Below are 52,933 nucleotides of genomic sequence, written 5' to 3' on the forward strand. Positions count from 1 at the left end.
GGCGTGAAGGCCACCAATCCCAAGGCCAATGTCGTCGCCAACATGGCCGGCTCCACGCCTGCCGCCTGGGCCGATCCCACACGCGGCAGCGAACTGGCCAAGAGCCAGTTTGACCGTGGCGCGGACGTGATCTTCGCCGCCGCTGGCCAGACGGGCATGGGCGTTCTGCAGGCAGCAAGCGACGCCGGCAAGCTGTCCATCGGCGTGGACAGCAACCAGAACCACCTGTTCCCCGGCAAGGTCCTGACCTCCATGGTCAAGCGCGTGGATATCGCCGCCTATGAGGCGTTCAAGACCGCGCAGGACGGCACCTGGAAGGCGGGCCACCGCCGTCTGGGCCTGAAGGAGGATGGCGTGGGCTGGGCCTTCGACGACAATAACAAGGCACTGATCACGCCCGCCATGAAGGCGGCTGTGGACAAGGCCACCGCCGACATCAAGTCCGGCGCCCGCATCGTCGCCAATTATGACGACGCCAAGGGCTGCAAGTACTGATCGTCCCCTGACTGACTTAGCGCCTGAGCAGGACCCATGTCGGCCGCCCCCCCTTCCGTTTCCTCCGCCTGGGCGGTCGAACTTGTCGGCATCGACAAGCGATTCGGCCCCGTCCATGCCAACCGCGACGTAACGCTGCGTTTCGCCCCTGCCAGTATCCATGGGCTGGTGGGGGAAAACGGGGCTGGCAAGTCGACCTTGATGAGCATCCTCTACGGCTTCTATGAGGCTGATGCGGGTGAGATCCTGGTGCGCGGCAAACAGGTGAATATCCGCACGCCGCAGGACGCGATCCGCCTGGGCATCGGCATGGTGCATCAGCATTTCATGCTGGTGGAGACCTTCACGGTCCTGGAAAACCTGCTGCTGGGGCACGAGGGCGGACCCGTGCTGGGCCCCGCCATGGCGCGGGCACGGGCAGAGGTACAGGCCCTGGAACAGCAGTTCGGGCTGGAAGTGCCGCTGGACGCGCTGGTATCCGACCTGCCCGTGGGCGTCCAGCAGCGCGTGGAGATCCTGAAGGCGCTCTATCGCGGGGCCGACGTGCTGATCCTGGACGAACCCACTGCGGTTCTGTCCCCGCCGGAGGTGGAGCAATTGTTCCGCATCCTGGAACGGCTGCGACAGCAGGGGCGCACCGTCCTGCTGATCACGCATAAGCTGAAGGAAATCATGGCCATCACCGACCGCGTGTCGGTGCTGCGCCGGGGTCAGGTGGTCGCGGAATTCATCACCAAGGAAACCGACCGTCAGGCCCTGGCCGACGCCATGGTGGGCCGCAAGACCTCGCTGTCCGTGGACAAGGCCCCGGCCACGCCCGGCCCCGTCCTGCTGTCGGCGCAGAATGTAAACGTCATCGACACACGCGGCGTCACGACGCTCAAGGATGCCTGCCTGAATGTGCGGGCGGGCGAGATTGTGGGCATCGCCGGTGTCGCCGGCAATGGCCAGTCGGAATTGCTGGAAGTTCTGTCCGGCATGTGCCGTTTCGATACCGGAACGGTCACGTTGAAGGGCGATGAAATCGGCCCGGCCACGAAATATGACGCCGCCGACGCGCGCCGCCGGGGTCTGGCCCATGTGCCCGAAGACCGGCTGAAACTGGCCGTGATCAAGGAGTTCCCGGCCCATGAAAGCGCCATCCTGGGCTATCACCAGGACAAGGGCCTGTCCAAGGGCTGGCGACTGGACTGGAAGCGGGTGGTCGCCAAGACCGTTTCGCTGATGGAACAGTTTGATGTACGTCCCGGCAACCCCCATCTGCGCACCTCGCTGTTCTCCGGCGGCAATCAGCAGAAGCTGGTGATGGCGCGTGAGATGGACCGGGAACCGGATATCCTGCTGGTGGGGCAGCCGACGCGTGGCGTGGATATCGGCGCCATCGCCTTCATCCACCGCCAGCTGGTCAGCTTGCGCGACCGGGGCAAGGCCATCCTGCTGGTCTCCGCCGAACTGGACGAGATCCTGGCCCTGTCTGATCGCATTCTGGTGATGTGCGACGGGGAGATCGTGGGCGAATTGTCGGCGGCAGAGGCGAATGAGAGCCGGATTGGCACGATGATGGCGGGCATCAAGGACACACCCGCCACAGAAGCGGTTGCTGCAGAGGTTTCGGCATGAGTGCGGGTGCGGGTTCCGACAATCTTCCCTGGTGGGCAACCGGCCTGCTGCTGCCCGTGGTGAATGTCACCCTGGCGCTGCTGGTCTCCGCCCTGGTCATCTTCGCCATTGGCGAGGACCCGGTGGGCGCGCTCGGTACCATGCTGCGCGGTGCTGTCGGCACGGGCGAGGGGATTGGCTATACGCTCTATTACGCGACCAGCCTGATCTTCACCGCACTCGCCGTCGCCATCGCCTTTCATGGCGGGCTGTTCAATATCGGCGGGGAGGGGCAGGCCTATATTGGCGGCTTGGGCGTCGGTCTGGTCTGTCTGGCCCTGCCCGGCTGGCCCTGGTGGGCGGCCCTGCCTTTGTCGGTGCTGGGGGGTGCGGCCTTTGGCGCGCTGTGGGCCGCGATCCCCGGCTGGCTGCAGGCCTATCGCGGCAGCCATATCGTCATCACGACCATCATGTTCAATTTCATCGCGTCCTCGCTGATGGTCTATCTGATGGTGAATGTCCTGATCAAACCAGGGCAGATGTCGCCGGAAAGCGAGGCGTTCAGCACCTCCATGTTCCTGCCCATGATGGCCGACATGATGGCCGGCATCGGGATCGAGATGGCGTCCTCGCCGCTGAATTTCTCGCTGTTCCTGGCGCTTCTGGCCTGCGTCGGCGTCTGGGCCTTCATCTGGCACACGCGCTGGGGCTTTGCGCTGCGCGCCACGGGTGCCAATGAGAATGCGGCCCTTTATGCTGGCATTGATCCAAGGCGGGTCATCGTCATCACCATGGCCCTGTCGGGCGCGCTGGCGGGCCTGCTAGGCGTGAACGAATTGCATGGGGTGCAGCATCGCCTGATGCTGAATTTCCCGGCGGGCCTGGGCTTTACCGGCATCGCGGTCGCCCTGATGGGCCGTAACCATCCGGCAGGCATCATCCCCGCCGCCCTGCTGTTCGGCGCGCTCTATCAGGGCGGGACGGAACTGGTCTTCGACTATCCCAATATCAGCCGTGAGTTGGTGGTGGTGATCCAGGGCGTGGTCATCCTGTTCGCAGGCGCCTTGGAACATATGTTCCGCCCGGCGCTGGTGCGCCTCTTCTCCCGCCGCCCCGTTGTGGCGGCGGCCAAGCCAGCGGGGGCCTAAATCCCATGGATATGTTCCTCACGCTTCTGTCGCTGCTGGACAGCACGGTGCGGCTGGCCACGCCGCTGCTGCTGGCAGCATTGGCCGGGTTCTATTCCGAACGGGCCGGCGTGGTCGATATCGGGCTGGAAGGCAAGATGCTGGTCGCGGCCTTCGCGTCCGCCGCCGCCGCCGCCATCTACGGCTCCGCCTGGGCGGGGCTGGGGGCCGGTATCCTGGCGTCGCTGGCCCTGGCCCTGCTGCACGGCTTTGCCTGCATCACGCATAAGGGCAATCAGGTCGTGTCCGGCGTGGCGCTGAACATCGTGGCCCTGGGCCTGACGGCGGTGCTGGGCAATGCCTGGTTCCAGATGGGGGGCCGCACCCCCAACCTGCCCGCCGATGCCCGCTTTGGCGAGGTTACCCTGCCGCTGGCAGAGGCGTTGCGCGGCGTCCCCCTGCTGGGCCCACTTTATTATGAGCTGATCAGCGGCCATAACATTCTGGTCTATCTGGCGCTGGCCATCGTGCCGCTCACTTGGTGGATCGCCTACCGCACCCGTTTCGGCCTGCGCCTGCGCGCCGTGGGCGAAAACCCCGCCGCCGTGGACACTGCCGGCATCTCGGTCACCAAGCTGCGCTATCAGGCTGTGCTGATCGCCGGCTTGCTTTGCGGCATCGCCGGCGCCTATCTCTCCACGGCGCAAGGGGCCGGGTTCCAGACCAACATGACGGCGGGCAAGGGCTTCCTGGCGCTGGCCGCCTTGATCCTGGGCAAGTGGAAGCCAGTGCCGACCCTGTTCGCCTGCCTCCTGTTCGCCTTCGCCGACGCGTTGCAGACGCGGTTGCAGGGCGTGGCCCTGCCCGGCATCGGCGAGGTGCCGGTACAGCTGATCGAGGCCCTGCCCTATCTCTTGACCGTCCTGCTGCTGGCCGGCTTCGTCGGCAAGGCCATCCCGCCCAGGGCCAGCGGACGGCCCTATGTGAAGGATCGGTGAGGGGTAGTCCCGTAGGTCGTGGGTGAGGCAAAGCCGAACCCCGACAAGCGGCCGCGCCATTGAATGTCGGGGTTCGGCATGCGCCTCACCCGCGACCTACGCCCTCAACTCGCCTCCGCCTGCGTCTCCGCGACCGGCGCCAGGGCCAACTTGCTCGCCACGATGGCAGCCTGGGTACGGCTGACCACGCCCAGGCGGCGCAAGATCACCGTCACATGCGCCTTCACGGTGGTTTCCACCACGCCCATCTCATACGCGATCTGCTTGTTCAGTTTGCCCTCGGCAATGCCGGCCAGCACGCGCAGCTGCTGCGGCGTCAGGCCCGCCACGCGGGCGGCCATGTCGGCATCGGCCACGGGGGCCTGGGCATGGGCCGGCGTGCCGGCACTGGGCAGCCAGATGGCCCCGTCCAGGACGGCGCGGATGGCGTCACCAATATGGGTGATGGGGGCAGATTTCGGCACGAAGCCGGCGGCGCCATATTCCATGGCACGGTGGATGGTGGCCGCATCCTCGGACGCCGACACCACGATGATGGGAATGGTCGGGTGTTCGTTGCGCAGGAGCGCCAGACCGATCAGCCCGTTCATGCCCGGCATATGCAGGTCCAGCAGGATGGTATCGATCACCGGCTCGCGCTTCAGCACGGCCTCCACATCGCCGAAACTGGCCGCCTCCACGGTCGTCAGATCGGGCATGGTGCCCGCCACCGACTGGCACAGGGCTGCACGCATCAATGGATGGTCGTCGGCCACCAGCACCCGGATCGACATCTGTTCCGCCCCCTCCCACTATATGTCCCGTGGCTGTTCCGCCACTGTTGTTGAAACAGATTGAATGCGCTTCCCCGTCGCGACGCAAGCCCGCTTTTGACAAAAAAGAATATGGCGGGTGGCTTTCACCACCCGCCCAAGTCTTTAGGGGGAAATCACAACCACAGTCCGGAGATCAATCATCGGCGTAGATGTCGATATCCTTGGTTTCCTTCACGAACAGCAGGCCGATGACCAGCGTGCCGGCCGCGATGATGATCGGGTACCAGAGACCGGAATAGATGTCGCCGGTGGCCGCCACGATGGCGAGGCTGGTGGTCGGCAGGAACCCGCCGAACCAGCCATTGCCGATATGGTAGGGCAGCGACATGGAGGTGTAGCGGATGCGGGTGGGGAACATTTCCACCAGCATGGCGGCGATGGGGCCGTACACCATGGTGACATAGATGACCAGGATGGTCAGCAGCACCACCAGCATCGGCTTGTTGATCGCCGCATTGTCGGCCTTGGCCGGGTAACCGGCGGCAACCAGCGCGTCGCCGACAGCCTTGGTAAAGGCAGCACCAGCGGCCTTCGGGTCAGCCGGGGCGGCGGACGGGCCATGGCCCAGGTTCACTTCCGTCTTGGTGACAACACCGCTGCCATCATAGCTCTCGATGCTGACGCCACCCACCCGGATCTGGGCGATGGTGCCGGCGGGGGCGGCCTCGTTGCTGTACGGAATGCCCTTGGCCACCAGGGCCGACTTGGCGATATCGCAGCTGCTGGTGAACTTCGCCGTCGCGGTCGGGTTGAACTGGAACGAGCATTCGTTGGGGTCGGCAACCACGACGACGGGGGAGGTGGCGACCGCCGTTTCCAGCGCCGGGTTGGCGAAATGGGTGATGCCCTTGAACAGCGGGAAGTAGGTGATGATGGCCAGCACCAGACCGGCCATGATGATGGGCTTGCGGCCGATCTTGTCCGACAGGCTGCCGAAGAAGATGAAGAAGGGCGTGCCGATGGCCAGCGCGATGGCGATCAGGATGTTGGCCGTAAACGCATCGACCTTCAGGATGGAGGTCAGGAAGAACAGGGCATAGAACTGACCCGTGTACCAGACCACGGCCTGACCGGCGACCAGGCCGAACAGGGCCAGGATGACGACCTTCAGGTTCTTCCAGTTGCCGAACGCTTCGGTCAGCGGCGCCTTGGAATGCTTGCCCTCTTCCTTCATCTTCACGAAGGCCGGGCTTTCATTCAGCATCAGGCGGATCCAGACGGAAATGCCCAGCAGGACGATGGAGATCAGGAACGGGATACGCCAGCCCCAGTTCTCGAAATCCTCCACCGACATCGACGTACGGCAGGCCAGAATGATCAGCAGCGACAAAAACAGGCCCAGCGTCGCCGTGGTCTGGATCCAGGCGGTGTAATTGCCGCGCCGTCCATGGGGCGCATGCTCGGCCACATATGTGGCCGCACCGCCATATTCACCGCCCAGCGCCAGACCCTGCAACAGGCGCAGGACGATCAGGATGACCGGGGCGGCAATGCCGATGCTGGCATAATTGGGCAGGATACCGACGATGAAGGTCGAGGCACCCATGATCAGGATGGTGACGAGGAAGGTATATTTGCGGCCGATCATGTCGCCCAGGCGACCAAACACCAGCGCGCCGAAGGGCCGTACGAAGAAACCGGCGGCAAAGGCCAGCAGCGCGAAGATCAGGCCGGCGGTGGGGTTCACGCCGGAGAAGAACTGCTTGGCGATGACGGCTGCGAGCGAGCCGTACAGGTAGAAATCATACCATTCGAACACGGTGCCAAGCGAAGAGGCGAAGATCACCTTCTTCTCTTCCTTGGTCATCGGGGCTGGTGCCGCCCCGCCCACTGCCACATTAGCCATGTGCCCTCCCTTTTGCGCATATCGGCGACAAACGGACCGGCCCCGGCGATATTATGCGCCACCCGTCGGGCAGCCTGTTATGGGCGTCCGGGTCGATCCTTGAGGCTTCCACGATGGGACAGGCCGAAGGTTAACGCAGCCCCGACCTTGGTCGCTGCGACCTTGGTCCAGAAGCTTGAAACCATTACGAAATTTGTGCAGCGCAACAAGATGGGGCGTTAAGATATGCGCGGCAGAAATCGTAGCGCGGATTAGCGAAGCGTAATCCGCGGAACCCGGCCTCCACCGCCGAACGGATTACACCCCGACCGACCGCCTTCGACCTTCGACATGCAGGTCGAAGGCGACACCCAGCATGATGGCCATCTGTTCCAGATAGGCGGCATCCGGGTCCGACCACAGGCGCTTGCGGCCCCCCTGCTCACAGCACAGCACCGCCACGGCCCGCCCGCCCGTGGACACGACATGGTCCAGAAGCGAGCGCACATCGCGTTGCAACAGATAACTCTTCAGGCACGCGGTCGCGGGATGGGTCATGGCATCATCGGCCACCACCCGCCTTTCGCGGCGCAGCGCCTCGAAATAGGGGGCGCTGTCGGCCTCACGCAGCTTGGTACCGCGCAGGACGCGGGCGTCGCGAGCATCATAAAGGGCAGCACATTCGATGGCCTGGCCATCGCCCTCATCAAAAAACCAGACGCTGCCGCTGCTGACGCCCAGATCCTCGACAATGTCCCGGCAGGCCGCCTCGAATACGGGGGGCAAATCCTCAGCCCGCCCGCGAAACGCCGCCAGGGCCGACCGCAAATGCCGCATGCACGCCTCCGCCGCCCATCCCGTACACAAGCATGCGGGGGCCGCAAGGTTGCGGCAATGCAATTATTGAACGCGATCAGCCCATCAGGGCGCTGATGCGCCGCGTCAGGGCGGCCAGATGCGCGCGCTGCCCGTCGGTCAGGCCCGATGGCCCCACTTTCAGCTGTTCCAGCGCCGTGACGGTGCGGTCCACATGGCGCAGGGCCACCGTCACCTTGTCGCTGGACAGGCCTGCCGTGGCCGGGTTGGCGGGGGCGTTGCCCGCCTTCTCGGCGCGAATCGCGCGCACCGTCAGCGACCCCTGACAGGCGCGGTCCCACAGCGCCATCTGGCGTTCCGGCTCATCAATGGTGGCCAGTTCGACCAGCATGGACCGCGAAATCTGCCGCTCATGCTGCGGATAGGTTTTCAGGATGTCGGGATGCAGGGTCAGCAGGCGCAGGGTGGAACTGATCTGCCCCTGGGTGCGACCGATGGCCCGGCCCAGCGCGTCCTGCGTGTAATGATGCTTGTCCATCAGGCGCTGCAACGCACCCGCCTCTTCCAGGGCGTTCAGCTCCTGGCGCTGCAAATTCTCGATCAGGCTGATCTCATCGACATCGCCCGTCGTGACCAGAACGGGCAGCCAGTCCCAGCCCAGCTTGCGCGCCGCGCGCCAGCGCCGCTCACCGGCCACGATGTCGTAAAGCCCCAGCTCCCCTTCCGCCACCCGCACCAGCAGCGGGTGCAGGATGCCGACGCGCGCCATGCTGCCGGCCAGTTCGTCCAGCGCGTCCAGATCGAAATATTTGCGCGGCTGATCGGGCCGGGGCCGCAACCGGTCGATGGCCAGTGACAGGATCAGCGGCGGGCCGGGTGCGGCTTCATCGGGATGGGTAGACATAGCGTCAGCCATTAGATCAATCGCCCCCGCGGGTCAATGCGGGCGCATGCCTCACGACACAAGGCAATCCAGCGACGTGAAAACCGGCAGGGCGGGCAGCGACATATAGGCCGACGGCGTTACCGTGCGGCGTTCATAAATGCAGACCGGCGTGCCATCGGCCAGCTTCATGGGCACCCAGCGGGTCAGGGCATGGCGCACCGTCATGCCCCCCTGCACATATTGCAGCCAGATCATGCGGACGGTGGCCACCGCCATCTCCCCGCCAAAGAACCGCCCCTGGGCGTTCAGCATGGCGTCGATCTCCGCCGTCAGCTCGGCCTGCTGCTGGGTACGGTTGGCAAAAAACACATCACGACCGAACGGCTGATCGGCAACCAGCGTATCGCTGACTTCCAAAATACGGCTGGGCTTGCCGGCCAGGGGGTCGCGGTCGGTGCGGAACACATGGCGCGGGGCCTTACCATGCCGGATTTGCGAACACAGGTCCGCCGTGCCCACGGGCTGTTCCAGAAGATCGCGGACCAGACGCTGGGCCGACAGATCGGGCATATCAGCGCCACTTTCCCAGCGGTGAAGGGTGCTGGGCGGGACCTTCAGCTGGGCCGCCATCTGGGCAAAGGTCCAGAACCGGGTGCCGCGCACCAGACGCAGCATCTCCGGCCAACAGACCTTATCGCTTGCAACCATTTGCCCTTGCATGGTCCCCGGCGCGCCTTGTCAATTCAGCAGTGATTATTACACCGATTCCAAACAGGGGACGAAGCGGGAAATAGGCGTGGTAAACAAAAAATGAAGCATGCGCGCCGAAAACAAGGGGATGCCAAGGCAAGGCATCCCCTTTTCCTGCTTATACCCTTTGCGTACCGTGCGGATAATCCTGGGCGATCAACCAGAAATTCAGCGCGACTCCGAACAGGCAGAACAGCATCCCGCCCAGGAACATGCCCGGATCCTTGGCGCCCGCCGCCAGGAACAGGCCCACAAAGCCGAGCACAATGCCCAACAGGCGCAACGAAACGTTACCGATCATGATACTCTCCTAATTAACTATCCGATTTCGGGTGGGGTGGGCTGGGCGGCAGGGGCCGCTCATCATCGAACAGGACGCGGGCGCCGGCCCCGTCCAGGTCTTCGAACTGTCCACTGCGCACGGACCACAGAAAGGCCAGAAGGCCGATCAGGCCCATGCCCAGCGCGATGGGGATCAGGAACAGCAGGCTGGTCATCCACGTATCTCCCTTGGCGCTGTTTCCGGTTGGCCGGAAACAGTACCGGCGGCGACCGCCGCCGCGCGGCCCGTGCCGCGTCGCCCAAGCTGCGGATGCAGCGCCGGCGATTGAGGAAAACGAGACAACCTCAGCGCATTGCCCAGCACCACCAGCGAGGAGGAGGACATGGCCAGTGCCGCGATCAGCGGTGTGGCATGGCCCAGCATGGCGATGGGCACCGCGCACAGGTTATAAAGAAGCGAGAAGCCCAGATTCTGCAGCACCAGCCGGTCGGCCTTGCGCGCCACCGTCAAAAGCTCTGCCAGCGGGGCCAGAAGGTCGCCCTGGAACACGGCATCGGCGGCGGTCTGCGCCACATCAACGGCACTGCCGGGGGAGGCGGAGACATCAGCCGCCGACAGGGCCGCCGCATCGTTCAGCCCATCGCCGACCATCAGGACATGGCGGCCCTCATCCTTCATCGCGGCCAATGCCGCTGCCTTGCCCGCCGGGTCCACGCCCGCCTGCCAGTCCTCAATGCCCAGGCGCGCCGCCATGGCGGCCACCACCGGTTCCCGGTCGCCGGAAATCAGGGCCAGCCGGTATCCCTTGCGGCGCAGGGTCGCGACCACGGTCACGGCATCGGCACGCGGCGCATCGGCAAAGGTGAAGCGTTGTGGCTGCCGGCCAGGGCGCGCCAGCCACAGTTCCGGCCCCTCGATGATGCTGCCCGGCACGCTGACCGGCCCGACAAAGCCACGCCGTCCCAGGCGCACCATGCCGTCCGGCCCCTGCCATTCCAGGCCGGCCCCCGGCACCTCGCGCACCCCGTCCGCCACCGGCCCCGGCCCTGCGGCCCGCGCGATGGCCCGCGACAGCGGGTGCCGGCTGGCCCGCGCGAGGCTGCCCGCCAGCTCCAGGTCCGCCGCATCCCGTGCGCCATCCGGCAGAAGGTCGGGCCGCCCCAGGGTCAGCGTGCCTGTCTTGTCAAAGACGATAGTGTCCACCTTGGTCAGCCGTTCCAGCGCCGTGGCCGATTTCAGCAGGATGCCGCCGCGCAGCAGCCGCCCCGTCGCCACCACCTGCACCGCCGGCACGGCCAGCGCCAGGGCACAGGGGCAGGTGATGATCAGCACCGCCACCGCGATGAACAGCCCCTGCTGCCAGGCAATCCCGACGCCCAGCACCCAGATCAGGAAGGTAGCCAGGGCGGCGGTATGAACCACGGGCGTATAGGCCCGCGCCACCCGGTCGGCCAGGGCCACATACCGCGCGCGGCCCTGTTCGGCGGCCTCCATCAGGCGCACGATCTCGGCCAACAATGTGCCCTCGCCCCGCGCCGTCACCGTCACGCGCAGCGGGGCCGACAGATTGACCATGCCGGCAAACAGCGTGTCGCCGGGCCGCACCGGCTGCGGATGGCTTTCACCGGTGACCAGCGAGGTGTCGATATCCGACACCCCGTCCGCCACGGCCCCATCCACGCCGATCCGCTCGCCCACGGCGACCAGGACAATGGCCCCCACCGGCACCTGCGCCGGGGCCGTGGGCACGGCCATGCCCGCCTCGTTCAGCATCATCACCGGTGCGCGGCCCAGCGCCAGCAGATGTTCCGCCGCAGACCGTGCCCGACCCCGCGCACGGGCATCCAGGAACCGCCCCACCAGCAGGAAGAACAGCAGCATGACGGCGCCATCAAAGTACGCATGTTCCCCCTGCCGCGCCGTCTCCCACAGGCTGACACTGGTGGCCAGCGTCACGCCCAGGGAGATGGGCACATCCATATTGGTCCGACCGGCCTTCAGCGCATTGATGGCCGACCGGAAGAAGGGCCGTGCGGCATAGGCCACGACCGGCACGGCGATCAGGGCCGACAGCCAATGCATCAGGGTGCGCGTGGCATCGCCCATGCTGCCGGCATGCCCGGACCAGACCGACACCGACAGCAGCATGATATTCATCATGCCGAACCCGGCCACCGCCATGGCCCGCACCAGTTCGCGTTCGGATTTCTTCTGCGGATCGTCCGCACCTTCCGTCCCCGCCACGGCGGGGCGATAACCCAGCCGCCGCACGATCCCGGCCAGATGCCCCGCCATATCCGGCGCGCCGTCGCGCCACGTCACCGACAGGCGTCGCGTCGTCAGGTTCACGCGCGCCGCCGTCACGCCCGCCTCCCGGCGCAGGGCACTTTCGATCAGCCAGACACAGGCCCCGCAGGTCACCCCATCCACGACCAGCCGCAGGCACTGCGCCCCGTCCGGCAGCGTCTCCACCGCCCCCGACAGGTCCAGTGCCGCCACCTCTTCCCCCGCCGGGGCCGGGGCATTGGCGTCACGGCGCGCGTAATAGGCATCCAGCCCCAGATCATGGATCAGGGCATAGGCACCCGCACAACCCGTGCAGCAGAAACGTTCCCCCACCGCCACCGGCTGCCCGCAATGGATACAGCCCGTTTCGTGCACGTGATCGGTCACGATCGCGGAGGATGTGGCGAGGCTCATTTCGTCACCATGATCCGCTGTACCAGCAGATATTGCTCGTCACCATGGCGCAGGGCCGCCTTCACATCCCACTGGCCGGGATGCGGCGTGTTCAGCGGTGCAACAAACCGCCCCTCCCCCGTGGCTGTAAAGCCCAGGGGCAGGGGTGCGTCATTGCTGACGGGCCGTTCCAGCCGGCCCGTGATCCCCACATGATCCAGCGGCTGCCCGTCCCGGTCCTGGATGCGCAGGACCAGCTGTCCCGCCTCCACATTCACCGACACGCGCCAGCCCAGCGCGTCCTGGCCCTTCTGGGCCGCCAGCACGTCGTTGTAATGCACGCCCCGTTCATAGGGCTTGTCCACGGCCAGCCCGGAATAGGAATTGATGGCATAGGTCACCATCACGGCATTGACGAGGATGACGACCAGCATGGCACCCACAAAGACCCAGGGGATCCAGTTGCTCTTGCGTGGTTGATCGATGGTCATGGCCATGGCTCAATCCCTGTCGTGATGGTGGCGAACATGCGGGCCGACGAACACCGCGTCATAGGCGTCGCCCTCCCCGCGCACCGGGTTGGTCAGCACGAATTCAATCTCCACCCGCTCATCCCGTTCCTTGTCGGGCGGGGCGGTCACGAACACGCGGAAGGTGGCCACCTTGTCGGGCTTCACGGGCAGGATCACCGACTGGCCGTCCCCCGCCTCGCCCACATCCTGGACCAGCAGATGCCCTTCCTTCATGCCTTTCAGGCCCAAAAGGAAATCCACCGACTCCCGCCGCTTGTTCAGAACCTTCAACGTATAGCCATTGCGCACCCCACCATCCGACAATGTCACGAACAGGGGTGCCCGGTCACGCAACACATTCACTTCCACGGTCGTCCGGAGCAGCAATGCCGTCAGCATCACCGAAGCGACCAGGACCAGCAGTCCTGCATAGAGGATGGTGCGCGGCCGCATGATCTTCCATCTGGCCCGCCCACCCTTGGCGCGCGCCTGCTGCCGCGCCTCGGTATCAAAGGTGATCAGCTCCCGCGGGCGGCCGACCTTGTCCATGATCTGGTTGCAGCTGTCGATGCACAGGCCGCAGCCGATACATTCCAGCTGCAACCCGTCACGGATATCGATGCCCGTGGGACAGACGGCCACGCACTGCCCGCAATCGATACAGTCGCCGCGCCCGTCCCAGCTGGTGCCCGCCTTATGCGGCCCGCGCTTCTCCCCGCGCCAGCGCTCATAGGTCACCACCATCGACTGATCGTCCAGCATGGCGGCCTGGAAACGCGGCCAGGGGCACATATAGGTACAGACCTGCTCGCGCGCCCATCCGGCCAGGACATAGGTGGTGGCCGTGAACAGGCCCACGAAGAAATACTGGACCAGCGTCGCTTGGCCCGTAAAGAACTCCACCACAAAGGTCGGCGCATCGTTGAAATACAGCGCCCAGGCACCGCCCGTCGCCAGCGCGATCAGCAGCCAGGCCGCATGCTTGGCCGCACGCTTGGTGAATTTCCCCACACTCATCGGCGCCTTGTCCAGGCGCATGCGCGCGCCGCGGTCGCCCTCGATCCAGCGTTCGACCAGCATGAACAGGTCGGTCCACACCGTCTGCGGACAGGCATAGCCACACCACAGCCGCCCGAACAGGGAAGTGACCAGGAACAGGCCCAGCGAGCCCATCACCAGCAGACCCGTGATGAAATAGACCTCCTGCGGCCAGATCTCGATCCCGAACAGATAGGCGCGCGGCGCCGCGATATCGATCAGCAAGGCCTGCGACGGCGCCTCCGGCCCCCGGTCCCAACGCACCCACGGGGCAAGGTAGTAGAGCGTCAGGCAGAAGATCAGGACCGCCCATTTGATGGTGCGGTACTTGCCCGTCACCGATTTGGGCTGCACCTTGACCCGCGCGGCATAGAGCGAGGGCGGCGGCACATCGCCCCCCTTGGGCGCCGCCACCGGCTTGCGCCCCGCCCCATTCTCAAACGCCGCCTGCGCCGCATCGGCAGCCGCCGCCTTCTCCAGCAATGTCTCCGGCCCGGCCATCGGGGCACCCCTTGGAAACGGTCATGAACAGTTCGGTGGGCAACCCACCCTGACCGTACCCTAGGCCTCTGCGATCCGGCGCGCGTTGCGATAAATCAAATGACGGGGGAATGATTGGGATGGGGATGTTTGGTCGCAGGGGGGAACCGTTTGGACCATACGACGCTTGCTCAGCGCCAAATCTTACGTAAAATACAGAAGATGCGTAACCGGAGAAGCTAACATGGTTATGGTCACGTCAGCCGAGTTTGTCCGGCAGTTTGGTACCTATCAGCGCAAGGTCCAGCGGGAAGAGGTTGCCGTCACCTCTTATGGGAAAGTTGTCGGCTATTATGTCTCCGCCGAGGATTTCGAAATCCTTCAGCAGGCCAAGGCCGCGCGGCAAGCCTATCATCCGGGTGAGTTGACGGAGGATATGTGGGCCGATATCGACCGTGCGGAGCCCAGTGCCGATGCCCACAAACTGGATCATCTGATGGGCGGGCCTGAATAATGGTCCTGCCGCCCCCGGCACCGGGGCTGGTCGTCCATTTCTCGTACCTCTGGCGCAACCAGTTTGAGCGGGGGGAGGAGACGGGACGAAAAGTGCGCCCCTGCCTGATCATCGCGGTCGGAACAGGCGGCGGCGATTTGCGCGCCTACATCGTGCCGATCACCCACAGCGAACCGCCACAGGGACGGGGCGTGCCTATTCCGCCAAAGGTGAAAATGCACCTTGGCCTGGACGAGCAGGCCTCCTGGATCATCATTGACGATTTGAATGTAACCATCTGGCCCGGCTTCGACCTGCACCCGATCCCCAACCGGTCCGGAAGCTTTGTCTATGGCGAGATCCCGGCCAGCCTGCTTCGCCAAGTACTGACCGCCATCAAGGCGCTGCGGCCACCGCCCAAGGCCACACCCCGGACCTGACAAAACAAAACACCCCGCCGGTCTCTCTCCGGCGGGGTGCAAGTTGGGTGGGGGCAAAAGGGTTGGAGACTATCGGTCAAAACCTTGACCGATGGTCCGGCGGCGACTGCCGCCGCACGGCCCATGCCGCGTGAAGCCAAGCCGCCGGATGGCGGCGCCCGGCGTTTGAGGGGGCGTAAAACTACTGCCCACCCCCCAGCGCATGAACATAGGTGGCCAGCACCTTCACCGTGGCCGGGTCCAGGCGTTCGATCCAGGCCGGCATGTTGCCGCGACGTGCATAGGTAATGGTCTCCACCACCGTTTTGCGGTCGCCACCATACAGCCAGATGCCGTCCGACAGGCGGGGGCCGCCCATATCCTGGACGCCTTCGCCCTTCTCGCCGTGACAGGCGGCACAGTTCTCGGCAAACACCACCGCCCCGCGTTCGATGGCGTCGGCCTTGCCTTCATTGCCCGACAGCGACAGGACATAATCGGCGACATCACCGATCTGTTCCTTGGTCAGCAGCCCATCGGCGCCAAAGCGCGGCATGTCCGACACGCGGCTGTTCTCATTGGCGTTGCGGATGCCATAGGTGATGGTCTGAAGGATCTGATCCGGCTTGCCGCCCCAGATCCAGTCATCATCGGCCAGCGTGGGGAAGCCCACGGCCCCCGCACCGCCGGCACCGTGACAACCGGCGCAATTATCGGCAAAGGCCACGCGGCCCGCCGCCTGGACATAGCCCATCAGGGCCGGGTCCTTGCGGATGCTGTCAATGTCCATGGCCACGATCTTTTCACGGATCTCGGCCTGGCCGGCTTTCTGCGCCGCCAGCGTCTCCGCCACCTCCGCACGCCGTGAATAGCCGGCGGTGCCGCCAAAATGGCTGGACAGGGTGGGCCAGGACGGGAACAGGACCGTATAGATCACGCCCCAGACGATGCAGGCATAGAAGGTGTAGAGCCACCATTTCGGCAGCGGCGTGTTCAGTTCCTTGATGCCATCCCACTCATGGCCCGTCGTGTCCGTGCCCGTGGTGGCGTCCTTTTCGATCTTTGTCGGCATGGGATCACCTGTTGTTTCGGGCGGGGCTGGGATCGTCGTTCAGGGGGATCATGGCGTCGGCCTCAAACCGGCGCTTGGCACCGGGCCGAAAGGCCCAGAACACGATTCCTAAGAACAGAACCAGGAACCAGACCAGCCAGAGCTGTTTCAGAAGGGGGAGAAGTTCATGCATCACATCCCCCTCACTGCTTCAGATCTTCGGGATTGATCTTGGTGAAATCGACCAGCGTGCCCAGCATCTGGAGATACGCGACCAGGGCGTCCATCTCCGTCACCTGTTCCGGCTTGCCGTCGAAATCACCCAGCTTGGCCTTGGGATAGCGGGCCATGAGGGCCGTCGTATCCTCGTCCGGCAGGGCGCCCGCCTGGACCTTCAGGTCCTTCTGGGCATTGGCGATGTCATCCTCGGAGTAGGGCACACCCAGCGTGCGCAGCGTCTTCAGATGTTCCGCCGCATCGTCGAAATTCAGCGGCCGGTTCAGGAACTGATAGGTGGGCATGATCGATTCCGGCACGAGGGCGCGCGGATTGTTCAGATGCGCCACATGCCAGTCGTTGGAATATTTGCCACCAACGCGCGCCAGATCGGGGCCGGTGCGCTTTGACCCCCACTGGAACGGGTGGTCATACATGCTCTCGGCCGCCAGGCTGTAATGGCCATAGCGCTCGACCTCGTCCTTGAAGGTGCGGATCTGCTGGCTGTGGCAGAGATAGCAGCCTTCACGGATATAGATGTTGCGGCCCGCCAGCTCCAGCGGGCTGTAGGGACGAACCCCATCCACCCGCTCGATGGTGGTTTCCACGGTGAACAGCGGCACGATCTGCACCAGCCCCCCGATGGAGATGGTGATCAGGGTCAGCACCGCCATCAGGATGACGTTCTTTTCGATGATCGCGTGGGAGAACTTCATGGTTCCGTCCCCCTTATTCGGCGGCCACAGCGGTACCCTGCATCGCCGGCTCCAGGGCCGGGCTGCTGGTGACCGTGCGGATCAGGTTGATGACCATCAGGATGGCGCCGGTCAGGAACAACAGACCGCCGATGCCACGGATGACGTAGTAGGGATGCATGGCCTGCACCGTCTCCACGAAGGAGTACTGGAGGAACCCGTACTCGTCATAGGCGCGCCACATCAGGCCCTGCATGATGCCGCTGACCCACATGGCGGTGATGTAGAAGACGATGCCGATGGTCGCGGTCCAGAAGTGCCATTCCACCAGCCGGGCGGAATAAAGCCGCTGCTTGTTCCACAGGACTGGCACCAGATAATAGATCATGCCGAAGCAGATGAAGGCGACCCAGCCCAGCGCGCCGGAATGCACATGGCCGATGGTCCAGTCGGTATAGTGCGACAGGCCGTTGACCGCCTTCACCGACATGACCGGGCCTTCAAACGTGCTCATGCCATAGAAGCCGACTGCGGTGACGGAGAAGCGGAGCGACGGATCGGTGCGCAGCTTGTCCCAGGCGCCCGACAGGGTCATGATGCCGTTGATCATGCCGCCCCAGCTTGGCATCCACAGGATGACCGAGAACACCATGCCCAGCGTCTGCGTCCAGTCGGGCAGCGCCGTATAGTGCAGATGGTGCGGACCCGCCCAGATATAGAGGAAGATCAGCGCCCAGAAATGGATGATCGACAGACGGTAGCTGTAGACCGGGCGACCCGCCGCCTTGGGGATGAAATAATACATCATGCCCAGGAAGCCGGCGGTCAGGAAGAAGCCCACCGCGTTATGGCCGTACCACCACTGGATCATGGCATCCTGCACCCCGGCCCAGGCCACATAGGACTTGGTGCCCGTCAGGCTGACCGGCAGGGCCGCGTTATTCACGATATGCAGCACGGCGATGGTGATGATGAAGGCCAGATAGAACCAGTTGGCCACATAGATATGCGGCTCGCGGCGCTTGATGATGGTGCCCACGAACACGACCAGATAGACGACCCAGACGATGGTCAGCCACAGATCGACATACCATTCCGGCTCGGCATATTCCTTGCCCTGGGTAATCCCCAGCAGATAGCCGGTGGCCGCCATGACAATGAACAGCTGGTAACCGAAGAAGATGAACCAGCCCCATTCGCGCCCGCCAAAAAGGGGTGCGCGGCAGGTGCGCTGCACCACATAAAGCGACGACCCGATCAGGGCGGAACCACCGAAGGCGAAGATCGCGGCGGATGTGTGCAGCGGGCGCAGCCGCCCGAATGTGGTCCATTCCAACCCTAAGTTCAGGTCGGGAAAGGCCAGCTGGAAAGCGATATAGACACCGGCGGCGAACGCCGCGATGCCCCAGAACATGGCGGCCACGACGAAGGCGCGGACAACGTCCTCATGATACGCCTCGACGGGAGCGGCCGTTTGGCCCACGCCCCCATACGCCCCGTCGGCGATTGCTACACCCATGACAAACCCCCGGTGTCGGCGGAATTTTTGGATAAGGACCGGACCCATGCCCGATCCCCGACCCTGCCTTCATGGGCCATGAAGGGGGGATGCGCATTGACATGCATCAACCCGCATATGGTTCGGGCGCGGAACATCAAGGTGATGCGGGATCAAGGGGGTGGGGGGTACCCGTTATCCCCCCGCTCTCCACGTCATCCCGGCTTCCGCCGGGATGACGAAGGGATTTTCACACCCCTAATATTCACCAAAAGCATAGCCCCCCTTCCCAGCGCCTGAAAACCTGCCATACTCAAGAAAAGCCGCGAAAAGCGAAGCTCAGCGAACTATTGGGGATGGAAATGACTGTCGACCATGAAGATGATGCCGGCCCCGTCCCTGTATTCAGCGGACCCGTGCCCCATATCCGTCATGTTCCCGTGGACCGGCCCTGGCATTGGCTGCAATTGGGCCTGGCTGATCTGGGGTCCGCCTGGCGGGTCAGCCTGACCTATGGCGCGATCATCGCGGCGTTCAGCCTGGCCCTGACCCTGCTGGTGGTGGGGTCGGGCCATATCATGCTGATGCTGCCCTTGACCTCGGGCTTCACGCTGGTGGCCCCGCTGATTGCCGTCGGGCTTTACGCCACGTCGCGGGACATCGGTGCTGGCCGCGTGCCCGATCTGGGCCGCGCCCTGCAGGCATGGAAGGTCAACCCGTTGCAGGTCGGGTTCCTGGGTGTGCTGTTGCTGCTGCTGCACCTGTTCTGGGTGCGGGTGGCGACCTTGATGTATGCGCTGTTCTTCGCTGATCTGTCGCCGACCCTGGACAGCCTGACCGCCACCCTGTTTCAAAGCGGGGCCAGCCTGCCCTTCCTGATCGTCGGCACCATAATCGGTGCCGCCTTCGCCGGCGTGGCTTTCGCGGTTTCCGTCGTGTCGATCCCCATGCTGCTGGACCGCCGCACCAACGCCTTCACCGCCATGGCGACCAGCATCATGGCGGTCCGGGTCAACCTGCCCGCCATGGCGCTCTGGGCCTTCATCATCGTCTTCCTGACCGCCGTGGGCATCGCCACCCTGTTCGTGGGCCTGATCGTCACCCTCCCCCTGATCGGCCATGCCAGTTGGCACGCCTATAAGGATCTGGTGACGGAAGGGTGAAGTCTTATACCCGTTCCCTCAGTCGCCGGGCTGGCGCATCCGCGCCCTTGGCTAACGGCGCATGGGCGCCGGGCTGACAGTCGCCAGCCTCCAATCAGCCAAGGGCAAGCCCTCGGCGGATTGGCCTCACCCCTCCCACACCACATGCACCAGCCTGTACCCCTTCTGCTTGATCACGCGCAGCAGGGTGGCGATCGCGTCCGCCGTGGGTTTGTTGGCATCATGCATCAGGATGATGCCGCCGCCCTTCTCGTCCAGCGCCTTGGACAGCCGCTCGGCCAGCATGGGCGTGGTGTCCGCCGGCTGCCAGTCGGTGATGGCCAGATCAATGGAGAAGACCGCCACCCCGTCGCGGGCCAGCGCCGTCATCAGCACCGGCGTCTCCTCCAGGAACGGAAACCGGTACGCCGCGGCGGTCACCCCGAACAACCGCTTATAGGCGGCCTGGGTGCGCGCCAGATCATCCAACTGTGCAGCCTCACCCAGCGTGCCCAGATGCGGGTGGCTATAGCTATGGATACCCGCCGAATGCCCTTCAGCCACGGCGCGTTTGGCAAGGTCCGGATGGGCGTCCAGATTGCCGCCCGTCATGAAAAACGTGGCCTTGGCGCATTCCGCCTTCAACGCGTCCAGAACCTGCGGCGTCAGCACCGGCACCGGCCCATCATCAAAGGTCAGCACCACCTCGCCCTTCTCCAGCCCCGGCAGGGCCGCATGCTGCACCGTCCCGAACGCCCCGCCGGCCCCGCGCTTCAAGCTGATGGTCCGGCTGGTGCCCAGCGCGTCCGGCCCACAGGCCGCCGCCACCGCCGTCCCTGCCCCCATCCCCGCCAGCACCACGGCCAGCACCAGCCCCCTGATCACCCGCATCCCATCCTCCCCGGCTTATTGGAAATTGTTAGCGTTAACCTAACCCAATCCGCACAACCGATCCAGCCTGCTGGCTCATCCCCTAATCGCCTGCCCGGCGAAGGCCGGGGCCCAGGGGCCAAGTGCCCAACGCTGATGCTGCTAAACGCGAGGCAGGCGGAAAAGTTGATGCCTGCACCCCCTGGGCCCCGGCCTTCGCCGGGGAGGCAATCATGGCAACGCTGAATGATCCCGACACGCGACTAGACAACGTTGTCAGACTTCCCTGAACATGCTATCCACACTATCGACGGCACAAGGGGGCAACGTACCCCTGCGGCGCGGAGGAAATGTTCTTTGACCGATATTCAGCAGAATGGCGCGGCCCGCCCGCTTCCGCGTGTGGCGACGATCTTTGATGTGGCCCGCGTGGCCGGCGTTTCGACCAAGACCGTATCGCGCGTGCTGAACAATGAGGCGCGGGTGGCCGACGACACGCTGGCCCGCGTGCGCGCCGCCGTGGCCGATCTGGATTACCGGCCCAATCCCAATGCCCGCTCGCTGGCGGGCCGCCGCTCCTATCTGATCGGCCTGTTCTATGACAACCCGTCGCGCAACTACATGGCCGACATCATGGGTGGCGCGATCAGGCGGTGTCAGGAGAAGGGTTACCACCTGCTGACCGAACCGTGCGAGGCGGATGACCCCAACCTGCCGCGCATGATGGTGTCGGTCGCCGCGCGCTTCCGCCTGGACGGACTGATCCTCACCCCGCCCATCGTGGATCGTCAGGACGTGCTTGACGCCATTGCCCAGGCCAATGTCCCCCTGGTCCGCATCGCGCCCCGCACCGACCCCGCCCGCACCCCCCATGTGCATATGGATGATGAGGCGGCGGCAAGGCTGGCCGCCTATCATCTGGCCGATCTGGGCCATACGCGGCTGGGCATGATCCTGGGCCATCCCGACCATGGCGCCGCCGAACTGCGCCGGCGCGGCTTCATGAATGCCGCCGCCGAACGCGGCCTGACCCCGTCGCCCGACCATGTCCTTCCCGGCGATTTCAGCTTTGCACGCGGTTTCGCCGCCGCCGAACAGCTGCTGGCCCTGCCCAACCGCCCCACCGCCATCTTCGCCGGCAATGACGACATGGCCGCCGCCACGGTCGCCGCCGCCAACAAGCACGGCCTGCAGGTCCCCCGCGACCTCTCCGTCATCGGCTTCGATGACAGCCCCATCGCCCAGGTCATCTGGCCCCCGCTCACCACCATCCGCCAGCCCACCATGGCCATGGCCGCCGCCGCCGTCGACCTCCTGATCGGCGACACCGACCCCGAACCCGTGCGCCAACTGGGCTTCGAACTGATGGTCCGGCAATCGACGGGGCCGGTGGGAGCTTAGGGCATCCCAATCCCCCCTTTTCGTCATCCCGACACCTTTTCGTCATCCCGGCGAAAGCCGGGACCCAGGGGCCACAAGCCCAAACCTCAACACCGCCGGGACCAAAGCCGCCGACAGGCCAGGCACCCGGCCCCCGCCTCAAGCCAGCGTCGCATATAAATCCTTCCACAGCGGGTTATACTTCTCGATCAGTTCGATCTTCCACACCCGCCGCCATTCCTTCAGCTGCTTTTCACGGCGGATGGCGCCACCGATTTCTCCGTATTGCTCGTAATAGACCAGAATCTTTACGCCATATCGCCGCGTGAAGCCCGGCACCAACCCTTCCCGATGCTCCCAAATCCGTCGGCAAAGGTCAGCCGTCACCCCAATATAGAGGGTGCCATTGCGCTGACTTGCCAGGATGTAAACATATCCCCCACGCTCATACGCCATGAAACGGCTCTGAGTAAAAATTGATATTCTTGTATGATTTTCTCTTTTTAATTAGCGGTCAAGATAATCTTGGCCAACACCATACCTCTCGCTGTGCCTCATCACACCCGTCCTCCTCCCCCTCGTCATCCCGGCGCAAGCCGGGACCCAGAGCCACAAGCCCAAACCTCAACACCGCGTTGATCAACCCCACCGAACCGTCGGGCGCTTGGCCCCTGGGTCCCGGCTTGCGCCGGGATGACGAGAGAGAGCTACAAGCGATCCCTTCCCCGCCCCACCCCTTCCCGCTATGGTGGCAACACCCCACCATCCAAAGCACGGAAGGGCGAAGATGAGCGAGCCGGCGGCACCCGACAAACCCGACTTCATCGAAAAGATCGCCGATTATGCCGGCTGGATTCTGGCCGTATCAGTGGCGGTGATCATCGCCGCCTGGTCGCTCTATTTCTTCCAGTTCCGGGGCAGCCTGTCCGATGACACGGCCATCTGGGGCCAGTTCGGCGACTTCGTCGGCGGCACCCTGAACTCGGTCTTCGCCTTCTTCAGCTTTATGATCTTGCTGAGTTCGTTGCGGCTGCAGCTGAAGGAGCTGCGATTGACGCGGGAGGAGTTGGAGGCGACGAGGAAGGAGTTAGCTGCATCAAGTATCGCACAACGAAGACAGGCAAATAATTTTGAGACAGAATCCAAGAAAAATGACCACACCCTTGCAATAACTCAAATATGCGCCTTTGTGTCAAATATATTATCAAAAACCTCTAATTTTGTTGGCGTAAATGGCATTCAGCAAAAATTCAACAACTCGTATTACAATTCTGATGATGGGCTGTTTGAAATGGAAATTCATGGCAAAGAGAACTTCGATGAGTTTTTACAATATATAATAATTCTCGACTATCACTGTTCGATGCTGTTTTCTCATTTCAGGGAATCTCCAGCATTAATACATCCATTAGTTGCTTATGAAAACTATGCGGTTTGCCTCGAAGCTAACGGTTGGGTCGACGAGTTGGAGTTCTTTGGCAAACACGACCTGCCTTATAATCCTCGGATTTAACCCCCCACCTCCACCAACTTCGCCGCAATCGCCGCCGGGGCCAGCACATGCATGGCCCCGCCGCGCTCAATGGCCACCCCCGGCATGCCATGCACCACCGAACTGGCCGCGTCCTGGGCGATGGTGACGGCGCCCAGCGTGCGCAGCACGCACAGGTCGTCGGCCCCGTCGGCCCCCATGCCGGTCAGCAGCACGCCGATGGACCGCCCGCCATATTGGGCCGCCACCGACCGGAACAGGTGGCCCACGGCGGGGCGCAGGCCGGCCTCGGGCGGGCTGTCGATCAGTTGGATGCGGCCATAGGCGTCCACGCCCATATGCCGGTCATCGGGCGCCACATAGACATGGCCGCCCATTACCTCTTCCCCATCGCGCGCGACCGTGACCGGTAATGCACATCCGGCATTCAGCCACTCTGCGAACCCGGTCACAAACCCGCGCGCAATATGCTGCACCACCAGGATGGGCAGGGGAAATTCCGCCGGCAGGGCGCTGAGGATGGTCTGCAGGGCGATGGGCCCGCCCGTGCTGGCCCCGATGGCCACCACCCGTGCCTTCTCCCGCGGGCCGGTGCTGGCCGCTGCCGCGACGGCGGCGACCCGTTCGGCAATGGCCGGCGCGCGTTTCCAGCGGCGCACCACTTTCACTTCCGACATCAGGCGGACGGCGGTCACCAGCGCTTCGGCCTCCCGCTCATGATCATCATGGCCCAGACCGGCGGGCCGGCGGATGAAGGCCAGGGCGCCTGCCTCCACAGCCTTGAAGGTGGCCGCCACCTCGTCCTGCACGGCGCCGCTGACGATGACGATGGGGACCGGCACCGTTTCCATGATTTCCCGCGTGGCGGAAAACCCGTCCAGGCCCGGCATATGGATATCCATGGTCACCACATCCGGCTTCAGCCGGCGCACCGCCTCCAATGCGGCGGCGCCATCCGAAACGGCGGCCACGACCTTGATATCGGGCTCGCTTTCCAGGATGGCGGTCAGAAACACCCGGATGGTGGGCGAATCCTCGGCGACGAGAACCTTGATCACACGGCATATCCTCAGATCAGGCGACCGATGATCTCCAGCAGGTCGCTCTGGTCGAAACTCTTTTTAACGATATAGGCACTGGCGCCGACATCAACCCCGCGCTCCCTATCCTCTCGCGTTTCCAGCGAGGTGATCAGGATGGCTGGTATCTCCGACAGGCGGGGATCCTGGCGGATATTGGCGATCAGTTCGAACCCGCTCATGCGCGGCATTTCCACATCCGACACGACAAGATCGAACATCTCGCCGGCCAGGACGTTCCACGCCTCCATCCCGTCCACACAGGTCCGCACCCGGAACCCGGCGGCTTCCAGCACATGTTTGAACAGAGTGCGGGCCGTGATGCTATCCTCGGCGATCAGGATGGATTTGCGCACCGTCACCGCATTGGCCGTGACCGGTCGCGCCGCCCTTGCCTGGAAATCGGGCCGCAACGCCGCACGCAGCAGGTCATGCACATTCAGCACGAAACCCAGCCGCCCCGATGGCAGGGCCACGGCCCCCGCCACGCCCGGCACCCGCGTCAGGGGCCAGGCCAGCGGCTTCATCAAAATCTCCGCTTCGCCCAGGACGGTTTCGACCTCCACGGCCAGCCGCTGACCGGCGGCGGCCAGCACCACATAGGCGCGGAAATCCCCCGACGGTCCCGTGCCGGGCAGGTGCAGCAGGTCCGACAGCCGGACCAGCGCCAGGGGCCGCCCGTCGATGCGCAGCATCTCCCGGCCTTCCACCATCTGCACATCCTGGCTGGCCACGCGGCCCACGCGTTCGATGCGGTTGGTGGGCATGGCATAGACATTGCCGCCGACCGCCGTCATCACCACCCGGAACGCCGCCATGGTGACGGGCAGCAGCAGGCGGAAAACCGTGCCCCGCCCCGGCTGGCTTTCCACCGTGACGGTGCCGCCCAGCCGTTCCACCTTTTCCTGCACGATGGCCAGACCCAGGCCGCGCCCGGAAATATCCGTGATCCCGTCACTGGTCGACAGGCCCGATTGAAAGGCCAGCGCCATGATCTGGTCGGGCGCCAGACCCGCCGCCTGCTCGGCCTCCAGAAGGCCCGTCTGCACCGCCTCCTGGCTCAGGCGGCCCAGATCCATGCCCCGCCCATCATCGCTGATGGCGATCTCCGCCCGCCCGCCATCGCGCTGGCTGACGGTCAGCGATATGGTGGCCCGCGCCGGCTTGCCCGCCGTCACCCGCTCCTCGGGCCGCTCAATCCCGTGGTCGATGGCGTTGCGCGCCAGATGCAGCAGCGCCTCGCGCAGTTCCTCCTGCACGCGGCGATCCAGCTCCAGCTCCTGACCGGCCAGTTCCAGCTGTATATCCTTGCCCTGCCGGCGTGACAGGTCACGCAAATCCTGGGCAACAGGCTCCAGAAGCGTACCGGCGGGCAGCATCAGAACCTGTTTCGTGCCCGACAGAAGACTATCGACCCCCTTGGACAGGCCGCGCACATCATGATCGGCTTCCAGCGCCAACCGGCTCAGCTTCGTGGCGACCCAGGCCAAGGTCTGGGCGTCGTGCTCCGCCTGATGCGCGCTGTCCAGGCGCTGGCGCGTGCGCAGCCGGTCGGTCAGACCGCTGCCCAGCGCCTTGATCTCGGCCACCCGCTCCCCGCCCGACAGCTTGGCGTTGATCAGTTCCTCTGCCTGATGCAGCAGGAAATCCAGCCGCTCGATGGGCACGCGCAGGGTCTGGCGCGGCCCCGCCACAAACGGTTCCTCGGCCTGCACCCGCTTGGCCGGGGCCGGCGGCGGTGCGGGCGGGAGTGGCTTCGGCGCCTCCACCACGGGGGCGGCCACGGGAGCGGGCAGCGTGGGTGCCACCACCGGAGTCGGTGCCGGGACCTCGGCTGCCGCCTCCCCCTTGGCCGCCCCTTCCAGGCGCGCGATCAGATTGTCCAGCCCCTCCACGGGCGGCGGGCTATTGCCGTTCACCTCGTTGGGGACCATGCGGCGCAGGGCCGCGAACCCGTCGGCCAGCACGGCCACCACGCCCGGCCCCAGCCGCAATTCCCCACGCTTCAGCAGGGCCAGCAGCGATTCCATGGCATGGCACAGCGCCACCAGATGCGACAGGTTGACGGTGCGCGCCGCGCCTTTCAGCGTGTGAACCTCGCGGAAGGTCTTCTCAATCAGCTCCCGCGCCCGCTGCTCGCTGACGCCTGCCTCCAACTCGCGCAACGACACGGCCAGCGAACTGACATGTTCCTCCGCCTCGACCATGAACATGGCGAGCAGGCGTTGGAAAAGCTGTTCGTTGCGGCTGTTCATCAGGCTGGCTCCGGACTGGTCACGCCTTATACTGGCCGACCAGCGATTTCAGCTTGTGCCCCAGGGCGTTCAGGTTATGGGCCGCCGTTTCCGCCTGTTTGGTGGCGATGGTGTTCTGGCTGCTGGCCTGCCGGATGCTGTCCATGGCCAGGGCCACCTGATCGATGCCCACCTGCTGCTGCTGGTTCGACGCGACGATCTGGGTGCTGGCCTGGGTGGCCAGTGCGATATTCTGGGCCAGCCGCTCGATGGATTGGCCCGCCTCCTGCGCCTGTTTCACGCCGGCATCCACGGCCTTGCTGCCCTGTTCGGCGGCCAGAACGGCGGTCGCCGTGGCCTTCTGGATATCGCCCAGGATGGCGCGCACCTGGGCCGTCGCCTGCTTGGATTGTTCGGCCAGGCTCTTCACTTCCGCCGCCACCACCACAAAGCCCTTGCCCTGTTCGCCGGCCCGCGCCGCCTCGATGGCGGCATTGACGGCCAGCAGGTTGGATTGTTCGGCCAGATCATTGACCGAGGCCACGATGGTGCCGATGGCCTGGCTTTGCTCGGACAGTTTAATGACCGCCTCGGCAATGGCGCCGATCTGTTCGCGCACCAGGGTGATGCCCGCCACCGATTGTTCGACCGACCGTTTGCCCGTCGCGGAGATCTGCGCCGTGGCCTGGGCCGTTTCGGCCACATGCCGCGCCTTCTCCGTCGACAGCTGCGAGGTCTTGCGCACCTCTTCCATGGTGGAACTGGTTTCGGCCAGCGCCGTGGCCGTTTCGGCGGCGGATGCCGACACCTGGGCCGTGGTCGACACGATCTGGCTGCCCGCCGTGCCCAGCACGTTGACGCCCTCGACCAGTTCCTGGATCAACTGGCGCAGGCCGCGGGTCATGTCGCGGAAGGTATTGTTCAGAATACCGACCTCGTCACTGCGGTCGGATGGCGGGATATCGTTGGTCAGGTCGCCCTTGCCGATCCGTTCCGCCGTGGCCGTGATCTCACGCAGCGGCGTGACGATATTGGCCGACAGGAACACGCCCGACAGCAGCACGATGACGGCGGCCAGCAAGGCGCCGCCGATGACCGCCAGATTGGCCAGCCGCGTGCTTTCGGCCTTCTCCGCCTCGCGCTGGTCCAGCAGATGGCTTTCCAGGTCCTGCATCACCTTGATGGCAGCGCGGAATTCCAGCATGGCCTGCCGGCCCGTATCGCCGGCGATCAGCTTCTGTGCCGCCTCGAACCCGTCGCGGCGGCGGGCATCAATGCGAAGCAGCGCCTCGTTCAGACGGTTGCGCGCCGCCTGCTCCACGCGGTCCAGATTGCGCATCTGCTCGGGATTGTCGCTGATCATGCGGCGCAATTGGGGGATCAGTTCATCCAACTGTCGGCGGCCATTGTCGAAGGGCTGCAGGAACGTGTCCTGGCCGGTGATGACAAAGCCGCGCTGGCCGGATTCGATATCCTGTACCGCAGACAGGATCTCGCCCAGTTCGGTCTTAACCTGCTGGGTGTGCGCGCTCCATCGCGCCGCCTCGGTCAGACGGGCGGTCGTGTCCAGCGACACCCAGCCCACGCCCAGCACGACCAGCAGCAGCAGCCCCAGGCAGCCCCAGATCTTCTTGCCCACCGTGATCTTCATCTAAACGCTCCCCCGCGTGCCGGCCGAACCGTCCGCCATCATGCCCGTCAGGGCAGCATCCTCGAAAAACTGTCCGGCATCCAGTACCAGCGTATCCTGTTCGGATACACCAAGATAGAAGCGGCGATTGCCATGCACCGTCGCCGGCACCGGGTCCAGCCGTCCGCGCGATACCGGACGCAGGCCCCGGATGGCATCGGTGATCAGGCCGATGCTGCGGTTGCGGTGCTGCAACACCACCAGATGCCCGTCGCCATCGCTTTTGCCGGTGCCGATCAGTGCCTGGAAATCCAGAACGGTCAGCATCTCCCCCCGCAGATGCACCACGCCCAGCGCCCAGGCGGGCGCATGCGGCACGGGTGTGGGGGCCAGATCGGCGGTCACCTCGCGCACATGCCGGCTGTCCACCGCCATGGGCCGGCCCCCGATCTCAAATTCCAGGATGCGGATTTCGTCCGATGCGGCAGGGGGGGCCGTGGCGGCACGGGCCAGCCGCGCCGCGCGTTCGCGCAGACGGCGGTCCACCTCGGCCGCGTCGGGTTCAAACCCGCGCTCCAACCCTTCCATGGCCGCCTGGATGCGCTGATGCATGGCGGCCCAGTCAATGGCACCTGTCGCGGCCTGATCGCTCATGCCCCTACCTCCGCACTGGCCACCCGCACGATCTCTGTCAGACGGCCAACCGTCAAGCCATCACCGTCGGGAAGTGTTTCCTCCTGCGCCCGCACAGAAAGCAGGTTGAGGGCATTGCGGTAGCATCGCCGCGCCTCAGCCTTCTTGCCATCGGCCACGGCCAGCCCGGCCAGCGCCACATGCGCCAGGATATGATCGGGGTCCAGGAACAAGGCACGCTTCAGCGACTCCGCCGCCCCGCGCGGGTCCCCCACCTCCTGCCGGATCATGGCCAGCAGGTAATGGCGCTCCGGGGTCAGCCGGTCCACGGCCAGCGCGCGGCGGCAGCATTCCTCGGCCAGATCCAGCCGGCCCTCATTCGCGTAAAGCCGCGCCAGCAGGGTCAGGGCCTTGCCATCCCCCACCAGACCGGGATCACCCAGCAAGAGCGCGATGGCCGCCGCATTCTCGCCCCGCTGATACAGCGCCAGCGCCTCATCCAGCGGCCCCAGCACCTCTTGCACCGGCAGCGCCGGCGGCGGTTCCGGCAGGGGCGGCACCGTCAGCAGCGGCAGCGGCGCGTCCAGGGGCATGTCGGGCAGCGGTGGCAGGGTGAAGGGCACCAGCGGCGGCGACTGCGTCTTGCGATAGATGGTGGCGTCCAGCAGACCGATATTGGCAAGCGGCTGAAACAGGTCCGACGATCCCTCCACCGACGCCGCCACCAGCCAGCCGCCATCGACCAGGGAGTGCTGCAGGTTCGACACCACGCGCCGCGCCGTGCCCGTGCTGAAATACATCAGGACATTGCGGCAGAAGATGATGTCCATGGCGTTGGTATTGTTCTGCACCGACGGGTACAGATCCTCGGCCAGATTGTGATAGGCGAAGCTGACCATGCGCCGGATGCGGGGGATGATCTCCCACCGCGTGCCGCGCGGGGTGAAATAGGCGCGGCGGATTTCCGGGTCGATGCCCCGGAACGACCAGTCGCCATAGACCCCCTCGATGGCCTTGCGCAGCGATCGCGGGTTGATGTCGGTGGCCAGGATGGTGATGTTCCATCCCGCGATATCGGGGATCAGCCGGTCCAGAAGGATGGCCATCGTATAGGCCTCCTCCCCCGTCGAACAGGCCGCACTCCAGATGCGCAGATACTTGCCGTGCGCGGCCCGGCGCTGTGCGATCAGATCGGGCAGGATGCGGGTGGACAGGGCGTCGAAACTGGCCGGCTCGCGGAAGAAATAGGTTTCGCCGATGGTCAGATAGCTGGCCAGTGTCTCGATGCCGGCCCGGTCCACGGCCCCTGACAGGAAATGCCGCATGCAGGCATCACCATCGGCAAAGCCCAGCTCGGTTGCCATCTGCGCCACGGCCCGTTCCAGGTCGCCCCAGCGTTCAGGCGCGTAATGCAGCCCCATGCGTGCCGCCAGAAAGGCACTGAACTCCTCCAGCAGGACAGAACCGGACCCGGCCTGGATCAAGATGCGCTCTCCCGCGCCATTGCCGCATCCAGGGCGCCCTGTTCCTCCATGGACAGGAACCGATCCAGGTCATGGATGAAGACCGGCCCGCCGGGCAGCGCCGTCACCGCCTCGAAATAGCCGCCCGCCGGCACCACATTGTCGGCGGGGATCAGGCTGTCTGACGGCTGCCGCAGGGTGCCGTCGACATGGTCGATCCAGAGCGCCACCGATTGCCGCGCCAGCCGCACGACCACCAAGCCATCATCCAGGCGGGGACCGCGCACCGCCATGCCCAGGCGGGCACGCACGTCCAGCACGGGCAGGAACCGACCGCCGACATTGATGATGCCCGCCACCACCGTCGGCGCGCCCGGCAGGGGCCGGAAGGCCGCCATGGCCGTCACCCGCTCCACCTGGCCCAGGCGCACGGCAAAGGGCCGTCCATCCAGCGTGAACAGCAGCAGATCGACCATGGCATCCGCGTCCACCGCTTCTGCGGCCTGCACGGCACCCATCGCACCCTCCCCTGGCGGCGTTGGTTCAATCCTATCCTTATAGGCTGAAAACCGGGGCCATGTGCCAGCCTCTTTCACTGTCCATGAGCATAGTTGTCGCCACGATCACGCAATATAGCGGCGCGCGCCACATGGCGCGTAACCCGGGAACTGTTGAGCTTCATCTCCGCTTGAGCCCATTCGCCTCCCCGGCGAAGGCCGGGGAGGCAATTTATTAAGCTTCTGCATCTCTACAAGGAGGGCGCGGATGCGCCCGCCCGGCGCCTGAGGGCGCACGAACAAGCCAACCCCCATTGCCTTTCACCGTGCCCGGCGCGACAAGGAAAACATCAACGCCCAAACAAGAAAGAAATCCATGCGCCACCGCCTCGCCCCCCTGTTGCTGGCCTGCCTGTCCGCCCTGCCCGCCACCGCCGAACAGCTGACCATTGAGCGGGTGGTGGCCAGCCCCGCTTTGTCGGGGGCGGCCCCGCGCGGCGTGGAATTCTCCCCCGACGGGACCCGCGTCACCTATCTGGAACGCGCGGCCAGCGACGCCAGCCGCCGTGACCTCTGGGCCTATGATCTGACGCAGCGCAAGCCCGTGCTGCTGCTGGACAGCGCCGAGTTCGCCGCCGTGCCGGAAAGCGAGGAGGAACGCGCAAGGCGGGAGCGGCAGCGCATCCCCGAAACCGGCGTGACCGAATATGTCTGGGACAGCCAGGGCAAGGCCGTCCTGGTGCCCAAATCGGGCGATATCTGGCTGAAGCCGCTGGACGGCCCCGTCCGCCGCCTGACCCGCACTGAAGGTCCCGAAACCGACCCGAAATTCAGCCCCGACGGTTCCCACATCGCCTATGTCCGCGACGGTAATCTCTATGTCCAGACCCTGGCCACGGGTGCGGAGCGGGCCATCACGACCGATGGCGGCAAGAACGCCATCCTGAACGGCATGGCGGAGTTCGTGGCGCAGGAGGAGATGGACCGCGACACCGGCTATTGGTGGTCGCCCGACGGCAAATCCATCGCCTATGCCCGTGTGGATGAAAGCAAGGTGCCGCTGGTCAACCGCTACGACTATGGCGCCGACGGGGTGAAGGTCATCCCGCAGCGCTACCCGTTCGCGGGCGGGCCGAACGTCGCCATCCAACTGCTGGTGGCCCCCATCGACGGCTCGACATCCCCTGTCGCCATCGATCTCGGCCCCGACGCCGATATCTATCTGGCACGCGTGAACTGGAAACCCGATGGCGGGCTGGCGGTGCAGCGTATGTCGCGCGATCAGAAGCGTCTGGACCTGCTGTTCGCCGATGTGAAGACGGGCCGCACCCGTGTGGCCCTGACCGATACCAAATCCACCTGGGTCGATCTGCACAAGGACCTGTATTTCCTGGCCGATGGCCGCTTTATCTGGTCCTCCGAACAGTCTGGCTGGCGCCATCTCACCCTGCATGACCGGTTCGGCAAACGCCTGCACGCCATCACGCGCGGCAAATGGCCGGTGCAGAACCTGGCCGGCGTCGATGCCAAGGCCGGGATCGTCATGTTCACAGGCATGAAGGACAGCCCGCTGGAACGTCACGTCTACACGGCCCGCCTGGATGGCCGCGACGCCGGCAGCCCTCGCCGCGTCAGCCAGGGTGAGGGCTGGCACGGGGCCGTCCTGGCCGATGCCGGCGGCGCCTGGCTCGACAGTTTCTCCAGCCCCACGCAGCCACCGCAGCTCTCCCTGCGCGACCGTGACGGCAAGGTGCTGACCTTGCTGCAGGAAAACAGGGTGGAGGGGTCCCACCCCTACGCCGCCTATCTGGCCAACCATATCAAGCCCGTCTACGGCACCCTGAAGGCCCCGGACGGGGAAACCTTGCACTGGTCCATGCTGAAACCGCCCGGCGTGGACGCGGCCAACCCCGCGCCTGCCATCATCTACACCTATGGCGGCCCCACCTCCCGCGTCGTCACCAAGGGCTGGGGCAGCCGCACGACCTTGTTCCTGCAGGCGCTGGCCCAGTCGGGCTATGTCGTCTTCATGCTTGATAACCGGGGCACGCCGGGCCAGGGCAAGGACTTCCTGGATCAGATCTACAAGGGCTTCGGCACCATCGAGAACGATGATCAGGCACTGGGTGCCAAATATCTGAAAACCCTGCCCTTCGTGAAGGGCGACCGCATCGGCATCTATGGCCATTCCTATGGCGGCTACAACACGCTCATGAGCCTGCTGCGCCATGGCGATCTCTATGCCGCCGGCGTGGCCGCCGCCCCCGTCAGCGACTGGAAACTCTATGATACGTTCTACACCGAACGTTTCATCGGCATGCCCGACGCCAAGGGCGGCGTTTATGACAAGGGCGATGCGACCAAGTTGGCGGACAAGCTGTCAAAGCCGCTGCTGCTGATCCATGGTATGGCCGACGATAATGTCTTCCTCGACAACTCTGTCCGCATGGCCGCCGCCTTGCAGCAGGCGCGCAAGCCGTTTGACATGATGTTCTATCCCGGCGAACGCCACGGCTTCTACGACACCAACCTCGCCGCCCACTACTACCTGTCCGCCAAGGCCTTCTTTGACCGCGAGTTGAAGGGGAAGTAAGCAGGCGATTGAAGCATTTCCGCTTGTCATCCCACTCCCCGTCATCCCGGCGAAAGCCGGGACCCAGCAAGAGCAGCGATAGCTGCGATATGACTCATATCGGTGCTGACCGCGCCTTGGCGCTGGGTCCCGGCTTTCGCCGGGATGACGGGGAGAATGACGATTGGGGATTTGGTCGCTGTTTCTCTTTCCCCCAATTGCCTCAAATTACCCTCAACCCCCTGTTCTGTTGATTCCATCCTTTCAGGATTCATTGTTCAGGGGCCGATTCCCCCAATTATCCCAACCCCTTAACCCCTCTTCCTGTGCCGCGGCATACGGCTCTGTGTGCCATATCTTCTGAGTCCCTGTGCCAGATCACCCGGCTTCCTGTGCCATTCTGTCCGGATTGCTGCGCCAGATCTCACGGCCCCACCCTCAATCCTGTGCCACATTGCACGGCCACCCCCTCAAACCCCTTTGAGAGTCCAGGATTTCCGCGGTTCTCCGTCCCTTTTCTGTGCCATATCTCACGGTTCCTCAGGGTCGGAAGGCCCGTTCCTAGGACCGCACCCCCTGCCTGTGCCGGATTTCACGGGGGGCGGAATCCTTTCTGTGCCATATCTCACGCACCCGATTCTCCCGCGATTCTCCCGATTCCGCCATCCTGTGCCAAAGCTCACGCCCACACCGCGTCGCACGCCTTGTCACTGTGCCGGATCGCACGGGCGGGAATCGGGGATTTTGGTCCTCTCTGTGCCATCTCGCACGGGTCCAATGATTCGCACTTGATCCTGTGCCCCGGCAATGTTGCTCTGTCACAGTGACAGGGGTCACGGGTTCTTTGGCACTGAAACGGGTGCCCGGTGGGGGGACGTATGGCGGTGCAGGCGAAGGTGGTGAAGGCGGAAATGGCCCGCCCGCGCGTGACGGGCAATGTGCTGGACCTGTCCACCGACCCCACCCTGCCCAAGCCGCGCACCCAGATTGAGGTGATGGAGACGGGCAACGGCCTGACCCTGGCGGATCGCAAGCTTTTCAATGTCTTGCTGGCCTATAGCTGGGACAAGCTGTCCGATCCCGAAGCCCCCCTGCCGCCCTTTCGTGCGTCCACCGCCGATCTGCGCCGCGCCATCGGTGATGATACCGAAAGCAACAATGTCCGTCTGCGCCAATCCTTCGACCGGCTGATGCAGACCCTAGTGCGCTTCCCGTACTGGAGTGAGGCTGACCAGCAGTTGAAGGAGGGTGGCTCTCCCCTGCTGGCCTTCCGCGCCCTGCCGCGTGGGTCGGGTTATGCCGAATGGGAATTTCCGCCGAAGCTGCGCCCCCTGCTGGCCAAGCCCGGTGCCTGGGCGCGCATCCATCTGGCCATCTGCGCGCAGTTCTCCTCCAAATATTCCCTGGCCCTGTATGAGCTGTTGAGCCTACGGGCAAACCTGCGCGAACCGCGCTGGGAAGTGGCCCTGGACGATTTGCGCGAAAGCCTGGGCTGCGCCGACAAGATGCCCAATTACGCGCATTTTCAGCGCCGCGTGCTGGACCCGGCGGTCAGCGAGATCAATGAGCTGTCGGGTCTGGTCATCGACTACCAGGAACTGCGCTCCAACGGTCGGGGCCGCAAGGTCGAAAAGCTGATGTTCGATGTGAAGAAGAAATCGAACAGCGAGCTAGTGGCTACCGCCCGCATCACCGAATTCGCCAAGGCCCCCGTGGGCCGCGCCACCCCCGCCAATGGCACGCGCGACCAGGATACGCCCGACCTGGAGGATGGCCGCACCGACCGCGAACGCGGCCCTGCCGGCACCCTGGGCCTGATCCAGCGCGTATCCATGGCGGTCATCGAGGAACTGGTGGCGCAATATCCCGACGTCGATATGCAGACCGCCATTTTCAGCTGGGCCGAATGGGCCATGCGACAGAAGGAACCCTGCCGCAACCCGTCCGCCGCCTTCCGCGCCTGGCTGGAAAAACTCCATCCCGCCGTCTCTGCCCCCGTCCGCCTCACCCCGGAAGGCTCTGAACCCCCCGCCCTCTCTCCCGCCGCCCAACGCGCCCTGCAATGGTTGACCGGCGAACCCTACGCCGTCCGCGCCAAATGGTTCCGCAAGGCCCAGACCCTGGGTGCCCCCGACATGCGCGCCGCCACCGCCCCAGAGAATATCGGTCGCTGGGTGGGGCTGGTCGGCGATGAGGTGGTGAAGGGGTTGCGGGTGTAGCTCTGTGTCCGAGCCGGTCCGTAGCGCGGATTAGGCGAAGCCGTAATCCGCGGAAACCCCGCTGCCGTTGGCCCGCGTATTACGCTGCGCTAATCCACGCTACCCCGCCCCATCATGCCCAGCACTGGCAGGACAGCATTGTCTCTGCCCTTCCCTTCTCCGTTACGGTGCTAGACCGGGTTTACGTTGACTGGAATCACCCCCTATCGTCATCCCGGCGAAAGCCGGGACCCAGCGTAGAGCGGCGTCTGCCGCGACATGAATCATATCGGCGCTAACCGCGCCTCACGCTGGGTCCCGGCTTTCGCCGGGATGACGAAGAAAACGCGTTTCCAGTCAGAAGAAGTCCGCTCTAATCAGCATCGAGTTTCAGGATGTCATGTCGGGCTTCAACCGCCTGGTACCAGGAGCCTCGGCTGATGACTGATGGCCGTAGGTCGCGGGTGAGCGAACCCCGACAAGCCGATGGTCCCATTGAATGTCGGGGTTCGGCATGCACCTCACCCACGACCTACGGTGGGTGGTACCGCCCACCCTCACCCCACCAGCAGCGTTTCCAGCTGCTGCGCATACCCCGCCAGCCGTGCCTTCAGCGCCTCCAGCTTAGCCCGCTCATCGGCGCGCAGCTTGGCGATGCCCTTATCCGCCACCGCCTCGATTCCTGCCGACAGGCTCTCCTCCAGCTTGGGCAGGCCGGCGATGAACTTCTTTGCTGTAACATTTCTCACGGGTGCCTTGGCCGTGGCCGGATCACCGGCCCGTTGCAGCTTGGCGCGGTATTCCCGCGCCTCGCGCGCCGTCAGCTCGCCCTTCTTGACCTTGAGCCATAGGCTCAATTGGTCAACTTCCTCCATGCGCGCCAGTTCCAGCAGAACCGCCTTGGGCACGTCATTGTGTGATGTCACACAGTCGGTGCGGATACTGGCATGCAGGCGCAGCAGGGTCAGGGTGGTGTTCACCTCGGTCCGTGACCGGCCCAGCAGGTCGCCCACCGCTTCCTGATTATACTCATGCGTCTCGATCAGGCGGCGGATACCCTCGGCCTCTTCGACGGGCGACAAATCCACGCGCTGCAAATTCTCGATCAGGGCGATCTGATCGGTATTGGCATCGGTGGGCAGGATATGGGCCATGATCTTGGTCAGGCCGGCCATCCCCGCCGCCCGCCAGCGCCGCTCACCCGCCACCAGCATGAAGCGCTTCGGCTCCGTCGGATGGGCCTGCACCAGGATGGGGGACAATTGCCCCACCTCGCGCAGGGAGAAGCTTAGGGCCTGCAGCTCCTCCTCATCGAAATGCCGGCGCGGTTGGTTGGGATTTGGCTCAATGTCGCTCAGGCGCAGCAGCACCGTATCGCGCAGCCCATCCGCCGCCCCAAAAATTAGATCGGCACCGGGTCGGTCCAGACTGTCCCCGATGGATTTCGCCACCGCCGCCGGCTGCGGGCTTGATGGCTTGCGCCAGTTCTTAACCATTGACGATCTCCTGCGCCAGGGTGCGGTAAACCCCGATCGGGTGGCTCTTGGGCAGCATTTTCAGCGGGACGGCACCGGCATAGGTGGCCTGGTCGATCTCGGTCGAGCGTGGCACCGGCTGGAAGATGCGGGCCTTGTCGCCCAGGCTTTCCTGCAGGTCCGACAGCACCTGTTGCTCCACGGCAAAATTGCGGTTGAACATGGTGGGCAGCACGCCCAGCACTTTCAGGCTGGGATTCTGTCGCCGCTGGATCTTCGACACTGTGTCAAAAATCAAGGGGATGCCGCGCACATCATAGCGACTGGCCTTGGTCGGGATCAGCAGATAATCGGCGGCGATCAGGGCCGTGACGGTGATCAGCGCCAGTTCGGGCGGGCAGTCGATGACGATATAATCATAATCGCGCAGCACCTCCGACAGCCTCTCGCGCAGCACATAGCGCCCGTCATCGGGGTCCAGCAGGATCTTGATCTGCGCCTCGGCCAGCGCGATAGTGCAGGGCAGCATGTCATAGCCGTCGCATTTCACGATGGCCTGATGGATGCCTGTCTGCCCGAACAGCACATCCTCCAGCCCGCCCTTGCGGTCCTGCACCTCCAGCGGGTCGAGGCCGGACCCTTCAGTGGCCGTGGCCTGCTGATCGGCATCAACCACCAGCACCTTCTTGCCCAGCTCCCCCAGCGCATAACCCAGGTTCAGGGTCGTGGTGGTCTTGCCCACGCCGCCCTTCTGGTTGGCGACCGCGATGATACAGGCCGTGCGCTGGCTGGCGGCGGCCAGGAACTCTGCCACCCGTACCGGCAGCCGTTCGGCGCCAGACTCCCAGCGGCTGATGGTGGCATTATCATATTTTCGGCCCAGCTTGGCATTCACCCAGGCGGCAAAGGCGGCCTGGCTTTCACCACGGCTTTCACGAAATTGGCGCAGGTCATCGGGGGTCATGGCACCGGTCCGGGGAGGGGGCATTTGAGGCTTTGAGAATTGTCTCAAATCTCGTCCCACGTCAATCACCGAACGCAGCCATGACAGGAATTCCGTCATTATTCCGGCCTGCGCGCGGCCCCTGTGTGACGTCACACAACAACCCTTACTGTGCCAAATCGCACGGGCCACATCACCCCAATCTGCGCCCCTGTGTGACATCACACAGGTTCGGCTGTGCGCCCCCCATTGCCCGGCCCGATCCTGTCGTTTGCCCCCGAAACTTCAACCGTTTCGGCTGCCCCCGCCTGCCATGCTGAACCTAACGAACAGCACCCGCCGGGGAGAGCATCATGGACATGCGGACCAGCATCAATTCCGACGCCATTGCCGTTGAAAGGCGCTGGTGCGCGCAGAATTACAAGCCGCTGCCGGTGGTGATCGCCCGGGCCGAGGGCGTGTGGATGTGGGATGCCGACGGCAAGCGCTATCTGGACATGATGGCCGCCTATTCCGCCGTCAATACCGGCCACAGCCATCCCCGCATCCTGTCGGCACTGACCGAACAGGCGGGCAAGGTCGCCGTCATCTCCCGCGCCTTCCATTCCGACAAGCTGGGCCCGTTTCTGGAGCGTCTGTGCCGCCTGACGGGCCTGGATGGCGCCTGCCCCATGAATACGGGTGCCGAGGCTGTGGAAACCGCCATCAAGGCCGCCCGCCGCTGGGCCTATCGTGTGAAGGGCGTGGCCGCTGATCAGGCGGAGATCTTGGTGGCCGATGGCAATTTCCATGGCCGTACCACGACCATCGTCGGCTTCTCCTCCGAACCTGCCTATCGCGACGGGTTCGGCCCCTTCGCCCCCGGCTTCCGCATCGTGCCCTTCGGCGATGCCGACGCCATGGAGGCCGCGATCACCCCCAACACCGCCGCCATCCTGCTGGAACCGATCCAGGGGGAGGCGGGGATCATCGTGCCGCCCGACGGCTATCTGCGTCGCCTGCGCGAGATCTGCGACCGTCACAATGTCCTGCTGATCCTGGATGAGATTCAGTCCGGTCTGGGCCGTACCGGCCATTGGTTCGCGCATCAGCATGAAGGCATCCGCCCCGACGGTCTGTGCCTGGGCAAGGCGCTTGGCGGCGGCGTCATGCCCGTTTCGGCCTTCGTGGCGCGGCGCGATGTCATCGACATGTTCGGTCCCGGCAGCCACGGCTCCACCTTCGGCGGCAGCCCGCTGGCCGCTGCGGTCGGTCTGGCGGCCCTGGATACCATCGCCGATGAGCGGCTGGTTGAACGTTCCGCCGAGCTGGGTGCCCACATGATCGCCCGCCTGCGTGGCATCGACAGTGAGGCGATCACCGCCGTGCGCGGTCGCGGCCTGTGGGTGGGGGTGGAGATCGACCCCGCCATCGCCACCGGCCGCCATGTCTGTGAATTGCTGATGGAACAGGGGGTGCTGTCGAAGGAAACTCACGACACCACCATCCGCTTCGCCCCGCCGCTGGTCATTACCCGTCCCGAACTGGACTGGGCCATCGACCGTTTCGCCGCCGTCCTGTCGCGCCTGACGGCCTGAACCCTTTCCAATAAAAACAACAAACCTACGGAGTGACCATATGAGCGGCTGGTACGGTTTCATCGGGGTGCCCACGGATGTCGGCAACAAGGCCTGTGGTGCGGCAGAGGGGCCGGCGGCCCTGCGCGCCATCGGCCTGCCGCGTCGCATGGGCATGGTGGACCGGGGCGATGTCCAGGGCCCTGCCTATGATGGCAGCCGCGATGAAACGGGCAGCCGGTCGGTGCGCGAAACCGCCGCCTGGTGCACCGCCGTGCGCAATGCCGTGTCGGGTGTTTTCGCCGATGGCGGCCTGCCCGTCATGACCGGCGGCGATCATGCCATGGCCCTGGGCTCCGTGGCGGCCGCCGCCGAGCATGCGCGCCGTCAGGGCAAGAATTTCTTCGTCCTGTGGTTCGACGCGCATCCCGATTTCAATACGCCCGAAACCTCGCCGTCCGGCAATACCCATGGCTATCCGGCGGCGCTGGCCTGTGGCATCGGCCATCCCGCCCTGCTGCGCGTCGGCGCCTTCACGCCGCTGCTGCGCCCCGACCGTCTGGTGCAGTTCGGCATCCGCGACATTGACGAGGGGGAGCGGGCGAACCTGCGCCGGTCCGGTATCGAGTTCCACGAGATGCCGGCGGTGCGCGAACGCGGCCTTGCCGCCCTGGTTGCCCACACGATCAGCCGCATCCAGGCGGCGGGTGGCGGCCATGTCCATGTCAGCTTCGATATCGACGCGCTGGACCCCAGCGTCGCGCCCGGCGTCGGCACGCCCGTGCCCGACGGCTTGACCCTGGATGAGGCGGTGGATGCCCTGCGCCTGTTGGGCGCCTCTGGTCTGGTACAGTCGCTGGACATCGTCGAATATGCCGCCACCCAGGACCAGGGCAACCGCACGGCCCATGTCGTGGAACATCTGCTGGCCGGCCTGATGGCGGGCCGGGAAGGGCGGACGGCGCTGGTGGCGTAGAGCTTTGGGTGAGAGAAGACGTTGCAAGAAGAAGCCGCCTCCCCGGCGAAGGCCGGGGCCCAGGGGCCCCAAGCATCAACCTCTTCACATGCCGTGATTTCCGCCGCATCAGCGTTGGGCGCATGGCCCCTGGGCCCCGGCCTTCGCCGGGGAGGCGGCAGAAGCGGCGAGGGGGGCGCCAAAATCCCCAGATAAGCCGGATTGGCATAATCCCTCCATCTCCGCTACCCTGGCCACCCCGCCACCACCCGGACCCGCCATGCGCCGCCGCCTTGATCAGATCGACTTGCGCATCCTGACAGAGCTGCAGGCCGATGGCCGCATCACCAATCAGGCCCTGTCGGAACGGGTGGGCCTGTCGGCGCGGCCCTGCCTGGAACGGGTGCGCCGGTTGGAACGTGAAGGGCTGATCACCGGCTACCGCGCCGTGCTGGATGTCCGTCGGCTGCAAAGCTGCATCACGGTCCTGGCCCAGATCGCGCTGGAACATCAGGGCCGCCACGGGCGACAGCTGTTCGAACGCCGGCTGGCCAACACGCCGGAAGTGGTGGAATGTTTTGAGGTCAGTGGCGAGTTCGATTACATCGCCAAGCTGATCTGCCCTGATATCGACGCCTATCAGGAACTGACCCAGGGCTGGATCGACGATACGGAGCTGGGCGTCAGCCGTGTGACCTCAAACATCGTCCTGCGCCCCGTGCGTGACCAGGCTCCGACACCTTTATTCGGTGCCGATCAGGAAGGCTGAAGTATTACTATTGAAAATCAAAATCAATAGCAGTCTCTCTGCCGATATATCCCAATGAACAGCATGAAATTCCCAAGCCACCTCGTATCTTTGATCCGGGTCATGCTCCCCTGTGGCAATCTTATACCAAGCCGCCGGATGGCGGCGCCCGGCGTTTGAGGGAACATAAAGAAAAAAGGTCGATAGGATGGTTACGCGGTTGGCGGCTTTGGCGTTGGTGGCGGGTCTCTGTGCGGCCCCGGCCTGGGCAGATGTCGAAGGCTCGGTCAGCCTGACCAGCGATTATATCGACAAGGGCCTCTCCCAATCCGATGGCCATGCCGCCTTTCAGGGCGGGCTGACCTGGACGCATGAAACGGGTCTGTTCCTGGCCGTGGACGGCTCCACCGTCGATTTCAACGATGGCACCGATGCCGAATTGAACCTTGTCGCCGGCTATCAATGGGAATGGGACAAATGGGCCCTGGTGGCGGGCATCAGCCGCACCCATTATGCCGGCGCGCCCAAGGGCGCGGGCATGGACCTTTGGGAATTCGCCCTGGCCGGCTCGCTCGACCTTGAAACCCATCAATGGGAAGCGGAAATGGTCTACAGCCCCGATGATGGCGGGGCCGGCAACGCGCTTTACCACCGCATCGCCGTCACCATCCCTTTCGCCGACCGCTTCGCCATCTCCCCGCATCTCGGCCACCAATGGTATGACCGCAAGGATGTCGGCGGCCCCGCCTACTGGGAATGGGGTGCCGAACTCTCCTACGCCCTGGCCCCCGCCACCATCGGCATCGCCTATACCGACACCAGCCTGAAAAGCGAACCCGGCTGCAAATGCGGTGGGCGGGTGGCGGCGTTCGTGACGGTGAGCTTCCCGTAAAGGGGGGGAGGGCGTGCCGTCCGTGCTCCCTTAGAGTGCTTTGACGGGCACTAAGGGCCATGGACCATGGTCCGAGGCTCTTGTTATCACCTGTTCCAGGCCTTCCCCCGTGTTAGCGGCGCGGCTGCATTATGCCCAGGTACGGCAGGGCCAGAAAGGCCCTTATCCATTCCTTTCTTTTTGATCCGTCCTGTTCCCCGGTGCCATTGCCCGCTCATGGCTCCAACTGTCTTGTTGGACGTGTGGGATTGCCGGCATGCGCCGGGTTGACGAAGAAAACGCGCATCCAGTCAACAGAAGTCTGCTCTAAAGCGCGGAAACGCATGCACTTATGCCAAATTTAAGTTGATTTTGCATGAGACGCTTCTTCAGAAGTGGTGTATATGGCTTATATATATTTATAATTGAATTATACTCATAAATAAATCTGCATACTAGACGTCTTCCCATGTTGCGACGGTGGGGAATAGCTCCTGGTAAGAACAGAAGTGGGGTGGGCAGATGCGTAATCTTGGAACTGCATGTATCCTGGCGACGGTCCTGCTGTCGGGATGCGCAAATCTCAACACGATCAGTCGGGTAACCGACCTTCCGGCCACGTCCTCCGAAGGGTCTGGCGGTGGGGGACAGACCGGTGCCGGGGGCAAGGCGATCCATCTGGATGCGTTTCAACGCCTCGTGATCGCCAATGGTGATGGCAGCACATGCGCCGAACCCAGTCCCGATGGCATGGCCGCCTACGCGGCGGCGCTGGGATTGTCGGGCAGTGTTCCGGGGTCAGGTGCCGGCTCTCTCTCGGCGTCGGCACAGCAGACGGCAGCCATGATCGGGCTGCGTACACAATCAATCACCTTGATGCGCGACGCACTCTTCCGCCTGTGCGAGGCGCGCGCCCAGCGGAAGGGCCAGTCGGACGTCAGCGAAACCATGCTGCTTCAACGCAGTCAGGACCTCACAGCCGTCGTCGTGGCCGTGGAGCAATTGACCGGGGCGGTTATGGCCAGTCAGGTCCTGTTGGGCGGGAGCGCCGGTGCGGAGTCACAGGCGCAACTGGTGGCGAACCAGCAGATACTGGAAAGCGTGCGGAAAACGGAAACCGACCGGCAGCAGGAGGTAGCGGCTGCCCTGACGGCGTTGAACGACCTGAAGACCAAACGTGACGCCGCTCTTACCACTGCCCAGGCGTCGGATGGGGCATACAAGGAGGCGGCTGGTCAGACGCCTGCGCCGGCGAACCTGCCTACCCTTGAAAGAAAGATGAAGGATGATGCGACTGCTCTTGCCGCAGCGGTTGAGGCGGTCGGCAAGGCCGAGAAGCAGCACGAACTGGCGACACAGTTGCTTGCGGATGCCCGTAAGGTTAGGGAAGCGGTGGAACGCAATCAGGATGGTGCCCTGACCCAGGCCGTCACCCATGTCACCGGTAACGGGCAGTTTACGCCCAACGCTTCGCGGGGTGGGCTGAGCGCGGAGACCGTCGGGGCGGTTTCCCAGGCTGTCCAAGGCATGGTCGAGGCCGTGTTGAGGAAAGATTATCTACTGCAAGCTTGTACCGTGTTCCTGACGAGCGCGAATGCACCCAATCCTCAATTTGCCGCAACGATGACCCTGTGTAATTCCGTTGTTGATGTCAAAGTGAAGGCCGAAGTCGTTGAACAGAATCTTCAGGAGCAGCAACTTCGTGCTTTGGGGAGGCTGTCGACATTCGGTGCTGTTGATGACACAGATTCCAGAAATGTCGAACGCATCAAAGCGGCACTTGCGGTAGAGGGTGGAAGGGCCAGGGTCCAAGCTTGGATGAAGAGGGTTCTCCCCAATTATACCATCACACAGCTGACCTATGACGCTTCGCTGGCGCAATATAGAAAGCAGATCATCGACGAGAAGATCGTCCAATAAAGCTGCTTTGGTTTGCATCATGCTGGAGCGTATTTGCAGTACCCGGAAATACGCTCTCGCTTTCAGTTACATAGGCATTGGCGCTGCATTTGCGGTCTGGCTTCACGTGGCAGGCGCCGCGCAATAGCAACCGCCATCCGCGCTTCTGTCGCCAACCGGAACCAGCTCTGGCAAATGGAGAGGAAAAATGACGGATACTATTCTTGAAAAAGTACCTGCGGAACAGGTGGGCAGTGTTGTTCAGTCCTTCGTCAGCAATGACGATGCGACCAAGATCATCTGTACCCGGCAGTCTGATGGTACCTGGACGGTGACTGCCAAAACCTGATTGGCCATCCCCCGTTTGCTGGTCAAAAGGATGGCGCATGGGCCAATATGTGTTTTCGGTCAGCCGAAAGCCCTTTTCCGCACCCTGCTAACCCTACGGCCCCCCCACCCGCCGTAGCTTGATCTCCGCATCATCCAGGCCCGACAGCACCAGCAGGCCGCCCTCGTCCAGCGTGTGGCGCTGGATGGAGCGGAGCGCCGAGAGGAAGGCCTGCTCGCGCTGCATGATGTCGCGCGGGCAGGCCATCATGGTGCTGGCGGCGGAACGGCTGGCGATGGTGATGCCGTTGGCGTCGGCGCGGAAACGGGCCACGAAGCGGTTGCATCCGGCCTGTCCCGTCACCTCGCCCGCTGCGGTAAAGCGCATGGCGGGTGCATTGTCGGCGGGCACGTCCTTGCCGTTCAGGGACACGGCCTGCCATTCGCCCTGCGCCAGGAATGACGCTGCCGACCCGCCGCACCCGTCCAGGGTCTGGCCCTCCACCTCCACCCGCACCCGGTCGGGCAGGGGGGTGGCGGTGCGGTCATCCAGGCAGGTGCCGGGATTGATGGTCACCCTCAAGTCGCCCTCGCCCAGCCTTCCCTCATAACGATAGCCATCGGCCAGCAATTGCCGGTCGGGCAAGGAAATCCGCGCGATCTGCGACGTTCCTGTGCCAAATCTCACGAGGTCGAGGCGGTCCGTGCCGATGCGCAGGGTCCAGCCGGGGCTGTATCCGCGCGCCTCATACTGGCCCGGCGGGCTGGTTTCGGTGAAATCGGCCTGGGCACAGGCGATCTCGGTCTCGGGACCCAGCGACAGGCGGGCATTGCGCCCCTTGCTCCAGAATTCGATCTCCCGCCCGTCCGCCATCTCCCCGGTATAGCGCGCGCCCGAGGCTGACAGCGCCCGGTCCAGGCGGTGGGTCTGCCCGTCGACCGTTAGGTCCAGGCTCCCCTCTTCATAGAGCGCCACCACCTCGCGCTCCCCGCACTGGAACGGCACGCCGGGCGGGCGCGGGGCCGCCTCCGCGCCCGATGCGGGGGCGGAGGGGCCAAGGGGGGAAGGTGGGGGCACGGGCGGTGGTGCGGCGGCACGGGTCAGCCAGAGCGTGCCCAGATCATGCAGGCCCGTGCCGGGATCGATGACATGGGCGCTCTGGATGGACCAGAGGGGGCGACCGCCCGCATCCTGGATGATGGCGCGCACGGCATAGCGTTCGCCGGCCTTCAGCTTGGCCGCCACCGCCGTCAGGCGGAAGCGCAGCGGCACCTGCTGTCCGGCCAGATCGATGCTCTGCCGGGCCAGGACGGGGGCGGCGGGATCGGCGGCCATGCCCGGTTCGGCCAGGGTGACCAGCAGCGTGGCGCCAGGCGGCAGGGCGATCCGCTCGCGATAGGACAGCTCACCGATGATAGTGACCAGCGGTCGCGCGGCGGATGAACTGGCCGGGACGGGCGCTGCCAGGGCAGGGGGCAGGACGGCGGGCAGGATCAGGCAGGCCCCCGCTGTCAACAATGCCATCCCATAGCAGCCGCGCCGCATGCTCTGTCCTGTTCCTGTCTGATCCGGGCGCCGATGATGCCGCCATGGCCGCGCGCATGCCAGTTTGAAATGCGGGCGGACCCCCGAATTCCGCGCCGGCTGCCCCCATCGCCGACGGTCAGAGCGTATTTCCGTTGATCGGGAACACGCTCTATCATCTGCTGAGATTCAAGAGGCTCCCTGACCAACCTATTGAAATTAATATATTGCCTCCCCGGCGAATGCCGGGGCCCAGGGGCCAATGGCATCAACTTTCCCACCTGCCTTGCTATCAGCAGTATCCGCGTCGGGCATTTGGCCCCTGGGCCCCGGTCTTCGCCGGGGAGGCGGGTGCTCTCAATCCCAGGGCCCCCAACCTTTCGTTTTCCTTAAGGCGCCGCCGGAGCTGCTTCCGGTCAGCCGAAAACAAGCCCCCACAGTGCGCCCCATCACCCCCTAATGACAATGGAGCAGGTGAATACGTATGCGTCGCAACGCAGCAAGCGTATGCATACGTATTTTCGCGCTCACCGTTTTTCTTGTTTGTAACTAAATTCGAGATGCGACATGGCCGGAACAATTGGGACCTTTACGGGCCCCTTTGTCGGTGCCGACGGGAGGAAAAGGTGCCTGCATAAGAAAAAGGCACCCGAATTCTTTGCCAGCCGAATAATCAAGGGCGGCCCTGCGGCATTCAATAAAGACCAAGGCCTGTTGCGGGTGAAGTTAGTCGTCGCGTCCGCTTGTCAGGGTTGTTGCGTGTTCGGACAGGGTCCCGGCATTCCCGCTGCGTAAAGTGGTGGGTCATGGGAGCCGTGTGTCCAGTCCGGGCGAAAGTCGCTCGCGGTCAGGAACTGCGCCCCGAACGGGGTCAACAAAGAACAATGGCGTCGGTGACGCTTAGTCGATGGGGAGTGAGAGGAATGTCCAAGGTTCATCCAATGCGTTTCGCGTTGCTGGCGACGGTTGCCGGCACTGCCATGCTGACGGCCGGCGCCGCGTTCGCCGCCGATGACAGCATCGTGACCCAGCGCAGCGAGACCCAGGTGGCCCAAGCCGCCCCGGCTGCTGCCGCGCCCGCCGCCGGTGGCGACCTGCTGGAAGAGATCATCGTCTCCGGCTTCCGCCAGTCGCTTCAGGCCTCGATTGAGCAGAAGCGCAACGCCACGCAGATCGTGGAAGTGATCACCGCCGAAGATATCGGCAAGCTGCCCGATAATTCCATCGCAGAATCGATCGCCCGCCTGCCCGGTTTGGCGGCCCAGCGTATCGATGGCCGTGCGCAGTCGATCAGCCTGCGCGGTCTGGGCCCCGACTTCACCACCACGCTGCTGAATGGCCGCGAACAGGTGACGACGGGCAATAACCGCTCCGTGGAATTCGACCAGTATCCGGCCGAAATCTCCTCGGGCGTCGCCGTCTACAAGACCTCGCAGTCCAACGTCATCGGCCAGGGTCTGGCCGGTACGGTCGACCTGAAGACGATCCGCCCGCTCGATTATAAGGATCGGGTGCTGTCCGTCTCGGCCCGTACCGAGTATGTGACCAATGGCAAGCTGAACAGCGACAGCGACGAATACGGCTATCGCTTCTCTGGCACCTATATCGACCGTTTCGCCAATGACACGATGGGCATCTCGCTCGGCGTGTCGCACCTGATGCAGCCGACGCAGATCAAGTCGGCCCGTTTCTGGGGCGATGGCAATTATCCGGGCAGCGGCACCCAGACGGAGCCCTGGATCGTCGGCGGCGCCGAAGTGCGCGCCAATTCCCAGACGCTGAAGCGTACCGGCGTCGTCGCCACCTGGCAGTGGGAAGCGTCGGATAACTTCACCAGCACCGCCGACTTCTACTATTCGAAGTTCGACGATGTGCAGTATCAGCGCGGTGTGGAACTGCCGCTGTTCTGGTCCGCCGCCACGCTGGCCACCGCCGGCCGCACCCAGGAAGACGGCCTGATCACCGCCGGTTCCTTCTCGGGCGTCAAGGGCGTGGGCCGTTCGGACATCCGCACCACCAAGGCCGACCTGTACTCCGCCGGCTGGAACGGCGTCTATAACAAGGACGCCTGGACCGTCACCGGCGATATCGGCTACAGCTCCGCCGACCGCAAGTCGTCGCGCTTTGAGGCCTATTATGGCACGGGCCGTGGTTTGGTGGGTGCCGGTGCGACCGACACTGTCGGCTTCACCTCCGCCCCGAATGATTTCGGCTGGCAGCTGACCAAGGGTCTGAACTATGCCGATCCGAACCTGATGCTGCTGACCGATCCGGGCGGGTGGTCCGGCGGTTCCATCGGCACCCTGGATCAGAACGGCTATCTGAACACGCCCACCATCGATGACGAGCTGTGGTCGGCCCGCCTGGATGTGAAGCGCGAGATCGAAAGCAACGCTTTCTCCGCCATCACCGCCGGCGTCAACTACACCGACCGTCAGAAGAACTACACGCAGCCGGAATGGTATGTGGTCACCACGGCCAACGTCCAGAACCCGACGGCGCAGCGCTCCATCGCGGTTCCGGCCTCCTCATTGCTGAAGCCGACGGACCTGTCCTGGATCGGTCTGGGCGATACGCTGGCCTTCGATCCGCGTGATCTGCTGGCCAACGGCACCTACTCGCTGGTCAAGTGCCCGCGCAACAATTGCGTGAATGATCTGGCCTATCAGATCAACGAGAAGGTCTGGACCGGCTTTGCCAAGGTCGATCTGGATGCCATGCTGGGTCAGGTCAAGCTGACCGGTAATGTCGGCGCCCAGTATGTCCATACCGATCAGTCCTCGACCGGTCCGGCCATCGCCAGCAACGGCACCTTCCGCATCCGCACCGAGGGCGCGAAGTATTACAACTTCCTGCCCAGCGCCAATCTGATCTTCACGATGCCGAACGAGGATCACAAGATCCGCCTGGCGGCCTCGCGTCAGATGGCCCGTGCGCGTCCCGATCAGCTGTCGGCCCTGTCGACCTTCAGCTTCAACCCGGCCTTCGCCAACAACACCTCCATCGACTTCTCGCCGTGGAGCGCTGGTGGTGACGGCAATGGTAACCCCAAGCTGAAGCCCTGGGTGGCGGATGCCGTCGACGCGACCTATGAATTCTACTTCGCCGATGCCGGTTACTTTGCCCTGAACACCTATTACAAGTGGCTGAAGACCTACATCTACAACGAACGCCAGATCATGGACTTTACCGGCTTTGACAGTGGCACTGTCACGCCGCGTATCTTCCAGGGCTATTCGAACCTGCCGGCCAACGGCAATGGCGGCGACGTCTACGGCTTCGAGCTGGCGCTGTCCCTGCCGTTCGAGCTGATCAGCGAGCGTCTGGATGGCTTCGGTCTGACCAGCAGCTTCGGCTACACCAAGACCTCGATCCAGCCGAACCCGAACGATCCGGTTCAGCCGATCCCGGGCTTCTCGAAGTACACGTCGCAGGCCACCTTCTACTACGACAAGGACGGTTTCCAGGCCCGTATCTCGGCCAACCACCGCTCCAAGTTCCTGGCAGAAGTGACCGGCTTTGGTCAGTCCCGCGCCCTGCGCATGGGCAAGGGCGAGACCATTTACGACGCCCAGGTGTCGTATGAGTTCCAGGAAGGCTCCCGCCTTGAGGGTCTGACCCTCATGGTCCAGGGCTACAACCTGTCCAACGAGCCCTTCATCGCCTATGGCCGTGGCGACACGCGTCTGGTGGAGCGCTTCGAGGATTACGGGTCGCGCTACCTGCTGGGTGCGTCCTACAAGTTCTGATCCTCCCTCCCTCTGCCCCCGCCGGTTCCTGCCGGCGGGGGTTTTCTTATCGGGAACCCTGGGTCCAGATACCAACCTTGATAATCGCGCGGCCAGAACGAGTTTCCTTCCAAATTTGGAGGAATCCCCATGCACTGTCCTGAATGCGAGAAGATCAAGGCGCTGGTCCATGCCGACAACCGCCTGCTGCTGGCCCCGCCCACATCCCATACCCGGTCCAAGCTGCTGGAGATCGCCACCCGCCGCCGTCTGACGGTGGTGGATACCGAGGATCCATCCTGCTTGGATATCCGCCTGACGCGCGGCGATATGGATGCCTTTCTGACGGACGCCAATGGCAGCCTGTCACAGGAGGAGACGGATCATTGCCGTGCCCTGCTGCTGGACGGGGACAAGGTGCCGGCTTTGTCCGATTACATGTCCACGCGCACGCTGCGCTGGCTCATCGCCGCCGTGAAGGGGCAATGGCTGGTGGGCATGCTGGAACAGGACCGGCTGTTTTCCATGCTGCAGCCCATCTGCCGTCCCGACGGCACGGCCTTCGGGTATGAGGCGCTGCTGCGGGGGCGGGAGGCGAATGGCGATATCGTCTCGGCGGGATCGCTTCTGTCGGTGGCGACACAGACGCAGCTGCTGTTCACGCTGGACCTCGCGGCCCGGCGGGAGGCGATCAAGGCCTTCGCGGCAAAGCGTGCGCCGGGGGCCAAGCTGTTCGTGAATTTCAACCCGTCCAGCATCTATGACCCGGCCTATTGCCTGCGCACCACCCACAGTTTCGTGCGCGACATGGGCCTGACGCCGTCGGACATCGTGTTCGAGGTGACGGAAACCACGGAGGTGAAGGATCAGGCCCATCTGCGCGGCATCCTGGCTTTCTACCGGCAATCCGGCTTCCGCGTGGCGCTGGATGATATCGGGGCCGGCTTTTCGGGCCTGAACATGCTGCAGGAGTTGCGGCCGGATTATGTGAAGATCGACATGGCCCTGATCCGGGGCATCGACCAGGACCATTACAAGCAGAGCATCGTGCGCCATCTGATCGGCATCGCCGCCGATACCGGGGCGCGCATCGTGGCCGAAGGGATTGAGACGGAGGCGGAACGCGCCTGGGTGACACAGGCCGGGGTGGATTTCCTGCAGGGCTACCTGCTGGGCCGTCCCGCACCGGTGTAAGGCTAACGTGCGTTTGGTTTGGCCCCTACTCACCTCTCTTCCTCTCGTCATCCCGGCGAAAGCCGGGACCCAGCGAGAGCGGCGACAGCCGCGACATGACTCATATCGGCGCTGACCGCGCCTTGACGCTGGGTCCCGGCTTCCGCCGGGATGACGAAGGGAGGGGAGGGGGGTACTCTTCCTTTCCCCTTACCCTGACATTCCCATCGCATTCGGGCAGACCAACATGCACAAACCCATTCGCAGCATCGTGATCGTCGGTGGCGGTACGGCCGGCTGGATGTCGGCGGCGGCCCTGGCCCGTGTGGCGGGCAAGACCCACAGGCTGCATCTGGTGGAATCGGAGGAGATCGGCACCGTCGGGGTGGGGGAGGCGACGATCCCGCCCATCGCCACCTTCAACCGCGTGCTGGGCATTGATGAGGATGAGTTCCTGCGTGCCACCAACGGCACCATCAAGCTGGGCATTGAGTTCAAGGACTGGTACCGCCAGGGCCATCGCTACATGCACGCCTTCGGGGCGCTGGGCCGGCCCCTGGGCATGACCCATTTCCACCATGTCTGGCGCCGCGCGCATGCGCTGGGGCTGGATGGGGACTGGGAACAGTATGTCTACAATACCGTGGCCGCCCGCGCCCTGCGCTATGGCCGTCCGGGGCCGCAGCGGCGCACGCCGCTGGAACCGTTGACCCATGCCTTCCATTTCGATGCCGGCCTTTATGCCGCCTTCCTGCGCCGCTTCGCCACCGAACGCGGTGTGGTGCGTACCGAGGGCAAGATCCGCCGCACCCTCCTGAACGCCTTCAACGGCCATGTGGAGGCGGTGGAGATGGAGGATGGCACGCGGATTGAGGGCGACCTGTTCATCGATTGCTCCGGCTTCCGGGGCCTTTTGATCGAGCAGGCGCTGGGCACCGGGTTCGAGGACTGGTCCCACTGGCTGCCGTGCGATCGCGCCTGGGCCGTGCCGTGTGCCAATGGCGGCGAATTCACGCCCTACACCCGCTCCACAGCGCATTCGGCGGGCTGGCAATGGCGCATCCCGCTACAGCACCGCACCGGCAATGGCCATGTCTTCGCCAGCCGCTATATGGGCGAGGAACAGGCCCGCGACATCCTGATGGCCAATCTGGATGGCACGCCCCAGGCGGAACCCCGCCTGCTGCGCTTCACGGCGGGCCGGCGGAAAAAGATGTGGAACCGCAATGTCGTGGCCGTGGGCCTGTCCAGCGGCTTCCTGGAACCGCTGGAAAGCACGTCGATCCATCTGGTGCAGTCGGCCATCACCCGCATCCTGATGGCCCTGCCCAATGACGGGATCGACGCGGTGGAGGTGGATGATTTCAACGAGAAGGCGCGCGCCGAGTATGAGCGCATCCGCGACTTCATCATCCTGCATTACAAGGCCACCGAACGCGACGACAGTCCATTCTGGCGCGACTGCCGCGCCATGGACGTGCCCGAGGAGCTGGAACGCCGCATGCGCGTCTTCGCCTCCCATGGCCGCGTCTCCCGCGTGTTCGATGAACTGTTCCTGGATGTCAGCTGGATTCAGGTCTTCTTAGGACAGGGCGTGATCCCGCGCAGCTGGCATCCGCTGGCCGATCAGTTGAGCGAGGCGGAGCTGAAGGAATTCCTGGGCGAGATCAAGGCGATGATCGGCCATGAGATGGCGGCCCTGCCAACCCATGCCGATTTCATCGCCCGCCATTGCGCCACCCGCCCCTCCTGACACCAAACCCGGCGGTTCCCATCCGCCGGGCCGTCCCGGTCACGCTGACCGGGTTCTTGCTCCCTCAAGGGAAACTGCGGCCGGGGGGGGGGGGGGGCGGCGGGGCCCCTGACCC

Annotated in this window: 45 protein-coding genes (1 of these 45 running past the window's edge); 20 read left to right on the forward strand and 25 right to left on the reverse strand. The window is 64.4% G+C overall.

Annotated features, from left to right (window positions below; genetic code table 11):
• The 4 genes in view from ACODSP_RS16830 to ACODSP_RS16845 are tightly spaced (at most 36 nt apart) and all read left to right on the forward strand, a layout consistent with a single transcriptional unit that may run on beyond the window.
• A protein-coding gene (locus ACODSP_RS16830) for a BMP family lipoprotein (protein WP_488966719.1) crosses the window boundary here: on the forward strand, window positions 1–495 show its 3' portion. The gene continues 513 nt to the left of window position 1, outside the view; only the last 495 of its 1,008 coding nucleotides appear in the window; its start codon lies off the left edge, out of view; it ends in the stop codon at window positions 493–495.
• A gap of 36 nt (window positions 496–531) precedes the next feature.
• Complete coding sequence (locus ACODSP_RS16835; protein ID WP_488966720.1) at window positions 532–2,115, forward strand: ABC transporter ATP-binding protein; 1,584 nt, start codon at window positions 532–534, stop codon at window positions 2,113–2,115.
• Window positions 2,112–3,242, forward strand: a complete 1,131-nt coding sequence (locus ACODSP_RS16840; protein WP_488966721.1) for an ABC transporter permease — start codon at window positions 2,112–2,114, stop codon at window positions 3,240–3,242. Before ACODSP_RS16835 ends, ACODSP_RS16840 begins: the two co-directional genes overlap by 4 nt.
• Before the next feature lie 5 nt (window positions 3,243–3,247).
• A complete protein-coding gene (locus ACODSP_RS16845) occupies window positions 3,248–4,219 on the forward strand; it encodes an ABC transporter permease (protein WP_488966722.1) in 972 nt (323 codons plus the stop codon).
• A 104-nt stretch (window positions 4,220–4,323) separates the two neighbouring features.
• Here the strand turns inward: ACODSP_RS16845 and ACODSP_RS16850 are convergent, their stop codons facing one another.
• From ACODSP_RS16850 to ccoG, 10 genes are all read right to left on the reverse strand, one after another.
• Entirely contained in the window at window positions 4,324–4,992 is a 669-nt protein-coding gene (locus tag ACODSP_RS16850; RefSeq protein WP_488966723.1) for a response regulator, read from the reverse strand.
• A gap of 175 nt (window positions 4,993–5,167) precedes the next feature.
• Complete coding sequence (locus tag ACODSP_RS16855; protein WP_488966724.1) at window positions 5,168–6,880, reverse strand: MFS transporter; 1,713 nt, start codon at window positions 6,878–6,880, stop codon at window positions 5,168–5,170.
• A 297-nt stretch (window positions 6,881–7,177) separates the two neighbouring features.
• Window positions 7,178–7,696, reverse strand: a complete 519-nt coding sequence (locus tag ACODSP_RS16860) for a GAF domain-containing protein (RefSeq protein WP_488966725.1) — start codon at window positions 7,694–7,696, stop codon at window positions 7,178–7,180.
• 76 nt (window positions 7,697–7,772) lie between these two features.
• A complete protein-coding gene (locus ACODSP_RS16865) occupies window positions 7,773–8,591 on the reverse strand; it encodes a ParB/RepB/Spo0J family partition protein (protein ID WP_488966726.1) in 819 nt (272 codons plus the stop codon).
• Window positions 8,592–8,630: 39 nt separating this feature from the next.
• Window positions 8,631–9,269 carry a helix-turn-helix domain-containing protein gene (locus ACODSP_RS16870; RefSeq protein WP_488966727.1) on the reverse strand — a complete coding sequence of 213 codons (639 nt, stop codon included), beginning with the start codon at window positions 9,267–9,269 and terminating at the stop codon, window positions 8,631–8,633.
• Window positions 9,270–9,429: 160 nt separating this feature from the next.
• Window positions 9,430–9,612: a hypothetical protein gene (locus tag ACODSP_RS16875; RefSeq protein WP_488966728.1), complete on the reverse strand. Its 183-nt coding sequence runs from the start codon at window positions 9,610–9,612 to the stop codon at window positions 9,430–9,432.
• Window positions 9,613–9,625: 13 nt separating this feature from the next.
• Window positions 9,626–9,808, reverse strand: coding sequence for a cbb3-type cytochrome oxidase assembly protein CcoS (gene ccoS, locus ACODSP_RS16880; protein WP_488966729.1), 183 nt, complete (start codon window positions 9,806–9,808; stop codon window positions 9,626–9,628).
• A complete protein-coding gene (locus ACODSP_RS16885; RefSeq protein WP_488966730.1) occupies window positions 9,805–12,294 on the reverse strand; it encodes a heavy metal translocating P-type ATPase in 2,490 nt (829 codons plus the stop codon). The genes ccoS and ACODSP_RS16885 overlap by 4 nt, the downstream gene beginning before the upstream one ends.
• Entirely contained in the window at window positions 12,291–12,770 is a 480-nt protein-coding gene (locus tag ACODSP_RS16890) for a FixH family protein (RefSeq protein WP_488966731.1), read from the reverse strand. The genes ACODSP_RS16885 and ACODSP_RS16890 overlap by 4 nt, the downstream gene beginning before the upstream one ends.
• Window positions 12,771–12,773: 3 nt before the next feature.
• Window positions 12,774–14,324 carry a cytochrome c oxidase accessory protein CcoG gene (gene ccoG / locus ACODSP_RS16895; RefSeq protein WP_488966732.1) on the reverse strand — a complete coding sequence of 517 codons (1,551 nt, stop codon included), beginning with the start codon at window positions 14,322–14,324 and terminating at the stop codon, window positions 12,774–12,776.
• A 223-nt stretch (window positions 14,325–14,547) separates the two neighbouring features.
• Between ccoG and ACODSP_RS16900 the strand changes: the two genes are divergently transcribed.
• The gene (locus ACODSP_RS16900) at window positions 14,548–14,817 is read left to right on the forward strand and encodes a type II toxin-antitoxin system Phd/YefM family antitoxin (protein ID WP_488966733.1); all 270 of its coding nucleotides are present in this window, start codon (window positions 14,548–14,550) and stop codon (window positions 14,815–14,817) included.
• A complete protein-coding gene (locus ACODSP_RS16905; protein WP_488966734.1) occupies window positions 14,817–15,236 on the forward strand; it encodes a hypothetical protein in 420 nt (139 codons plus the stop codon). The genes ACODSP_RS16900 and ACODSP_RS16905 overlap by 1 nt, the downstream gene beginning before the upstream one ends.
• A gap of 181 nt (window positions 15,237–15,417) precedes the next feature.
• Here ACODSP_RS16905 and ccoP read toward each other — a convergent pair whose 3' ends face one another.
• Genes ccoP through ccoN form a run of 4 tightly spaced genes read right to left on the reverse strand, consistent with a single transcriptional unit; the run spans window position 15,418 to window position 18,696 of the window.
• The gene (gene ccoP / locus ACODSP_RS16910; protein WP_488966735.1) at window positions 15,418–16,287 is read right to left on the reverse strand and encodes a cytochrome-c oxidase, cbb3-type subunit III; all 870 of its coding nucleotides are present in this window, start codon (window positions 16,285–16,287) and stop codon (window positions 15,418–15,420) included.
• Between the two features lie 4 nt (window positions 16,288–16,291).
• On the reverse strand, window positions 16,292–16,459 hold the full coding sequence (locus ACODSP_RS16915) for a cbb3-type cytochrome oxidase subunit 3 (RefSeq protein ID WP_488966736.1): 168 nt from the start codon (window positions 16,457–16,459) through the stop codon (window positions 16,292–16,294).
• 10 nt (window positions 16,460–16,469) lie between these two features.
• Entirely contained in the window at window positions 16,470–17,198 is a 729-nt protein-coding gene (gene ccoO / locus ACODSP_RS16920) for a cytochrome-c oxidase, cbb3-type subunit II (protein WP_488966737.1), read from the reverse strand.
• A gap of 13 nt (window positions 17,199–17,211) precedes the next feature.
• Entirely contained in the window at window positions 17,212–18,696 is a 1,485-nt protein-coding gene (gene ccoN / locus ACODSP_RS16925; RefSeq protein ID WP_488966738.1) for a cytochrome-c oxidase, cbb3-type subunit I, read from the reverse strand.
• Between the two features lie 341 nt (window positions 18,697–19,037).
• On the opposite strand from ccoN, the gene ACODSP_RS16930 reads away from it, so the two are divergent.
• Complete coding sequence (locus tag ACODSP_RS16930; RefSeq protein ID WP_488966739.1) at window positions 19,038–19,838, forward strand: DUF2189 domain-containing protein; 801 nt, start codon at window positions 19,038–19,040, stop codon at window positions 19,836–19,838.
• Window positions 19,839–19,964: 126 nt separating this feature from the next.
• Here ACODSP_RS16930 and ACODSP_RS16935 read toward each other — a convergent pair whose 3' ends face one another.
• The gene (locus ACODSP_RS16935) at window positions 19,965–20,708 is read right to left on the reverse strand and encodes a polysaccharide deacetylase family protein (RefSeq protein WP_488966740.1); all 744 of its coding nucleotides are present in this window, start codon (window positions 20,706–20,708) and stop codon (window positions 19,965–19,967) included.
• A 336-nt stretch (window positions 20,709–21,044) separates the two neighbouring features.
• On the opposite strand from ACODSP_RS16935, the gene ACODSP_RS16940 reads away from it, so the two are divergent.
• Window positions 21,045–22,088, forward strand: coding sequence for a LacI family DNA-binding transcriptional regulator (locus ACODSP_RS16940; protein ID WP_488966741.1), 1,044 nt, complete (start codon window positions 21,045–21,047; stop codon window positions 22,086–22,088).
• A 138-nt stretch (window positions 22,089–22,226) separates the two neighbouring features.
• On the opposite strand, the gene ACODSP_RS16945 is transcribed toward ACODSP_RS16940, so the two are convergent.
• A complete protein-coding gene (locus tag ACODSP_RS16945; RefSeq protein ID WP_488966742.1) occupies window positions 22,227–22,523 on the reverse strand; it encodes a GIY-YIG nuclease family protein in 297 nt (98 codons plus the stop codon).
• 331 nt (window positions 22,524–22,854) lie between these two features.
• Here ACODSP_RS16945 and ACODSP_RS16950 point away from each other — a divergent pair, with 331 nt between their 5' ends.
• Window positions 22,855–23,580 (forward strand): hypothetical protein, encoded by a 726-nt coding sequence (locus ACODSP_RS16950; protein ID WP_488966743.1) that lies wholly within the window; start codon window positions 22,855–22,857, stop codon window positions 23,578–23,580.
• On the opposite strand, the gene cheB is transcribed toward ACODSP_RS16950, so the two are convergent.
• The 6 genes from cheB to ACODSP_RS16980 are packed head-to-tail and all read right to left on the reverse strand — an operon-like array spanning window position 23,577 to window position 31,116.
• Window positions 23,577–24,617, reverse strand: coding sequence for a chemotaxis-specific protein-glutamate methyltransferase CheB (gene cheB / locus ACODSP_RS16955; RefSeq protein WP_488966744.1), 1,041 nt, complete (start codon window positions 24,615–24,617; stop codon window positions 23,577–23,579). The two genes, ACODSP_RS16950 and cheB, sit on opposite strands and share 4 nt — an antisense overlap.
• Before the next feature lie 11 nt (window positions 24,618–24,628).
• Window positions 24,629–26,893, reverse strand: coding sequence for a hybrid sensor histidine kinase/response regulator (locus ACODSP_RS16960; RefSeq protein ID WP_488966745.1), 2,265 nt, complete (start codon window positions 26,891–26,893; stop codon window positions 24,629–24,631).
• 19 nt (window positions 26,894–26,912) lie between these two features.
• Window positions 26,913–28,523, reverse strand: coding sequence for a methyl-accepting chemotaxis protein (locus tag ACODSP_RS16965; protein ID WP_488966746.1), 1,611 nt, complete (start codon window positions 28,521–28,523; stop codon window positions 26,913–26,915).
• Window positions 28,524–29,156, reverse strand: a complete 633-nt coding sequence (locus ACODSP_RS16970) for a chemotaxis protein CheW (protein ID WP_488966747.1) — start codon at window positions 29,154–29,156, stop codon at window positions 28,524–28,526.
• Window positions 29,153–30,619, reverse strand: coding sequence for a CheR family methyltransferase (locus tag ACODSP_RS16975; protein ID WP_488966748.1), 1,467 nt, complete (start codon window positions 30,617–30,619; stop codon window positions 29,153–29,155). The genes ACODSP_RS16970 and ACODSP_RS16975 overlap by 4 nt, the downstream gene beginning before the upstream one ends.
• Window positions 30,616–31,116, reverse strand: coding sequence for a chemotaxis protein CheW (locus ACODSP_RS16980; RefSeq protein WP_488966749.1), 501 nt, complete (start codon window positions 31,114–31,116; stop codon window positions 30,616–30,618). The genes ACODSP_RS16975 and ACODSP_RS16980 overlap by 4 nt, the downstream gene beginning before the upstream one ends.
• Before the next feature lie 355 nt (window positions 31,117–31,471).
• Here ACODSP_RS16980 and ACODSP_RS16985 point away from each other — a divergent pair, with 355 nt between their 5' ends.
• Both ACODSP_RS16985 and ACODSP_RS16990 read left to right on the forward strand, forming a co-directional pair.
• Entirely contained in the window at window positions 31,472–33,688 is a 2,217-nt protein-coding gene (locus ACODSP_RS16985; protein ID WP_488966750.1) for a S9 family peptidase, read from the forward strand.
• 857 nt (window positions 33,689–34,545) lie between these two features.
• On the forward strand, window positions 34,546–35,886 hold the full coding sequence (locus ACODSP_RS16990) for a replication initiation protein (RefSeq protein ID WP_488966751.1): 1,341 nt from the start codon (window positions 34,546–34,548) through the stop codon (window positions 35,884–35,886).
• A gap of 536 nt (window positions 35,887–36,422) precedes the next feature.
• Here the strand turns inward: ACODSP_RS16990 and ACODSP_RS16995 are convergent.
• Complete coding sequence (locus ACODSP_RS16995) at window positions 36,423–37,361, reverse strand: ParB/RepB/Spo0J family partition protein (RefSeq protein ID WP_488966752.1); 939 nt, start codon at window positions 37,359–37,361, stop codon at window positions 36,423–36,425.
• Entirely contained in the window at window positions 37,354–38,304 is a 951-nt protein-coding gene (locus ACODSP_RS17000; protein ID WP_488966753.1) for an AAA family ATPase, read from the reverse strand. Before ACODSP_RS17000 ends, ACODSP_RS16995 begins: the two co-directional genes overlap by 8 nt.
• 332 nt (window positions 38,305–38,636) lie before the next feature.
• Between ACODSP_RS17000 and rocD the strand changes: the two genes are divergently transcribed.
• The 6 genes from rocD (at window position 38,637) to ACODSP_RS17030 (ending at window position 44,661) form a co-directional block, all read left to right on the forward strand.
• A complete protein-coding gene (rocD, locus tag ACODSP_RS17005; RefSeq protein ID WP_488966754.1) occupies window positions 38,637–39,860 on the forward strand; it encodes an ornithine--oxo-acid transaminase in 1,224 nt (407 codons plus the stop codon).
• 40 nt (window positions 39,861–39,900) lie between these two features.
• Entirely contained in the window at window positions 39,901–40,815 is a 915-nt protein-coding gene (locus ACODSP_RS17010; RefSeq protein WP_488966755.1) for an arginase, read from the forward strand.
• A 259-nt stretch (window positions 40,816–41,074) separates the two neighbouring features.
• Entirely contained in the window at window positions 41,075–41,563 is a 489-nt protein-coding gene (locus ACODSP_RS17015) for an Lrp/AsnC family transcriptional regulator (protein WP_488966756.1), read from the forward strand.
• A gap of 187 nt (window positions 41,564–41,750) precedes the next feature.
• On the forward strand, window positions 41,751–42,434 hold the full coding sequence (locus tag ACODSP_RS17020) for a TorF family putative porin (protein ID WP_488966757.1): 684 nt from the start codon (window positions 41,751–41,753) through the stop codon (window positions 42,432–42,434).
• Window positions 42,435–42,935: 501 nt separating this feature from the next.
• Window positions 42,936–44,333, forward strand: coding sequence for a hypothetical protein (locus ACODSP_RS17025; protein ID WP_488966758.1), 1,398 nt, complete (start codon window positions 42,936–42,938; stop codon window positions 44,331–44,333).
• A gap of 187 nt (window positions 44,334–44,520) precedes the next feature.
• Complete coding sequence (locus tag ACODSP_RS17030) at window positions 44,521–44,661, forward strand: hypothetical protein (protein ID WP_488966759.1); 141 nt, start codon at window positions 44,521–44,523, stop codon at window positions 44,659–44,661.
• A 93-nt stretch (window positions 44,662–44,754) separates the two neighbouring features.
• Here the strand turns inward: ACODSP_RS17030 and ACODSP_RS17035 are convergent, their stop codons facing one another.
• Complete coding sequence (locus ACODSP_RS17035; RefSeq protein ID WP_488966760.1) at window positions 44,755–46,164, reverse strand: META domain-containing protein; 1,410 nt, start codon at window positions 46,162–46,164, stop codon at window positions 44,755–44,757.
• A gap of 941 nt (window positions 46,165–47,105) precedes the next feature.
• Between ACODSP_RS17035 and ACODSP_RS17040 the strand changes: the two genes are divergently transcribed.
• The 3 genes from ACODSP_RS17040 (at window position 47,106) to ACODSP_RS17050 (ending at window position 52,818) form a co-directional block, all read left to right on the forward strand.
• Window positions 47,106–49,913 carry a TonB-dependent receptor gene (locus ACODSP_RS17040; protein ID WP_488966761.1) on the forward strand — a complete coding sequence of 936 codons (2,808 nt, stop codon included), beginning with the start codon at window positions 47,106–47,108 and terminating at the stop codon, window positions 49,911–49,913.
• Window positions 49,914–50,042: 129 nt separating this feature from the next.
• The gene (locus ACODSP_RS17045; RefSeq protein WP_488966762.1) at window positions 50,043–51,086 is read left to right on the forward strand and encodes an EAL domain-containing protein; all 1,044 of its coding nucleotides are present in this window, start codon (window positions 50,043–50,045) and stop codon (window positions 51,084–51,086) included.
• A 226-nt stretch (window positions 51,087–51,312) separates the two neighbouring features.
• Entirely contained in the window at window positions 51,313–52,818 is a 1,506-nt protein-coding gene (locus ACODSP_RS17050) for a tryptophan halogenase family protein (protein WP_488966763.1), read from the forward strand.
• Window positions 52,819–52,933 lie beyond the last annotated feature (115 nt).

The sequence above is a fragment of the Niveispirillum sp. FG156 genome, from assembly GCF_057809555.1.

Coding starts and splice junctions, on each gene's coding strand:
- ccoN (WP_488966738.1), bottom strand. CDS start 18,696: ATGGGTGTAGCAATCGCCGACGGGGCGTATGGGGGCGTGGGCCAAACG.
- ACODSP_RS16930 (WP_488966739.1), top strand. CDS start 19,038: ATGACTGTCGACCATGAAGATGATGCCGGCCCCGTCCCTGTATTCAGC.
- ACODSP_RS16840 (WP_488966721.1), top strand. CDS start 2,112: ATGAGTGCGGGTGCGGGTTCCGACAATCTTCCCTGGTGGGCAACCGGC.
- ACODSP_RS17035 (WP_488966760.1), bottom strand. CDS start 46,164: ATGGCATTGTTGACAGCGGGGGCCTGCCTGATCCTGCCCGCCGTCCTG.
- ACODSP_RS17025 (WP_488966758.1), top strand. CDS start 42,936: ATGCGTAATCTTGGAACTGCATGTATCCTGGCGACGGTCCTGCTGTCG.
- ACODSP_RS16855 (WP_488966724.1), bottom strand. CDS start 6,880: ATGGCTAATGTGGCAGTGGGCGGGGCGGCACCAGCCCCGATGACCAAG.
- ACODSP_RS17010 (WP_488966755.1), top strand. CDS start 39,901: ATGAGCGGCTGGTACGGTTTCATCGGGGTGCCCACGGATGTCGGCAAC.
- ccoP (WP_488966735.1), bottom strand. CDS start 16,287: ATGCCGACAAAGATCGAAAAGGACGCCACCACGGGCACGGACACGACG.
- ACODSP_RS16965 (WP_488966746.1), bottom strand. CDS start 28,523: ATGAAGATCACGGTGGGCAAGAAGATCTGGGGCTGCCTGGGGCTGCTG.
- ACODSP_RS16945 (WP_488966742.1), bottom strand. CDS start 22,523: ATGGCGTATGAGCGTGGGGGATATGTTTACATCCTGGCAAGTCAGCGC.
- ACODSP_RS16890 (WP_488966731.1), bottom strand. CDS start 12,770: ATGGCCATGACCATCGATCAACCACGCAAGAGCAACTGGATCCCCTGG.
- ACODSP_RS16960 (WP_488966745.1), bottom strand. CDS start 26,893: ATGAACAGCCGCAACGAACAGCTTTTCCAACGCCTGCTCGCCATGTTC.
- ACODSP_RS16935 (WP_488966740.1), bottom strand. CDS start 20,708: ATGCGGGTGATCAGGGGGCTGGTGCTGGCCGTGGTGCTGGCGGGGATG.
- ACODSP_RS16885 (WP_488966730.1), bottom strand. CDS start 12,294: ATGAGCCTCGCCACATCCTCCGCGATCGTGACCGATCACGTGCACGAA.
- ACODSP_RS16990 (WP_488966751.1), top strand. CDS start 34,546: ATGGCGGTGCAGGCGAAGGTGGTGAAGGCGGAAATGGCCCGCCCGCGC.
- ACODSP_RS17020 (WP_488966757.1), top strand. CDS start 41,751: ATGGTTACGCGGTTGGCGGCTTTGGCGTTGGTGGCGGGTCTCTGTGCG.
- ACODSP_RS16850 (WP_488966723.1), bottom strand. CDS start 4,992: ATGTCGATCCGGGTGCTGGTGGCCGACGACCATCCATTGATGCGTGCA.
- ACODSP_RS17015 (WP_488966756.1), top strand. CDS start 41,075: ATGCGCCGCCGCCTTGATCAGATCGACTTGCGCATCCTGACAGAGCTG.
- ACODSP_RS16870 (WP_488966727.1), bottom strand. CDS start 9,269: ATGGTTGCAAGCGATAAGGTCTGTTGGCCGGAGATGCTGCGTCTGGTG.
- ACODSP_RS16985 (WP_488966750.1), top strand. CDS start 31,472: ATGCGCCACCGCCTCGCCCCCCTGTTGCTGGCCTGCCTGTCCGCCCTG.
- rocD (WP_488966754.1), top strand. CDS start 38,637: ATGGACATGCGGACCAGCATCAATTCCGACGCCATTGCCGTTGAAAGG.
- ACODSP_RS17030 (WP_488966759.1), top strand. CDS start 44,521: ATGACGGATACTATTCTTGAAAAAGTACCTGCGGAACAGGTGGGCAGT.
- ACODSP_RS16845 (WP_488966722.1), top strand. CDS start 3,248: ATGGATATGTTCCTCACGCTTCTGTCGCTGCTGGACAGCACGGTGCGG.
- ccoG (WP_488966732.1), bottom strand. CDS start 14,324: ATGGCCGGGCCGGAGACATTGCTGGAGAAGGCGGCGGCTGCCGATGCG.
- ACODSP_RS16950 (WP_488966743.1), top strand. CDS start 22,855: ATGAGCGAGCCGGCGGCACCCGACAAACCCGACTTCATCGAAAAGATC.
- ACODSP_RS17045 (WP_488966762.1), top strand. CDS start 50,043: ATGCACTGTCCTGAATGCGAGAAGATCAAGGCGCTGGTCCATGCCGAC.
- ACODSP_RS16970 (WP_488966747.1), bottom strand. CDS start 29,156: ATGAGCGATCAGGCCGCGACAGGTGCCATTGACTGGGCCGCCATGCAT.
- ACODSP_RS16900 (WP_488966733.1), top strand. CDS start 14,548: ATGGTTATGGTCACGTCAGCCGAGTTTGTCCGGCAGTTTGGTACCTAT.
- ccoS (WP_488966729.1), bottom strand. CDS start 9,808: ATGACCAGCCTGCTGTTCCTGATCCCCATCGCGCTGGGCATGGGCCTG.
- ACODSP_RS16835 (WP_488966720.1), top strand. CDS start 532: ATGTCGGCCGCCCCCCCTTCCGTTTCCTCCGCCTGGGCGGTCGAACTT.
- ACODSP_RS16995 (WP_488966752.1), bottom strand. CDS start 37,361: ATGGTTAAGAACTGGCGCAAGCCATCAAGCCCGCAGCCGGCGGCGGTG.
- ACODSP_RS17040 (WP_488966761.1), top strand. CDS start 47,106: ATGCGTTTCGCGTTGCTGGCGACGGTTGCCGGCACTGCCATGCTGACG.
- ACODSP_RS16875 (WP_488966728.1), bottom strand. CDS start 9,612: ATGATCGGTAACGTTTCGTTGCGCCTGTTGGGCATTGTGCTCGGCTTT.
- ACODSP_RS16915 (WP_488966736.1), bottom strand. CDS start 16,459: ATGCATGAACTTCTCCCCCTTCTGAAACAGCTCTGGCTGGTCTGGTTC.
- ccoO (WP_488966737.1), bottom strand. CDS start 17,198: ATGAAGTTCTCCCACGCGATCATCGAAAAGAACGTCATCCTGATGGCG.
- ACODSP_RS16865 (WP_488966726.1), bottom strand. CDS start 8,591: ATGGCTGACGCTATGTCTACCCATCCCGATGAAGCCGCACCCGGCCCG.
- ACODSP_RS17050 (WP_488966763.1), top strand. CDS start 51,313: ATGCACAAACCCATTCGCAGCATCGTGATCGTCGGTGGCGGTACGGCC.
- ACODSP_RS16860 (WP_488966725.1), bottom strand. CDS start 7,696: ATGCGGCATTTGCGGTCGGCCCTGGCGGCGTTTCGCGGGCGGGCTGAG.
- ACODSP_RS16980 (WP_488966749.1), bottom strand. CDS start 31,116: ATGGGTGCCGTGCAGGCCGCAGAAGCGGTGGACGCGGATGCCATGGTC.
- ACODSP_RS17000 (WP_488966753.1), bottom strand. CDS start 38,304: ATGACCCCCGATGACCTGCGCCAATTTCGTGAAAGCCGTGGTGAAAGC.
- ACODSP_RS16905 (WP_488966734.1), top strand. CDS start 14,817: ATGGTCCTGCCGCCCCCGGCACCGGGGCTGGTCGTCCATTTCTCGTAC.